We start from the raw sequence: 56002 nt of genomic DNA, 5'->3' as shown, positions 1-56002 counted from the left end.
ACGAGGACGCCACGGTCCGCCTGACCCGCCGCGAGTCCGAGGTCGCCCGGCTCGTCGCCGAGGGCCTCGCCAACCAGCAGATCGCCGACCGCCTGGTGATCGCCCGCCGCACCGCCGAAGGCCATGTGGAACGCATCCTCAGCAAGCTCGGCTTCAGCAACCGCAGCCAGATCGCCGCCTGGGTGACGGCGCAGCGCTGACCCTCCCGCACCGGAACACCCACCCGTCTCCCGAGGGGAACACATGACCGTCCAACAGCCCTCCGCACCCGCCCCGTTCGACCACCGCATGGCCGTCTTCGACTCCGACGAGAACTTCGTGGCCGCCGCCCTGCCCTTCCTCGGCGAAGGCCTCGCCGCCCCCGGCGAACCACCGCCCGTGGCCATCGCCGACCCCCGCAACCTGGACCTGCTGCGGGACGCCCTCGGCGGCGACGTCAAGGACATCACCTGCATCGCGCACACCGACTGGTACACCGGCTCCGCCGCCAACGCCGTCGCCAGGGCCGCCGCCTACCTCGCCGCCCACGCCGGCCCGGGCGGCCGGATCCACCTCCTCATGGAGCCCGTGTGGAGCGGCCGCGCCGGCCGTTCGACCCGCGAGACCACCGAGTGGATCCGCTACGAGGCCCTCGCCAACCCCCTCTTCGCCCCTATGGCCACCACCGCCCTGTGCGCCTACGACACCCGCACCGCCGGGCCCGCCGTGGTCGCCGCGGCCCGCCGCACCCACCCCGACACGGAGGTCTACGAGGACCCGGTACGGCTCGCGGCCGAACTCGACGCCGTACCGCTGCCGCTGCCCCCGGTCGGCGCGCGGCGCCTCGCGCAGCCGCACGCCGGGGCCGTCCAGTGCTGGGCCCAGGACCGGGGACTGCCCGCCGCGGACGCCGAACTGTTCGCCACGGCCGTCGCGGAGACGGCGGCGGCCCTGGCCCCCCTCGACGGCACCGCCCTGCTGTGGGGCGAGGCACCCGCCTGCGTCTGTGAACTCCGCTCGGCCCGCCGTATCGACGACCCGCTCGCCGGCTTCGTCCCGCCACCCGTCACCGGCCCGGAACCCGGACCGGGCCTGTGGTACGCGCGTCAGGTGTGCGCGTACGTCGACATCCGCGACGACACCGAGGGGGCCACGGTCCGCCTCCAGTACGCGTGACCTGCACAAGCAGGTAGGGGATCGGGTAGTCCTCCCCCTGCGCCGGACCACCCCCGTGGATCACCCTGGACCCATGCTGCAACTCTCCGGGCGCCACCTCCCGGACCCCGAGGCACGGTACGGTCCGTTCCCCCAGCCACCCCTGGGAGCGGGCCATCTGAGCGTCGAGTACCCGCCCCGGCCCTCCGCCGTCCGCGAGGCACGCGCTGAGGTCCGCAGGCAGTTGGAAGGCTGGGGGCTCGCCGAGCGCGGTGAGGTGGCGGACGTGGCCGAACTGCTCGTCGGCGAACTGGCCACCAACGCCCTGGTGCACGCCGAGAGCCGCTTCCGGGTGACCCTCTTCGCCGCGCACGGCGTCCTGCGCTGCGAGGTCGCCGACGAGGCGCGCCGGGTGCCGCGGGTGCTGGACGCGGACACCGGGGAGAGCGGCCGCGGGATGTTCCTGGTGGACGCGCTCGCCCAGCGCTGGGGCTGCCACCGGGACGGGCCGGGCAAGACCGTGTGGTTCGAGCTCGGTACGTGCGGAGCGGACGGCTGTGGTCGGCGACAGCCGTGACGCTCCGCCGGGTGGGCCATGGCGGTTTGTCACAGCCGCCTTGGCCTGTTCCCGGGCCGCGGGTCTGTGGGGGCTGGGTGCGCGGTTCCCCGCGCCCCTCAGCCGATTGCCTCACGCCCTCTTGTCGGCCTGGCCTCTTTGATGTTTCTTGACCAGCATGGCGGACACCACGGGAAACACCACGGAGAACGAAGCCCAGCGGCCCCCTCGGCCCCGTAAGGCGAGTTGGAAGTACATCGGTCCGGGCATCGTCGTCGCGGCGACCGGTGTCGGCGCCGGTGACCTGGTCGCCACCCTCATCGCGGGCAGCAACTTCGGCTACACCCTCCTGTGGGCCGCGATCATCGGCTGCCTCGTGAAGATCTCACTGGCCGAGGCGGCGGGCCGCTGGCATCTGTCCACGGGGCGCACCCTGTTCGACGGCTGGGCGAGCCTCGGCCGCTGGACCACGTGGTTCTTCGCCGTGTACGTCGTCGTCTGGGGCTTCGTCTACGGCGCGGCGGCGATGTCGTCGAGCGCGCTGCCGCTGCAGGCGCTGTTCCCGGACGTGATGGACCTGAAGTGGTGGGGCATCGCCTGCGGTCTGGTCGGTCTGGTCTTCGTCTGGTTCAACAAGTACGCGGTGTTCGAGAAGGTCATGACGGTCCTGGTGGGCGTCATGTTCGTGGTGACGGTGTATCTGGCGATCCGTGTCACCCCGAACCTCCTCGACGCCTTCGCCGGTCTTCTCCCGGTGCTGCCCGACGAGAAGGACTCGATCCTCAACACCCTGGGCCTGATCGGCGGCGTCGGCGGCACGATCACGCTCGCGGCGTACGGCTACTGGGTCAACGCCAAGGGCTGGACCGACACCGGCTGGATGAAGGTCATGCGCCTGGACAACCGCGTCGCCTACGCCACGACCGGCATCTTCGTGATCGCCATGCTCTTCGTCGGCGCGGAGATGCTCCACTCGGCGAACGTCGCGATCGCGAGCGGCGACAAGGGCCTGATCCAGCTGGGCGACATCCTGGAGGCGGAGTACGGCGCGGCGACGGCGAAGTTCTTCCTGGTCGGCTTCTTCGCCACGTCGTTCACCTCGCTGATCGGCGTCTGGCACGGCGTGAGCCTGATGTTCGCCGACTTCGTGGCCCGGCTGTCGGGCACGCGCCAGGCCAAGGGCGAGGAGGTCGCCTCGGGCGAACGCGAGCGCTCCTGGCCCTTCCGCGCCTACCTGCTGTGGCTGACCTTCCCGCCGATGATCCTCCTCTTCGAGGGCCAGCCCTTCCGCCTGATCATCATCTACGGCGTCCTCGGCGCGGCCTTCCTGCCCTTCCTCGCCGGCACCCTGATCTGGCTGCTGAACTCCTCCCGTACGCCCAGGGAGTGGCGCAACGGCCCGGTGAGCAACGCGATGCTCGCCATCGCGGGCCTGCTGTTCCTGGTCCTGTGCGTGAAGCAGGTCTGGGACCAGCCGTGGGGGGAGTTCTTCTAGGCAGGGAGAATCGACGGATGACCGAGCAGCCACCTCCACCACCCGGCCCCGGCTTCGGCCCGCCCCCGCCGCAGTACGCGCCCGCGCAGCCCTCCTACGCGCCCCCGCCCTCCCCGTACCCGCCCGCACCACCCGTGGCCCCGTACGCCCAGACCCCATCCCGGCAACCGGCCCCGGCCGGACCGGATTTCCTCGCCGTCGACAAGCGCAGCGCGGTCGTCGTCGACGCGACCGGCGTCGCCTTCGAGTCGTCCGGCCAGACGATCGAGTTCCGCTGGCCGGAGATCCGCAGCGTCCACTACCGGGCGAGCCCCGACGGCAAGGCCCTGATGGTCTCCGTGGTCCACATGGACGGCCGGTTCTACGAGTGCGTGGTGGAGGCCAAGCCCAGGTCACGGCTTCAGGAGTGGTTCCCGCAGCTGGCCTGGGTCCTTGGCCACTACCGTCCGATGGGCTAGGGGCGGCTACGGCAGCCCGTGCACATGCGGACCCACCGCGTTGGACCACGCGTTGCCCGCCGTCGCGTCCCAGTTGGTCGACCAGGTCATCGCGCCCCGCAGGCCGGGATACGTCCGCGAGGGCTTGAAGGACCCGCACCCCGTGCCCTTGGCCAGACAGTCCAGGGCGTTGTTCACGACCGACGGCGACACATAGCCGCTCCCCGCGCCCCGGGTCGAGGCGGGCAGGCCGAGCCCGACCTGGGACGGGGCAAGGCCGCCCTCCAGCTGGATGCAGGCCAGAGCGGTCAGGAAGTCCACCGAGCCCTGGCTGTAGACCTTGCCGTCGCAGCCCAGCATCGAACCGCTGTTGTAGTACTGCATGTTGACGACCGTGAGGATGTCCTTGATGTTCAGGGCCGTCTGGAAGTAGGAGTTGGACGTCGACTGCATGTCGATGGTCTGCGGCGCCATCGTGATGATCAGCGACGAGCCCGCCTTCGCCGAGAGCGACCGCAGGGCCTGGGTCATATAGGTCGCGTTGAGGCCGTTCTCCAGGTCGATGTCGACGCCGTCGAAGCCGTACGTCCGCATCAGGGAGTGCACCGAGTCCGCGAAGTTCGCCGCCGAGGCCGCGTCGTTCACCGCCACCGTGCCGCGCTCACCGCCGACCGAGACGATGACCTTCTTCCCGGCCGCCTGCTTGGCCCTGACGTCGGCCTTGAACTGGTCGACGGTGTAGCCGCCCAGCCCGGCCGAGTCCAGGGTGAAGGTCACCGCGCCCGGCGTCGAGGTCGCGTCCGCGAAGGCGACGGCGATGATGTCGTACTGCGACTGGACGTCGGCGAGCTTCTGCACCGCGGCACCGTTGTTGAAGTTCTGCCAGTAGCCGGTCACCGCGTGCCTGGGCAGGGCCGGACCGGGACCGGTCGGTGCGTTCGTCCGGCCCGTCACCGCCGTCGACTTCGGCGATTCGCCCGCCGCGTTGGTCGCCGCGACCTGGAAGGAGTACGACGTCGAGGCCGCGAGGCCGGTCACGGTCGCCGAGGTGCCGGAGACCGCCGTCACCTTCGTGCCGTCGCGGTAGACGGTGTAACCCGTCGCCCCGGAGACGGTGTTCCACGCCAGCGACACCGACGAGGACGACGTCCCGGAGACGTTCAGACCGCCCGGCGTGGCCGGGACCGTGGGGCCGGGGTCGGTGCCGCCGCCTCCGTCGGGCCCGAACACCGACACGTCGTCCGCGTAGTACGCGGCCTGCCCGTACCAGCCGTGCGTGTACACCGTCACCGAGGTCGTCGACGAGCCCGTCCTGAACGTCGTCGAGAGCTGCTTCCAGGTGGAGGAGTCCGGGGTCCAGGTCGACACGTCCGTCGTGCCCGTGCCCGTGACGCCGAGGTAGGCGTATCCGCCCCGGACCCAGGCGCCCAGGGTGTACGTCGAGCCGGGCCTCACCCGCACCGTCTGGGCGCACCGGGCGTTGTCCTGTCCCGCCGGGGTTCCCTTCAGCGCGGCCGTGCCGGCGTGCACCGGTGAGGAGACGGTCGTACCGCTGCCCGCGGAACAGGTCCAGTCGCTCAGGCCCGACTCGAAGCCGGCGTTCCTGGCGTTGTTGACGTCGGCGGCGGAGGCCTGGCCGACGGTCGTGACAGTGAGGGCCAGGGCAGCCGTGACGGCACCCGACCACAGCCGCATGGATCGTCTGTGTCTGGACATGACAAGAAAATGGTCCAGACCAGAGGTGCTGTCAAGAGGTCCAGACCAACCTGTCGAGCAGCAGGCCCACCGCACACCCGGCCAGCAGCACCCCCGCGGACATCCAGAACGCCGGGCCCGCGAGATCCAGCACCTCCGGCCGCAGCGTCAGCAGCAGCACCTGCGCCGCCGCCGGAACCGCGCACGCCGCCGCCAGATGCCGCACCGGCATCTCCCGCCCCGGCTTCGGATGCACCCGCGCCGCCGCCCAGGTGGCGAGCACGACACACACCAGGTTCGGCAGGTGCACCAGCGCCAGCGCGGCACCGAACGAGCCGACGCCCCGCGGGCCGACCAGAGGGCCGTACACCAGCGTCATCTGGACGTACTCGCTGACGACGAGGACGACGATGCCGACGGCCCAGCAGCGGACGAGAACCATCAACCGCTCCCCGTGATCTCGACGTACAGAAGGGTCGCGAAGCCCAGCGCGGCCATGCCGCAGCCCGCGACCAGGGCCAGCGACTGGAGCACCGGGGACCAGCTGCCCCGGCCCGCCACCGTCGCCGTGCCCCGCGGATCACGGGGGTCGTAGGTGACGGTGACCGAGGTGCCCTCCGTCGTCGACCAGCCCGCCAGGTCCTCGAACTCGACCCGGGTGCCGTCGGCCGTACGGAAGGCGAAGAAGTGCCGCCTGGCATCGGAGCGGTTGTACGGCTCCGTCTCCACCCGGACGCACTCGCCCTCCGCCCGGACGCCGGCGCGCAGCACCCGCGTCACCGTCACCAGGCGGCGCGCGTACTTCCACGCCAGCGCGCCGAACAGCGCCACCAGCAGTGCGAGTACGACGTAACCGGCGCCCGGCACCTCCACGGCTAGTGCACCTCGACCGAGTCGACGATCCGGTCCAGGTCCTTCTCCGGCAGGGAGCCCTCCTGGGCGTCGATCCGGATCGCGAAGGTGGTGTCGTTCGAGTCCAGCCCGGTCAGGATCACGCCCTGGACCGGGGTGCCCTTGGACGGGCCGCCGTCCTCGCCGGTCGCCTTGAAGGTGAAGTCGATCCGCTTGGCCTCGTCCGTGCCGGCCAGCTCCACGTCCTTCTGGCCCTTGACGTCCGCGCCCAGCTGGATGCCCGCCTCGGCGGCGATCGCGGCCTGCTCGGCGGAGTTCGCCTCGGTGAAGCCGAGCTGCACGGTGACGACCGAGACCTTCTTCCCGTCCTCGGTGCGGGTCGCGGCGGCCGCGTTGTGCTTGCCCCGCTCGGCGGCGCTCTGCTCCTCGTACCCCTTCGGATACGACACGTCGACGCCCTTCGTCCTCAGCGTCCCCCAGCCGTCGGGCACCGAGGACCCGCCGGAACCGGAGCTCCCGCAGCCGGTGAGGGCCATGGCGGTCAGCAGAGCGGCGGCGGCCAGGCAGGCACGGCGGGTCTTCATCGGATCGGGCTCCCGTCTCGTCAGTTCGCACAGTAGCTGTAGGGAAGGTAGGAGCGACCGTCCCCGCGGGGCGCCCCCAGGAACTGGGCATCGGTCAGCGTCTCCGACTTCTTCTCCGTGCTGATCGTCATGCCCAGACTGAGCCCGAGATTCAACTCGAAGCCGTACTCGGCCGCGTTCACCTCGCCCGTGTACGTCATCCGGCTCGACTTGCCCTGGTCGAACATCAGCTGCCCGAAGGGGTCGTCGGCGCCCGGCCGGGCCGTCGGCGCGTGGTCGTCGAACATGTACGTGAAGGGCGTGGCGACCTGCTCGTTGTTGCTGTCCAGCCAGCGCTCACCGACCGCCCGGTCCTTGTCGCCGGCCGGGCCGGGGTCGAAGGTGACGGTGTTGGTGACGATCTCGATGCCGGTCCCCGAGTCCGTGCCCTTCACCCCGGCGTTCCCGCCCCGCTTGTCGCCGTCCTTCTTGCCGTTGTCGCCGCCGGCCTTGGCACCGTCCTTCTGGCCGCCCTCCTCGACGGTCCGGGTCATGTCGATCCGCACCAGCTTGTCGGTCTTCTTGTCGTAGGTGACCGTGATGGTGCCGGTCTGCGTCGTGTTCGCCGCGTACTCGCCGCTGAGCGGGCCCGCCTCGTAGCCCACCTTGGAGCCGTACTCGACGGACGAGGAGTACGTGTACGACTTGGTGTTCTTGTAGGCGTTGTCGGTCCAGGTCGCCTCGGGGGAGTACTTGAAGGTGCCGCCGAGCGCGGCGCTCAGCTTCTTCTCGTCGCCCGCCGAGATCTTCAGGCCCGCCGACGCCGAGGCCTCCAGGCCCACCTTGCCGTAGGTGATCTTCCGGTTGTCGCCGAGGTTCTCCTTGATGCGGTTCTGGGTGTCCTCCTCGTCCTTCAGCGGCCCGGTGCCGAACAGGTAGGCGATGCTGTCGCCGAGGCTCGCCTCCGCGCCGCCGGGCATGGTGCGCCGCATCTCGTACATCTGGAGCTTCTCCACGTCGTCCCGGAACCGCTGGGCCTCCTCCGGGCTCTGGAAGACCCAGGTGTCGCCGTTGGTCACCTTGATGCCGAGCCCCAGCTCCACCTTGTCCGCGCCGAACCGGCCCACCTTCATGCCCGGTTTGAAGTCCTTCTTCGCGGCGACGGACGCGGCGTCCGTGAACGTCAGGTAGACCAGCTGGTCGTTGTCGTCGACCGTGCCGTCGCCGTTGACGTCCGTCTTCGCCTTCAGGTGCTGCTCCTGGAAGCCGTACTCCTTGCCGATCTCCCAGAAGAAGATCTTCGCCTTGGAGCCCGCCTTGTCGGTGACGGAGGAGACCTGGCACAGCGCCGGCTCGAAGTCGGCGTCGGTGAGCGGCTTGCCCGGCCCGGTGCCGCCCGTTCCGCAGTCGCCGCCGCCGGCGACCTTGCAGATCTGCGCGGCGATCCTGTCGTAGATCAACTGTCCGACGCCGGTGGCCGACACCGCGAGCACGATCGCCGCGCTGACGACGACCATCCCGAGATACTCGGTACCGGTCGCGCCGCGGTCGTCGAAGACCACTCTGGCCCTGTACGTCCGTATGCCGCCCCCGCCAGCCATACGGCACCCCTCCTCACCCGAACCACGTATCCGTGGACGGCGAGCGTAGGGACGCGCCCCCGCGCCGGGCGTGGGCCTCAGGACCCAAACGGAGACCCACCGTCAACGCTGGGCCCTCTGGGCCCGTTGCCTGGGTCGTGACTGCGACCGGCAAGATGCTCAACCTGCCCCGTTTTGGCGCATCTTGTGCAACGACAGTTGCTCCCCAGCTACACAAACGCTGTTCTCCGGTCACAGAGCCGTGGATACAGTGCTGAGGTAGTCACGCAGTGAAGTCACCGAAGTGGGCCGGAGTCACACCGGCGCGCCGACGGGCATGGGGAAACGGGGAGCTGCGCGTGCCAACTGCCATTGCCGTGACAAGTGCCGACATGGCGCTGCCGCCACAGGACGAACGCACCCTGCCCGCCGTCGTGCTGCGGGACATCGACCGGCGCCCCCTGGAACAGGCGCTCGCCGAGATGCAGGCCCTGGTCGAGCACCACGGACACGTGATCGTGGTCTGCTCCCAGGCCGCGCCCACCGCCGTACAGCGCCGGCTGCACACCCTGCGCTCCCTCATGGAGAGCGACCGCATCGCCCTCTTCCGCCCGGACCTGCCCCCGCTCGGACTGGCGGTCCTGGCCCGCCAGTTACGTCAGCTGGCGTCCTGTGACATCAGCCCCGGCGTGCTCGCATCGGCAGGCCGGCTGCTCGTCCACTACATCCACGCCGGGGCGCTGCTCAACTCCGTCACCCGGCTCGACCGCGTCCCCGTCGGTCTGAAATCGCACGCCAAGTCCTGGGTCCCGGGCAGCCAGTTCGGCGTTCTCGCCCACCCCGAGCCACGGCTCGTCAGAATCACCCCCGAAGCCGCCCTCCCCGGCCCCGAGTTCGGCACCTGGATGCTGGTCGCCAAGGGGCAGCTCCAGTCCGACTGGGTCACCGCCACCCTCGCCCCCTCCTGGAAGGTGCAGGGCCTGCGCGAGATCCCGCTGCCGTCCGAGTCGCCCGCCTGGTGGGGCACCGGCAAGCTGATCGAGTTCTGCAGCTACCTGCCCGACCTGTCGGTCCTCTACCAACTGGTCACCTCCGTACGGCGCAGCAGCTGCCACTGGTGCGGCATCGACGTCATCGGCGACCGCTGCGTCTTCTGTTCGGCCACGCCACCCGTCTACGACAGCCCGCCCCTCAAACAGCTCGAGAACCGAACGGCCGTCGGGTGAGCCCTGACACCGCTCGCCGGCACCGCTCCGATCCCGACCGACCGCTATCCCCAACGAGGTTGCACGGTTCATGAATTCCCGTCAGCGCCGCGGCGTGCTTCTCCTGCTCCTGTCGGTCGTCTGCGCCCTGGGCGCCTTCACCGGGGTGCTCTCCGTCATAGGCGACGTGAAGTCCAAGGTCGGCCCCGAGGTCACCGCCTACCGGCTGAAATCGGACGTGCCGCCCTACACCACTCTCACCACGGGCCAGTTCGAGAAGATCAAGATGCCCGAACGGTGGCTGTCCAGCAACGCCGTCACCGATCTGCGGGAGATCCAGGGCAAGATCGCCGTGACGACGCTGCGTTCGGGCTCCCTGCTCCAGTCCGACATGATCGTCCGCCAGCCCGCCCTCCAGCCGGGCCAGCAGGAGGTCGCCATCATGATCGACGCGGCGACCGGCGTGGCCGGCAAGATCACCCCCGGCTCCTCGGTCAACGTGTACGCCACCTTCGAGGGCAAGCGTGAGGGCGACCCCGACCAGTCGAAGATCATCGTGACGAACGCCAAGGTCATCGACGTGGGCGACCTGACCGCGCTGAAGCCGGACGAGAACAACCGCACCCAGCAGCCCACCGACGCCGTCCCGATCACCTTCGCGCTGTCCGCCCTCGACGCCCAGCGCATCACCTACGCCGAGTCGTTCGCCCAGCGGGTCCGGCTCGCCCTCGTCGCGCCCGGCAGCGACACCACAGTCCCGGAGCAGGACCGGACGTACGAACTCGCGAAGGACAAGTGAGAGGCCCGCATGCCCACGAGGATCCTCCCGGCAGTCGGTGAAGCGGACGCCGTCCGGTCCATCACGACGCTGCTCAGCCAGCTCCCGGACGCCGAGCCGGTGGCCCCGGTGGGCGACTCCACCCAGCTCATCGACACCCTCGCGCGGCTCGCCGCCGAGTCCGTCGACGAACTGCCCGAGGTCGTGGTCGTGCACGAGCGGATCGGCCCGGTCCCCGCGCTGGAGCTGATCCGCGAAGTGGCCCTGCGCTTCCCGGCCGTCGGCGTCATCCTCGTCACCTCGGACGCGAGCCCCGGCCTCTTCCAGGCCGCCATGGACTACGGCGCCCGCGGCCTCGTCGCCCTGCCCCTGAGCTACGAGGAACTGGCCAGCCGCGTCCAGGCGGTCGCCCAGTGGTCCGTCGGCGTACGGCGGCACCTGGGCGCCGGCGGCGACGTCTTCACCGGCGTCGGAGGCACCGTCGTCACCGTCAGCGGCGCCAAGGGCGGTACCGGAGCCACCCTGACCGCCATCCAGCTGGCCCTCGCAGCCCAGGCATCGGGCCGCAGCACGGCCCTGGTCGACATGGACCTCCAGACCGGCGACATCGCCTCCTACCTCGACGTCCAGTTCCGCCGCTCCGTCGTCGACCTGGCCGCCATCACGGACATCTCCCCGCGCGTCCTGGCCGACGCGGTCTTCCGCCACGACACCGGCCTGGCCCTGCTGCTCGCCCCGGCCGAGGGGGAACGCGGCGAGGACGTCACCGACCGCGCCGCCCGCCAGATCGTCAGCGCCCTGCGCTCCCGCTACGAGATCGTCGTCATCGACTGCGGCGCCCAGCTGAGCGGCGCGGGCGCGGCGGCCGTGGAGATGGCGGACCGGGCCCTGCTGATCACCACGCCGGACGTGGTCGCCGTACGGGGCGCCAAACGAGCGGTACGGATGTGGGACCGGCTGCAGATCCGCAAGGCCGAGGAGACGACCGTCGTCGTCAACCGGCACAGCCGCGCCACGGAGATCCAGCCGCCCCTGATCCAGAAGATCACCGGCACGGCGGTCGCCGCCACCGTCGTCCCCGCCAACTTCAAGGAACTGCAGAGCGTCGTGGACGCGGGCCGCATCCACGAACTGGAGAACAAGAGCGCGGTGAAGCAGGCCCTGTGGGGCCTGGCGGGAGAACTGGGCCTGGTCAAGGTCCCCGACGGTGCCCAGAAGGGGGGCCGGGGGTTCCGGGGTGGGGACCGGGGGTCGGTGAGCTTTCGGCGGAAGAGGGAGGGATGAACATGCCCTTGAGAGAGCGGGACCGGGGCCAGGTCACCATCGAGTTCCTCGGGATGACACCGACGATCATCGTGACGCTGATCGCGCTGTGGCAGATCGTCCTCGTCGGCTACACCTACACCCTCGCGGGAAACGCGGCGGACGAGGCGGTGCGGCAGGCGACGGCGGCGGAACCGGGAGCGCGGCAGGCCGCGTGCGAGACGGCGGGGCTCAAACACCTGTCGGACGCGTGGCGCTCCGGCGCCGAGGTGACCTGCGGGGGATCCGGCTATGTCACGGCCGACGTCAAGCTCGAAGTTCCCATCCTCTTCCCGGGCACGCTCTCCGTCCCGTTCCCGGTCAGGGGGCACGCGGGTGCGGTCGAGGAGGCGGACTGACATGGCGCGTTCCGGTAAGGGCCGCGACCGGGGCCAGGTCGCCATCGAGTACATCGGCTTCCTGCCGATCCTGCTGCTCGTCGGCCTGGCGGCCGTGCAGCTCGGCCTGATCGCGTACACGGCCCAGCAGGCCGGCACGGCGGCCCGGACGGGGGCGCGCAGTGCGTCGCTGGAGGGGCCGTACGAGGCGGACTGCCGGGCGGCGGTGAGCAGTTGGCTCGCGGACGAGACCAGCTGCCCGGCGTCGTACGGCGGGGACGAGGTCACGGTCACGGCCGAGATCACCATCCCGTCGATCTTCCCGGGCAAGGACAACTTCGGCACGGCCCGCAAGACCGCCACGATGCCGCGCGACCACTGATCGGAGCACCGCCCCCATGAGCCTGCGAGCACGCATCAACTCCCCCGAGGAGAACGGAAACCGGGGCGAGGACGGCCACATGGTCGCCTCCTACCGGGCCAAGCTCCTGGAGGAGATCGACCTCGCGGAGATGAGTTCGCTGGCCGCCGCCGAGCGCAGGGCGCGGCTGGAGCGGGTGCTCGGGCACATCATCAGCCGCGAGGGCCCGGTCCTGTCGACCGTGGAGCGCTCGCAGCTGATCCGCAGGGTGGTCGACGAGGCGCTGGGCCTGGGCATCCTGGAGCCGCTCCTGGAGGACGCCTCCATCACGGAGATCATGGTGAACGGACCGGACGCCATCTTCGTGGAGCGCGGTGGCCGGGTGGAGCAACTGCCCCTGCGGTTCGCCTCGAACGACCAGCTCATGCAGACGATCGAGCGGATCGTCTCGACGGTCAACCGGCGCGTGGACGAGTCGAACCCGATGGTCGACGCCCGTCTCCCGTCCGGTGAGCGCGTCAACGTCATCATCCCGCCGCTGTCCCTGACGGGCGCCACCCTCACGATCCGCCGCTTCCCGCGCTCCTTCACGCTCCAGGAGCTGATCGGCCTCGGCTCGCTCGACGAGCACATGCTGTACCTGCTGGCGGGCCTGGTGCAGGCGAAGTTCAACGTCATCGTCTCGGGCGCGACGGGCACGGGGAAGACGACCCTGCTGAACGCGCTCTCCGGGCTGATCCCCGGGGGCGAGCGCATCATCACCATCGAGGACTCGGCCGAACTCCAGCTCCAGCAGGCTCATGTGATCCGCCTGGAGTCGCGCCCGCCGAACGTCGAGGGCAAGGGCCAGGTGTCGATCCGCGACCTGGTCCGCAACTCCCTGCGCATGCGCCCCGACCGGATCGTGGTCGGTGAGGTCCGGGGCGGCGAGTCCCTGGACATGCTCCAGGCGATGTCCACGGGCCACGACGGTTCGCTGGCCACCGTCCACGCCAACAGCGCCGAGGACGCGCTGATGCGCCTGCAGACCCTCGCCTCCATGTCGGACGTGGAGATCCCCTTCGTGGCGCTGCACGACCAGATCAACAGCGCGGTGGACGTCATCGTGCAGCTGACCCGGTTCGCCGACGGCGCCCGCCGCATCACCGAGATCGCCCTGATGGACAGCCACGGCAGCGACCCGTACCGGCTGGTCACGGTCGCCCGCTTCAACGCGCGGCCCATGAGCTCCGACGGCCGTATCCACGGCGCCTTCGAGTACTTCCCCGTCCCACGCCGCACCGCCGACCGCCTCTACATGGCGAGCCAGCCCCTCCCGCAGGCCTTCGGCATCGCCCGGTCCGCGGACCAGCTAGCCACCCGAGAAGCCAGGTAGGACCGACCGATGGATCTGCAATCGCTCATCACGCTCACCACGGGCGTCACCCTGCTGACATGCGTCCTCGCGGTCGTCGGCCTGCACTCCTACGCCACGGGCAAGGCACAGCGCCAGGCGCTCGTCGACCGCCTCTCCGCCACCGGCCAGATCCCGGTCGGCGGCCGGCGGCGGCACTTCCGGAACCTGGACCGCCGGCTGCGGCGCACCGGGCTCGGCAAGAAGCTGGAACTCCGCTTGGCGGCGACGGGCCTGGACATTACCCCGGGTGAGTTCTTCGTCTACATGCTCGCCACGGTCGCGGGCCTGTGGCTGATCGGCCAGGCGGCCCTCGCCCCGTTCTTCGGCCCGCTGGCGGGCCTGCTCGGCATCGGGGTCGCCGTGCAGTTCCTGAACTGGCAACGCCAGAAACGCATCGAGAAGTTCATCAACCAGCTCCCCGAGATGGCCCGGATCCTCGCCAACGCGACCCAGGCCGGACTGGCTCTGCGCACGGCGATCGGCATGGCGGCGGAGGAGATGGAGGCCCCGGCGGGCGAGGAACTGGGCAAGGTCTCCGCGCAGCTGGCGGTGGGTGCCTCACTGGACGACGCACTCGACGAAATGGCGGATCGCCTTCCGTCCCGGGAACTGGTCGTCCTGGTGACGACGTTGGTGCTGTCGAACCGGGCCGGTGGCCAGGTGGTAAGCGCGCTACGCAACCTGACGGAGACGTTGGAGGAGCGCAAGGAGACCCGACGCGAGGTCCGCACCCAGCTGTCCCAGGTCAGCATGACGTCCTACGCGGTGCCAGTCCTGGGCGTGGGCTCGCTCTTCCTCATGAACGGGGTGAAGGACGGCGCCCTGGACCGCATGACCGGCTCACCCTTCGGCCAAGGGGCGGTCGTCATCGCCTTCGCGCTCTACGCCGTCGGCTTCGTCCTTATCCGCCGCCTGTCCCGCATCGACGTCTGAGAAGCCAGGAGGGAACGGAATCCATGGGACTTCTCCTCGCCCTGCTGATGGGCCTCAGCGTCTGGGGCATCTTCGCCGGCATCCGCATGTACCGCGCCGAGGCCAAACTGCCGGGGGATCTCGCGTTGGCCCTGGAGGTCGGCTCCACCCGTACGGGAGCCGTGGACTCGCTGATCGACCGCATGGGCATGCGTTACGCCCCCGCGGTGCTGCGCCTGATGGGCCCCAAGCAGGTGGCCAGGTACCGTCGCAAGATCGACCTGGCGGGCAACCCGGGCGGCCTGACGATCGACCGCTACGCCGCGCGCCGGGCGGTCTACGGGGCCCTGGGCGGGGTCGGCTTCCTGGTCTTCCTGATGCGGGGCCAGCTCCTGGTCGCCCTCCTCCTGCTCGCCTTCGGCGCGTTCTGGACGGAGGTCGGCATCTGGTCGGCGATCCGCATCCGCAAGGACGTCATCGAACGGACCCTGCCGGACTTCCTGGACGTCCTGGCGGTCGTGGTGAGCGCGGGCCTCGGCTTCCGCCAGGCCCTGGACCGGGTCGCGTCCAAGTACGAGGGGCCCTGGGCGGACGAACTGCGCATCACCCTCCGCCAGATGGACCTCGGCATGAGCCGCCGCCAGGCCTTCGCGGAACTGCGGCGCAGGAACGACTCCGAGCAGGTCGCCATGTTCGTCACGGCGCTGCAGCAGGGCGAGGAACTGGGCGCGCCGATCGTCGACACGCTGGTGGCCCTCGCCAAGGACATGCGGCGCACGGACGCGCAGAACGCCCGCCGCAAGGCGGCCCGGGCCGTTCCCAAGGCCACGATGATGATCACGACCTTCATGGTCCCGGCCACGATGCTCCTCCTCGGCGCCGGCCTGATCCTCGGCTCGGGCACGGACTTCGGCTCGGTCACCGGCAAGTAGGGGAGGCGAGCGACAGCATGTCGATGACAGGGGAACGCGCCGGGCTGCTGCGCCGCCGCCCCAAGACCCCGGAGATCACCACACCACCGGCGGGCACGGTCCTCCCGTCCCACGTCCGCACGGGCGCGCCGGACATTCCGGTGACGTCGGCGACACCGGCGTTGCCGCCGGGGTGGGAGCGGGTGGTCCCGACACCTGGGGCGGCAACCGGCGAGCCGGAACCGCACACGAGCAGTCGGTCAGCCGCCGATGGCGCTCAGCCTCAGCCGGGGCCACCCGCACCCGACAACGAAAGCCGCACGGGTGGTGCGGGTGGGAACCCCATTCCGGTCGAAGGCCGGGACACGGACACCCCCACCAGCCCCGCGATCGACATCCAGGTCAACGCCCTACAGGCATTGTCCCGGCAGGTCTTCGGCTTCCGCCTGGCCATGATCGCCCTGGCCACCCCCACCGCCCTGGTCAACGCCAACGAGGGCCTCCCCACCCGCCTCGTAGGCGCAGCCGTAGTCGTCACCTTCATGACCTCCTACGTCCTCTTCAGGGACTGGGAACGCTTCGGCCCCCTCCTCCTCCGCCACCCCACTCTCCTCGCCGCGGACACCCTCTTCGGCGCACTCCTCCTCATCGCCGCAGGCCCGGACAGCACCCTCGCCTACGTCAGCGTCTGCACCCCCCTCCTCGCCGGCCTCGTCTACGACTGGCGAGGAGCCGCCGCCTTCGCCTCCCTGCAGGCCCTCCTGCTCCTCCTCATCCACGCGGCACAGGAGAACCCGCACCCCGGCATCGCAGAGACGGCACTCCTGCCCGGCCTCTGCGTCATCGCCGGCGCCGTCGGCTCCAGCCTCCGCAACCTCATGCTCCGCTTCGGCGCGGCCACCCAGGCGCTCACCACCGTCCAGGCCCGGCTCGCCGTAACGGAAGCGGTCAGCGCCGAACGCGCCCGCCTGGCCCGCGAGATGCACGATTCGGTGGCCAAGACCCTGCACGGTGTGGCGTTGGCCGCCGACGGCCTGACGGGCACTGCGGGCGCCGACCGCATGGACCCGGCCCTGGTCAAACAACAGGCGGCACTCGTCGCCCGATCAGCCCGCCGGGCAGCCGCCGAATCCCGCGAACTCCTGGCCGACCTGCGCCGCGAATCGGACCCCGATCAGGCCACGGACGTCCTGGTCGAACTCGCCGCCCGCACCCGAGACTTCAGCACTCGCACCGGCCTCCCCGCCGTCTACCGCCCCACCGGCGAGCACTCCGTACCCCCCGTCCCACCCGCGGTGGCCCGCCAGCTCCTCACCATCGCCTCGGAGGCCATGGAGAACGCCCACCGCCACGCGCACCCCAGCCGTGTCGACGTCCGCGCGGGCGTCCATGGCGACCTGCTCCGCATCAGCGTGTACGACGACGGACGCGGCCTCCCGCCCGGCACCACGCTCGAACAACTCCGCCGAGCAGGCCACTTCGGCTTGGTCGGCATGGTCGAACGCGCCGCCTCGGTGGGCGCCCGCATCCGCATCGGCCGCGGCGGCCACCCCCAGGGCACGGAAGTCCGCCTGGAACTCCCCCTGGCCGCCCTGACCACACCCACCGCGTAACCCCACGACACGAGAGGAGGCCCCCGATGCCGGACCAGCCGCTCCCACCCCCCGGCGCACCACAGCCCCCGCCACACAACCCGTTCGCCGACCTCCCGCAGCCCGCGCAGCCGAGCCGCAGCCTCCGGGTCGTGGTGGCGGACGACAACCCCGTGGTCCGGGCCGGTCTCACCGCCTTGCTCTCCGGCCGCGCGGACATCACGGTCGTAGCGGAGGCGGCCGACGGCCGCGAGGCCTACGAGGCCGCCCATCAGCACCGCCCGGACGTCGTCCTCCTGGACGTCCGTATGCCCGGCGTGGACGGCATCTCGGCACTCCCGTACCTGGTGCGGATCGCCCCGGTCGTGATGCTGACGTACAGCAGGGAGTCGGAGATCGTCCAGGAGGCCCTGCGCCGAGGAGCGGGCGGCTATTTGGTGCACGGCGAGTTCACGGCCGACCAGCTGGTCGAAGCCGTACGGGACATCAAGGAGGGCAGGGCCCACTTCACCCCCACGGCAGCGGGCGCCCTGCTGGCCCAACTCCGCCAGGACCAGGCACGGACGCCACCCCTTCCCGAGGGGCTGGGCCAGTCATCAAATGCGACTGCATACGGAATTTCCCCCTCCGCAAACCCGTATACGCAATCTCAACCACCCGCTCCACCAGCAAACTTCAACCCACCCCCGGTTCCGCCCCCACCCATTTCTCCAGAAAACCTTTCGCAAGTGCAACCGCATGTGGGACAGTCATCGTCTGGATGGACGAAGAGCGGCCGTCCGGCCGCACCGGACAGGTCACGGTTCCAACTGAGCACGAGGGAGGCGGAGATCATGGACCTCATCGCGTCCGGCATGAACAACCAGCAGATCGCCGCCACGTGCTTCATCAGCGAGAAGACCGTCAAGAACCACATCAACCGCATCTTCGCCAAACTCCACAGCACCAGCCGCTCCGAGGCCGCCGCGAAATGGATCGGCACGGCACCGGACTCACACCGAGGACTGGGGTGACCTTCGGTGACAGTCTCGGGGAAGAGCCGGTCGGGCCCGGGCGATTGGGCCCGGAATTGGGCCCTGGGGCCCTCTGACGGACGGGATGTCCCGCCGTACGTTCCTCCTGTCGAAAGCGACACAGCCGAAACCGGAGGGGCACACCATGAGCGACCTGATGCTGAAGACCGCCGTCGCGACCAAGGTCCGCGTGAACGGCTGGAAGAACACGACGGCCGCGGCGATGCAGCGCCGCGCCGGCGACAAGGGGCAGACGGCGGTCGAGTACCTCGGCATCATCGCGGTGGTGGTGGCGATCGTGCTGGCGATCACGGGTACGAACATCGGCCAGACGATCCTCACCAAGATCCAGGCGCAGATCGCCAAGGTCGCTCCTTGATGCGACCTCGCCGGTACGGCGACGCAGGGCAGGCCTTCCCCATCTACATCACGGTGGTGGGGGGCCTGCTCTTTCTCGCGTTCGCCTACTTCGCGGTCGGCCAGGCCGCGGCGAACAGGAACGGCGCCCAGACGGCCGCCGACGCGGCGGCTCTCGCGGCGGCTCAGGACAGGCGGGACCAACTCGCGGGCGCGTGGGTGAAGGACGTACTCGACCCGAACAAGTGGCAGGACATCTTCGAGGGCAACGCCGAGGGTCTCACCCCGTCGTGTTGGCGCGCTCATCAGCTCGCCGAGCAGAACGACGCCGATGTGGACTTCTGCGGGCGTCCGGAGGGGCCTCTGCGCTTTTCGGTCGACGTTCAGACGAACAAGCCCATGGGAGACTCCATCGTCCCCGGCGAAGCGGGCCGGAAAGCGCATGCTTCTGCTGACGCCGTGATCGAGTCCCGCTGCGAATTCGATCCCCCGGCCGCGGGCGCCGGTCCCGACGTGTTGCCAGAGCTCTTGTGCAAGGGCGTGAACTGGGAGCTGGACCCGGACGATCTCGATGTTCTGCCGAAACCCGAGGACCTCTTCGACGTCCACCTGGCCGAACCACAAGCGAACGACGAGTGATGAAGGAAGCAGAGAGATGAGCATTCGGTTCACTGCGAAGGCCCGCAGGGGGATGGTCGCGCTGACCGCCGCGGCCGGACTTGCCCTCGGCGTGGCCGGCTGTGGCGGCGGTGGTGACAACGATGACAAGTCGAGCCCGTCGGCGTCCGCATCCAAGGACAGTGGATCCAAACCGAGTGCTCAGGAGGGGCAGGCGAAGACGCCTCTCGCCGAACTCAAGGGAACGGACGGGCTGCTCCTGCAGATCACTTCCGCCCAGAGGGACGCCGGCGGCTTCGTCACGGTGAGCGGCAGCCTGAAGAACGACGGAGGGGAGTCGGTGGCCATCCCCGCTCAGACGAGTGGTGACGAGACCGAGGTCATCAAACACGGTCAGTCGCTAGGCGGTGCCACTCTCGTGGACTCCAAGGGCAAGAAGCGCTACTACGTCCTTCGTGACACCGACGGGCGCCCGTTGACGACGACGGGTCTCACCACTCTCGAGGCCGGGCAGACGCTCCCCGTATTCATGCAGTTCCCAGCCCCGCCGGCCGACACGACTGACGTCGCTCTGCAACTGCCGACGTTCTCCAGCGGCACCATCAAGATCTCCGGGTGAGGCCGGTCATGACCCCTACGCGCACCCGACCGGCGACCCCACGTCTCGCCCTGGTCCTCACCGCCGCCACCCTCATGGTCGCCACGAACATCTACGGCGCGGTCTCGGCCCACGCCGACGAAACCCCCGGCGTCCCCCCTGGTACCGAGGCGTCGCCCTCCGCCCCCGTCAAGGTCGACCCCAACGACCCCGACCTCAAACTCCCCGAGGGCGCCACCCTGGCCTCCGCCAAGGTCCTCGACATCAAACAGGTCGTAGAAGACCAAAGCGGCGACGAACGCCGGGAAGACACCAACGCCGACGTCAAGTTCGCCCTCCAGGCCGAGGTCCTCTTCGGCAAGGACAGCGCGAAGCTCGGCGCGGAGGCGAAGTCCCGTATCTCCGCGATCGCGGAGGAGATCAAGACGCAGAACGCGACGAAGATCCGCGTCTTCGGCTTCACGGACAACCTCGGTTCCTCCGCCCACGGCGACGTCCTGTCCCGGAAACGGGCCGACGCCGTACAGAACGTCCTGGACCAGGAACTGGCCGACTCCAATGTCACCTACGAGGTACGCGGCTACGGCGAGCAGTACCCCATCGCGGACAACTCCTCAGAACCAGGCCGCAAGAAGAACCGCCGGGTCGAGGTCTCCTTCCCCCGCTCGGAGAGCTGAGCCACCAGCACCCACTCACCCGGGGCCCGTCTCCCGCCACCGCAGGCAGGGACGGGCCCTGCGGTTCAAGTTGGGCCAAGGGTGGGTCCGGAGGCCCATGTGTCAGTGTTCGATTCTCATTAGCGTCAGCCGGGCGCCCGCCGTGAATGCCCGCCCGCTGAACTGAGGTCACACATGTCCGGTGCCGGTAACTCGATACCCCCGAGCGGGATTTGGGGTGCGCAGAACACCCCCTCCTGGGACCGGCGTTCGCCGTTGCCACGGGAACTGGGCTGGACGCAGGTACTGCTGTGGGTGCAGTTCGCGCTGACGGTGCTGTACGTGATCACCGTGCTGTCGGTGGTGTCGTACTACTCCGGGGAGATCTTCGGAATCCTGGTGTACGACTCGCTGCCCAGTGTGGCGGGGGTCTACCTGGCCCGGCGTCTGTGGCGGGGCGGGGTGTGGACGAGCCGCGCACTGATCGCCGTACAGGCCTGGATCGTGTGGCTGTCGCTAGGCACGCTGTTACACGGCGATCTGCGGGGCTTCACGCAGGCGGCGATGCCGCTTGCGGTCATCGTGCTGTTGCGTCGGGCCCGGTCGCGAGAGTGGTTCGAGACCCCTCCCCAGGACAGGGAGGAGCGCCGGGCGTTCAGCCTGGCGAGGATGATCCGCTGGCGGCGGGACGAGGGCCAGACCGCGGTGGAGTACGCGGGGCTCATCGCGGTGGTCGCGGCGATCATCGTCGCGCTGTCGGTGGGCGGCCTCGGCGGGCGCATCGCCGACGGCATCCAGTCGGCGGTCTGCTCGGTGACGGGCACGGCCTGCCCCGCTCCGCAAAGCGATGGCACGGAGACGGGTGCGGCCGGGGACAACAACGACGGTGCGCAGCGAGACGGTTCGGACACCGGCGCCGGCACCGACGGCGGCAACGACGCGGACCCGGACGGCCGCCAGAACGCGGACGGCGGCGCGGGGACAGAAGGCGCTGGGGGCGCGAACGGCGAGACAGGCGCGGAAGGCGACTCGGGCACCCAGGCCGGTTCCGGCGGCCAGGAAGGCACGGGCGCCGACGGTGCTACGGGCGGCAACAACAGCGACGGCGGTCCGGCGTGGTCGACTCGAATCATCACCTACGAGGGCGCGGGGACGAACGACACGGTCCCACTCGCTCCGGGGCCGTTCGAGGAGAGATCGCTCTGGGACGACGTACATGACCAGGAACGCCACGACAGGACGTTCATGGACCATGTCCGGGGCTTCTTCGTGGCCCCCACCAAGAGCTTCCTGGCCAGCACGATGGACTTCGTCAGCGACCCGGTCGGCTCGATCAAGGACAGCTGGAACGGCCTGAAGGGCTACACCACGAACTGGTGGGGCGACAAGGCCGACGAGCTGGGCGAGGAGTGGGACAAGGGTAACTACGTCTCCTCCGTATGGGGCTGGGTCAACTCGCCCGAGGACTTCGTGTCCGACCTGGCGGTCGACACGTTCGTCGACAAGGAGAACTGGGAGAAGGGCAACTACGGCGCCTCCATCGGCAACACCGTTGTCGGCGTCATCGGCATCTTCAGCCCGAAGACCATCACGAAGTTCACCAAGTTCAAGAAGCTGGCCGAGGTCGGTGAATCCCTCGACAAGGCGGCCGACGCGGCCGAGAAGGCCCGCAAGGCGGCCAAGGCGGGTGACTTCGACGGCGCGACGAAGGCCGCGGACGAGGCGCAGAAGCACGCCGACGAGGCGAAGAAGAAGGCCGAGAAGAACGGCAGTTGCACGATCGCGATCGGGCGCGTCCCGTACGGCGGTGGCGGCCTGCGCGGAGTTCCGGGCACCGGCACCGGCGTCCTGGCGGCCCCGCAGGGCGGCCGGATCGTCGTCGCCGAAGGAGGCGGCAAGGAGTGCACGGGCGACGACGCCAACGACGCGCGCCAGGCCCAGCAGGAGGCGCTGGACGCGCGGGCCGACCTGCTGCGGGAGCAGATCAAGGCGTCCAAGCGGCTGCCGAGGGACGAGAAGGTCAACCTGCAGGAGGCCCAGCTCGAGAACCTGCTCAAGCGGGCCAAGGACGACGTCGACCCGAACTCCAAGGACATCAGCAAGAAGGAGGCGGCGGACGCCATCGCCGACGTCTCGGAGCTGGTGAACCAGAAGAACATCCACAACACCAGCAGGGAGAAGCTCGCCGCCAAGGTGCTGAACTCCAAGACCAAGGACCAGCTCGCCGAGAATCTCGCCGAGGCCAACGCTACGAAGCGTGTGGCGCAGAACGAGGCGGCGGATGGCAGCACGGTGTACTCGGACATCGGTGACAGTGACCAGCGGAAGCCGGACGACCCGCCGGTGCGACCGGACGGCCTCGGAGGTGAGATCGACGTCACGGGCATCCCGGACGCCGATGCGGCCTACCGTGGCAAGGACGGCAAGGTGCATGTCGTGGAGGTCAAGAACACGGGGAACGCGACGACCAAGGGCTCTGTCTCCGCCCAGGTGGCGAGGTTGGGCAAGTGGCAGAGTGCGGATCCGGGCCGAGTCGCCCGCTACGAGATCGCCTCCACCAAGGGCTGGCAGAAGATCTTCGACGGGTTCAAGCCCATAAAGCGCGGCGAGGATGCTCCCCGGGGAACCCCGGCCTCCCTCATGGCCGAGAACGAAGTCGGTGCCCGCATCGCCGGCCAGGATGTGACTCCCGCGCAGCTCAGGGCGATGAACGACGCCTGGAATGGCAAGAGCGAGGCTGAGAAGTACGACGCTCTGCGCTCCGGCAAGATGAAGGATCCTAAGACCGCGATGGAGTACCTGGGGGTCTCATGACGTACGACGAGGAGCACGCGGAGGCTCAGGAGGATCGCCCGGCTGCGCTATTCGAGGAGTTGGATGCGGCGATCGCCGCTCTTCCGGCGAAACCGAGCCTCTGGCCGGACGAGCTGGAGGATCTGTGGGATCGGGCACAGGAGGAGCCCGGTCTCCCGCTCACCGACGAACAGCGTCAGCACTTCGCGGCCCGGCGGGCACGCTGGGAGGCTTCGTTTAGGGTGCAACGGTCGCTGCGTTCTCTGCGGAAAGCCGTGGAGCGAGGTGAGCCCCTTGACCACCCTCGGGCCGCCGCGCTTGCCGAACTGTGCGTACACGCCGGTGTGGGTGGATACGACCACATCTGCCTTCTCAGCGCTCTCGGCCGTCCGCACGGCGAGGATGCGCTGACGCGCCTCGTGAAGGACGCGTCGGTGAGCGAAGGCGACCGTCGGGAAGCCCGCGAATGGCTCGCGAAGCTGCGGAGACCGGAATACGAGGCACGGGCGGCTCGTCCTACCGATGGTGAGGAGCTGCTCCTCCCCAAGGTGGTGCGCGATCTGACATCCGGCTGGGCCGGCGGCTGGGAAATCGAGGACGAACCGACACCGGAACGCTTCGCCCAGGCACGGGCCATTCTCGAAGCGCTGCTGCCTGACCAACGGCTTGCATCCGAGGAGCCCCCCATTTGGGAGGGAAAGTGGATCGAGGATGCGGAGGACCGGCCCGCGTGGCTGGAAGTCCAGATGGTCCTCGTCCCCCTGATGCCCGACGCGCGGTTGGTCACGCGGGAGCGTCTGATCTGGGCCTGGTACGAGTGTGAGCGACTGGGCATCGGTATGGAGGAGACGAACCCCGAGGCGTTCGCCGAGCGGTGGGCTGCGCGCATCGCCGCACATCTGGCACGGGGAATGCTCGAATGGCTGTGGCGTGAGGGCTGCTTCGCTCCCTGGGCCCTGGACCTCGGCATGCGCTACATCGACCGGAACGTCGCAGTGGCCGAGGCGACGCGACTGCTCTCCGAGGCGGCGGAGGCAGGCTCCCAGTGGGGGCCTGCAGCAGGTGGTCGGCCTTGCTCGCCTTGATGTGCCGGATGAGCGCTCGGGAAGCTGCCGGGGCACGGGCGGAGAGCGACTCGTGGACACCTACCTGCTGCCCGCAGCCATGCGCGAGCTGCCATCGCCTTGGCTCGATCTGACATACCGCAGGCCTCAGGCTCTGGAGGCACTTGCCCTCACGGAGGAGAGGTGTGAGCAGGCCCGGCACGTGCTGCGCGCGTGCCTGCCCGACCGACGGCAGAGTGTGCACGTGCCGCGGTCGCGGGGCGGCAAGAGGATCGCTGACCGGGTCACCGCAGCCGTCTTCCGCTGGCTCGCCGACCTCCCGCAAGGCGCAGGAGCGGCAGGTGACAAGGAACCGGCTGTTCTGCCGGCAACGGCCCTCTGGGCTGCGGAACTCGCCGAGCGGTGCGCCCGAAGCGGCAGCGCGGTAGAGGAGGCCATCTGGTTCCTCCATCGCACGGATGACGTGCCGGGCAGCCGGGAGCCCTGGCGCGGCTGGCCTTCGACCCGAGCCTGCCGGTCACGACGAGGAATACCGCGCAGGAGTGGGCGCGATGACGCCCCTACCCCCGTTGCTGACCGCAGAAGGTGGGCGACGGGGCGTACAAGTGCGAGGTAGCTTGCATGGAAGTAACCGGCCGGCATGGTCACGAGACCCCTGGTATTCCAGCTGTAGATCGTGATCTTGCTGGACGGCCTGGTACGGGTACGGCCGCCGTTGATCATCGTGACTTGTGTGGTGTAACGATGAGACGGTGGCCGCAGGTCACAACATAGTTCCCGCCTGTTGGCGGGAGGCGTTCGAGGTGGCCAAGAGCCGCATGGCGGGACGGACGGTTCGCCAGGGTCGAACCACGGCCCCGGGCGGGCGGTTGGTGTTGGGCTTGCTGTCGGGCCTGCCGCGCAAGAACTGTTGGAAGATCGCGGAGTGGGCCGGGGAGGCGAATCCGCACGGCATGCAGCATGTGCTGTGCCGGGCTTCCTGAGATGCCGATGCCGTCCGTGGCCATGTCCGCGAGTACGTCGTCGAGCACCTCCACGACGATGCCGCGGTGCTGGTCGTCGACGAGACTAGAGCAGGTGATCAGCCTTCCCCGCCTTGATTTCGAGGATCAGCGCACGGAGGGCCTCCCTGCTGTCGGTGAGGCGGTGCTCCTCCTGCCCGGCGACGGCGATGTAGGCGTTGCCTTCGGGGTCGGTGCCTATGCGGAAGCAGTTGTTGCCTTCGGCGCAGTAGGGCTCTTCCCACGAGGCAGCGGACGAAGCGGAGCGCAAAGCCCGCGAGTCGGGCTGCTCCATCGCGGCCCCGCCCCGCAGAACCCCGTACGGCGGCGCCCCCGGCACAGGCACCACGCTCCTGGCCGCGGCCCGAGCCGACTCCCCCTACGTCATCCTCGCTGAGGACGGCTGCGACGAGGAGGCCAAGCAGCAGGCACAGGAGGCCCGCAAACAGGCGAACGAGGCGGACAAGGCCGCCGACGGGGCGGAGCAGAAGAACAGGCCGGCCAACGACTGGCAGGCCAGGGACGACATCCCCGGCCCGGCGCGCGGCAAAGTCCTCAAATTCCCGAACAAGCGCCACACTGTCAGCGGGGCGTCCAGCGGACAGGTGAAGGAGCGAAACACGGTGATCCTCAGAGGCAACGAGGACCTGGTCCGCTCCGACATCGAGGGCATCGCGAACGGCCGCGCCACCCTCTCGCCGGACGGGAACACCTACGAGATCAACGGCCGTGCCTACGAGGTGGAGGGCAACGGAACGGTCTTCCCGAAGTCCGGCCCCGGCCTGGTCGAGATGGACCGCATCGAGTACGCGGCGTTGAAGGAGATCGCGCGGAACAAGGGCGATGCCGGCAAGTCGCAGCAACTCCAGCGGGACCCGAAGTTCGTCGACAACCCCGAGAAGGTCGAGAAGGCCAGGGCCGTATATGACGGCACGTACAAGTGATCGGAACGTACGAGTGATCGGCAACCTCTTCACCGTCGCGGAGCCGGCCCCGGAGAGCCTGCGAGGAGCCCTGGCGGACTTGATGGCCGTGCCACACGAGGCCGTCGACGTGGCCGACGCGGACGGAGAGCAGGAGAGTCGGCACTGGGACGCCCCCGTGCTCTGCACCTACCGCCTGCTGCCCCCCGGGGACTTGGCGCTGGAACTGGACATCACCGTGGAAGACGCCACCGCCGGCCCTCTCACGGAAGAGAGCCTCGCACTCGGCCTGGCGGCCAGGCTGAGGAGTTCGGTCCTCCACCCCTCAAAACTCGACCTGCCGAGCGCCTACTGGGTCGCCGTACCCGACGGACGCGTCGTCAGGTGCCGCCTGGAGGCGATCGACACCGACGAGGACACGGCATACCGCGTGGACGCGGTGGAGGAGCAGGTCCCCGACCTGCCCCGAGCCAAGGTCGAGATCCTCCCGGAGATCCTCGACAGACAGCCCATCGCCACCCCCGTCTCCGACGCCGTCCTCGCCACACTCCCCACCGGCACGGCAGCGAGCGTCGAAGGCCGCGTACACCACTACCTGCGCGTATGGGAAAGACTGACCCGCCGACTTCAATCAGACTGGGCCCCTGCGGGCCACTACCGGGCGGACCTGTTCCAACGCGACCTGGAGGCCAGAGACGCTCTGGAACGCCTCATCCCGCAGATGGGCGAGAAGCGCAGGGACGCCCTACGGAATGCGGTGACCCAACTCGACCGGACATTCAACGAGTACACGGCCCCCAAGCCCACCGAGGACAACGGAGAAGCGGACCCCTGGTGGCGCAACCGGGCTCCTCGCCGGGTGCCTTGGTGAGTGCCGCATGGAGCCGAATGCCGAGGAGCTGTGGGACCCGCAGGTCGAGCGGTGGCGCGTTCCGGAGGGCGACTACGTCCTGCCTCACGCCCTGCGATCCCTGCCAGAGCCCTGGGACGAGTGCGACTGGAGCCGGATCAGGAAACTGCCACGCACCGACGAGCGACTGGCGGCCGCCCGGCGAGTGGTGACCGTACTCCTGGAAGACCCGAAACTGGCTCCGCGAGTCCCTCAGCCGCCGTCGCCCGGCCTGTTGTGGCACGCCTGGGAGGAGTTTCACCAGGCCGTTGGGAAGAGCATGCCCCGCACGAGCCAGGTGACATGGTCCGGCGTGGACGCGCTGGTCCACGCATGGCGGGGCCGACCGCAGACGTACCCGCTGCGACGGCACGTCGTGCGGCACGTCGAAGCGGCGATGCTGGCCATGATCCCGTCACTGCGGGACGACATCGCCGACTCGGTGTTCCGCTGGCTGGCTCTCGATCCTGAGCCGGGTCGCTTCGCCGACTGGGCGGTGGACCTGGCCGAGCATTGCGTGACCGAGGACATCGGCGCCGACTCGGCCATCGAACTGCTGGGCGCTGTGGGCAGCCCGGAGGCCAGGGCGGCACTGGAGCGGCTGTCGGCGAAGCCGGATGGCCCAGCGAGTTGGGAGAACGCGGAAGCGGCACTCAGCACGCTCTTCGCCCTGGGACGCGAAGGAACGAGCCTCTGACAGCGCACCAGATCGAGCCCACGTTCACCAGCGCGGACAGTGTACGAACGGGGACCTGACGATGATCTACGACCTGCTCCTGGCCGGCGCGCCGGTCTCGCCCGCTTCGCTCGTCGAGGCCCTGGCAGAGGCGGTACGGACGGAAGGCGCCGACGTGGACGTGGCCGACGGGGACGGCGACCAGAGCCAACGCGACTGGACCGCACCTGTCCTGTGCGGCTACATCAGACTGCGCGGCGACCTGTCGTTGGCCCTGGACATCTACGTAGAGGACGCCCTGGTCAATGAGGCACCGCCCGAGCCCGAGCTCGCACGACGTCTGGCGACGGCGCTGGGCGTTCCCGTCCTGTACCCACCCAAGGAGGACCTTCCTCCATCGGCCTACTGGCTGGCGACCTCGTCGGGAGAGTCCGTCCGCGCCCGTCTGCTGTCCTCGGACGACGAACCACCCGTGCACGTGATCGACGCGGTCGAGTGCGCGGTAGAGCAACTACCGCATGTCCCGGTGAGTGGCCTGCCGAAGGCCGCCCGCGAACGGGACGACTAAGCCCCATTCACGAGGACCTCCGCCCAGGAGCCCTCCCGCACCCCCCACCCGCTCATCACTCCCGCCCCGGCCTCCACCACATGCCGGGCCCGCAGCCGAGGCATCCCCAGCCGCCCCGGCCGCATGGTGCGCACGGCGATGACGCGAAGATGCCGATCGAGATAGGCGACATCGATCGGTATGCGCATCCGAAAGGTGTGCACGCTGTTGGCCGGGGAGAGCAGAATCGCCCCGTCGACCGAGTCCCGCCCCAACAGCCCTTTCGTGCGGGCCCGGTACGAGCTGGCGATCTCCAACGGCACACGGACGGACGGCCCCTCACCACCCCCATGGACGACCAACTCCCCATGTCCATCCCGCCAGCGCCGCCCCATACGGGCCCACCTCCGACCGTGCTGCCTGCCAACGGCTGTCCGAACCCGAAAGTATCCGTGGGGGAGTAGGCCCTACATGGGCCCACAGGCCCATCCCACGCAACCTGCGAACGGCCTACGTTCCCCAGATGCGCGAACGACTCCCCAAAACCCTTTGCTGGTTCCTTACTGAAACGCCCCGCACGGCACCACCACGGGCCGACCATTCGACGCGTTATGCAACCGTTACGGCACCTCATGGGCGACGAATCGTCAATCCCTCCCCATACACCCCGTCGGTTGACAACCTTCACCCTGGTGCGGTCCCACCCCGCTGTATAGCTTTGGTTCGCTCAAGAGAAGCCTCGCCTCTTACCGGGAGCCGACCGTGAACCGCCGCCCCACCTTCCTCGCAGCGCTCACTCTGACCGCGGCAGCGGCCCTGACGCTGTCCGCGTGCGGGAGCGATGACAGCTCCAAGAGCAAGGACAACGACAAGATCGCGGGAGCCGACTCGGGAAGCGAAACGTCGGCTTCCCCGACCGCCTCCGCCGCTTCCGCCGCTGAACGACCGAAGATCGATCTTCCGTCCGACCTCTCCTACACCTTCGACTGGCCCAAGACAGGGGACAAGGGCAAGGACGCGATCCTGGCGGACAGTGAGCAGTCCATCAAGGCTGTGGATTTGGCGATCGTCAATCAGGACGCGCTCGACAAGGCGTACCTCCACTATTACGAGGGCGAGGCGGCTGCCTCCACGCAGAAGTTCATCCAGAACTACGTCGACCACAAGGCGTCCATCACCGGCGTCTACCGCTTCTACGCCCCCGAAGTGGCAGTCGACAAAGACGGTACGGCGTCCCTCAGCTACTGCGAGGACCAGGGCAAGGCGTATGTGAAGTACCTCAAGACAGACAAGGTCAAGAAGACCGAGGTAACCGCCAAGAGCTACGTCATTTACCACACGTCGCTCAAGAAGAACGACAAGGGCGTCTGGGCGGTCCAGAAGATGGTTTCGCAGCGTGGGAGTCCCAAGTGCCAGCCATGAGACGCCCGTCGAAGCGGCTATCTACGGTGGCCATAGCCAGCACGTGCTGGTCTCTCCTCGCACTTCCCGGCATGGCACGCGCCGACGACACCCTGGGTGGCGACACACAGGGCGCCAGCCAGGAGGCCAACGCCGGCAAAGACGGCACCGTCTCCGTAACCGTAGGCGGCGTCGTCTTCGACCGCTCCAAGAACGGCACCGGCAACTCCGCCGGCGCCCTGACGTCGTCCACCTCCTGGACACCACCGCCCTGCTGGTACGCCCCCAAGTACACCCCGGAGCAGCTGCAGAAGACGCTGGAGCCGGTCTGGGAGGCCGGTTCGACGGGGTACGAGTGGGACGCCGAGCAGCGCGACCGCTACGTCAACGGGCACCCGTACAAGGACTTCAACAAGGACAAGAGCGGCAAGGGCTACTTCTGGGACTCGTACGTCGACGAGGACTTCCCCCCGGGGTGGGACTCCTGCAAGAAGCCCGCCTTCTGGGTGGACCAGGGCGACCCTCCGCCCGCCGACGTCGAGAACGCCGTCAACCCCAAGATCCTCGCTGACCTCGCCTACGCGGAGATCCGCGTCCCCAGCACCAAGGTCACCCTGGCACCCGCCGCCGCGACCAAGGTCAACCTGCCGACGTGGTCCTGGCTGGACGCCGCCGACTTCAAGCCGGTCTCCGTCACCGCGTCCGTACCGGTCATCGGCATCACGGCGACCGCGACCGCCGTACCGCAGTCGCTCAGGATCGAACCGGGCACCAAGGACGCGGTGACCTACCCGGCCTCCGGCGTCTGCGAGATCAACAACGGCCGCATCGGCGAGCCCTACGCCAAGGGCAAGGCCGACCAGACCCCACCCTGCGGAGTCAGGTACCTGCGCTCCTCGGGCAACGGCACATACCCGCTCCGGGCCACCGTCACCTGGAAGATCGACTGGACCGGCAGCGGCGGCGCAGGCGGCGACCTCCCCGACGGCACGTTCGGAGCCACGCAGGACGTCGTCGTGCAGGAAATCCAGGCCGTCAACCGCTGACGATCCGCGGAACCCACCAGCTTCGAGTCGCCATTCGTCGGCCGTAGGAGATCGGACCACGCGCGTGACCGACACGACGGTTGGTTCGCAGGGGACACATAGGGCGCGAAATGCCTAGTTGGGCGCGTCAGCGCCCGGGTAGGAAGACCTCATGACCGAACTCGGCGCCGTCTTCCGCCCCCAACTAGCCCCCGAGCGGCTTCGATCCGTCGCCCGTATTGCCGATGAGACAGGCCTGGACCAACTCTGGCTCTGGGAAGACTGCTTCCGAGAGGGCGGCATCTCCACCGCCGCCGCTGCCCTCGCCTGGACCGAGAACGTACGGATCGGCGTCGGACTGTTGCCCGTGCCGTTGCGGAACGTCGCCGTCACGGCCATGGAGGTCGCCTCGCTGCACCGGATGTTCCAGGGGCGGGTGATCGTCGGTGTGGGGCATGGTGTGCAGGACTGGATGGGGCAGGTGGGGGCGCGGGTCGAGTCGCCGGTGACGTTGTTGCGGGAGCATCTCGTCGCGCTTCGGGCCTTGTTGCGCGGGGAGCGGGTGACCACCGAGGGGCGGTACGTCAGGCTCGACGACGTCGCCCTCGACTGGCCGCCGGAACACACGGGAGGCGGCGTGCTCGCCGGGGCCACCGGGCCGCGGTCGCTGAGGCTCACCGGGGAGGCCGCCGACGGGACGATCCTCACCGCCGCCACCAATGCCGAGGGCGTGCGCAAGGCGCGGCAGCTCATCGACGGAGGGCGGGAGGCCGCCGGGCGAGGGGCCGGACCGCATCCCGTCGTCGTGTATCTGCTCACCGCGACCGGGGCCGACGCGGCCGACCGGCTCCGTGCCGAGCTGGCCGACGAGGGGCTCGAGTCCGTTCCGGATCTCGGGGTCGCCGGGGACGCCGGTGCCGTCGCCGAGGCAGTCGAGCGGCTGGCCGAGGCCGGGGCCGACACCGTGGTGCTGCAACCGACCGGGGACGAGCCCGACCCGGAGGAGTTCGTGCGGTTCGTCGCCGAGGACGTGCGTCCGCTCGTTCCCTGAGGGCCGAACGGTTCCGTTCAGGGCCGTTGTCAGTGGCGGCTGCCACACTCCGGGCATGAGTGATGAAGACGTGGACGTGCGGCTGCGAGCTGTCGTGGAAGCCGATCTGGAGTTCTTCCTGGCGTACGAGCATGATCCGGAAGCCGTCCGGCGGTCGAGGTTCACGCCCCGGCCGCGCGACGCGTTCATGCGGCACTGGAAAACCAAGGTCCTCGGGGACGACACCGTCTTCGTGCGGACCGTGACCGTGGACGGCGAGGTCGCCGGCAGCGTCGTCGCCTGGTGGGACGGGGACCGCCGCTTCCTCGGGTACTGGCTCGGACGCCCGCACTGGGGACGCGGCATCGGCAGCCGGGCCCTGGCCCTCTTCCTGGAGCGGGAGCAGAACCGGCCGCTGTACGCCGACCCCTTCAGTGGGAACGCCGGCTCCGTTCGTCTCCTGGAGAAGCAGGGCTTCCGACGTGACGGTGTCGTCCGGCACGGAGACGACGAGCATGTCGTGCTCGTCCTGTCGTGATCGGGAGAAGGAGAGGGAGAGTGGCGCCGGAGCATCCGAAACCGCACCGCACCTTCGAGGACCTCGTCGCCGAAGGGGCCTCCGTCCCCACGGAGGGATGGGACTTCTCCTGGTTCGAGGGGCGGGCCACCGAGGCGCGGCCGTCCTGGGGCTATGCGACGTCGATGGCCGGACGGCTGGGGCAGGCGAGTGCCCTGCTCGACATCCAGACCGGGGGAGGGGAAGTCCTCGACTTCGCCCTTGCTCATACGACGCCCTCCCCGCCCCGGCTCGCCGTCGCCACCGAGGGCTGGCCGCCCAACGTCGCCAAGGCGACCGCCCTGCTCCGGCCGCGCGGAGTCGCGGTCGTCGCCGCCCCCGAGGACGCCCCGCTGCCCTTCGCCGACGGCGCCTTCGACCTGGTTGTGAGCCGGCATCCCGTCCGCCCGCACTGGGGCGAGATCGCCCGGGTCCTCCAGCCCGGAGGGACCTATTTCGCCCAGCACGTCGGGCCGGCCAGCGTCTTCGAACTCGTCGAGTACTTTCTCGGTCCCCAGCCGGACGCCGTGCGCGGCGGACGGCGTCCCGACCGTGAGCGTGCCGACGCCGAGGCCGCCGGGCTCGACATCGTCGATCTGCGGGCGGAGCGGCTGCGGATGGAGTTCCACGACATCGCCGCGGTCGTGCACTTCCTGCGCAAGGTCGTCTGGATGGTGCCCGGCTTCACCGTCGAGGCGTACGAGCCGCAGCTCCGCGCGCTGCACGAGCGGATCCGGGCCGAGGGGCCCTTCGTCGCCCACAGCACCCGCCACCTCTTCGACGCCCGCAAGCCGGACTCACCCGCTCCCCGCCGCCCCTGATCACGCGTGCGGCCCCACCGTCACCTTCCCCACCACCAACTCGGCCGTCGCCTCCAGCACCTCGCCCACCCGCTCCGCCTGCTCGCCCAGCTCCCGTTCCTGCCGTGCCGTCAGCCGGCCGAGCGGCTCGACCGTGACGGTCGTACGACGGCCCCGGCGCCGCTGGTGCCACACCCCCGCCGCCACACCGTCGACGAGCAGCACCGGATAGTTGCCCGCCTGGCCGCCCGCGAGGGCGCGCCGGTACGCCTCCCCGGGGAACAGCCGCTCGCGGGGCTGCCCGGCGATGACGTACGCGTCGAAGTAGGGGAGCAGCCGCACACCCCGTGCGGGCCCGTCCGGGAAGTCGGTGTCACCCGCCGCCACCCACGCCGGTGTCCCCTCGAAGTCGACCTTCTCGACGCGGTCCGCGGCGGCCAGCTCTTCGAACAGGGTGGTGGCCCAGCCGGGCGGGGCCGCCAGCCACTTCGCGAAGTGCTGCGGGGTGGCCGGTCCGTAGGCGTGCAGATAGCGGCGTACGAAGGTGCCCAGCGCGTCGGCCACGGACTCCGCGCGCGGCGGGCGCGTGTACGTCGCCTTGCGACCGCGGTTCGGGCCGAAGCACAGCGTGCCCGCCCAGCCCGCCCGGTGCATCACCTGCTGCCAGCGCGGCCACAGGTCCTGGAACGCCGGCATCACCCGGTCACCGGCCCACGGGCCCGTACGGGCGACGATCTCCTCGGTCAGCTCGTCGAGGATCAGACACCTGCCGTCGAGCGCGTCGCCGATCGCCGTCACGACCCGGCCGGCCTGCTCCTCGGTGAGCCGTACGTCGGGCGGGAACGGGCTCGGCCCGGTCGGAACCGCCGTCAGGGCGGCGCACCAGAGGGGGAGTTCACGCGCCGGGAGCAGATGTACCGTGCCGCGCGGGCCGTACGTCTTGATCAGGGACCGGTCGTCCCAGAGTGCCGTCCGTACGTCCGCCCGCGTCAGCCCGGCCGTCCGCACCCCGACCGAGACCTCGGCCGCGGACAGCACCTGCGCGTGCGCGCCCGCCATCGCGCCGACCACCTCGGCGACAGGCGAGCCGCTCTCGGCCGGCCTGGCCAGGAACTGCCGCTCCGCCCGCCGTGCGCTCGCGGCGTCCCATGTGATCCTCACGGTCGTCGTCATGGAGCGACGTTAGGTGCGAATGAGGACAGAATCTGTCCTCTTGTGTCCCCGCGGGTGGGTCACTCCTTTCACTCACTCCACTTGCGCAACTTCCGTCGATGTTGTTCACATCGTTATCGCTCGCGGCTCGCCTTCGGTGCCGCCGCTCGCGTAAGTTCAGACCAAGGTAATTCGCGTCAGCAAAGCTGCGCGGGCGGTACCGCGCAGTGGAGGGGGCTGCGCGGTGCCAGGGCCTCCCTGTTGAGGCGGCGACGAGGCCGCGCCGGGGTCAAGGCGGCGTTCGCGGCCGAGTCACCCGTCGGAGGGACGCCGGAGACAAGTCGCCGAGCGGGCCCCAAGGTGCGTCAAATCCCCCAGGCCCTGCCCGGGGGCCCGATTTTGCTGCGTATCGGCCGTGTTTCAGTCAAGAACAAGCCATGAGTGAGGGCCTCCGCGGGCATCGCCCCGTCGTCGGGTGGCTCCGGAGAGTAGTTGTGGCACGCCGATGCACGCAGCATCACTCACGAAGGGTTATGGTGGAAACCCCCCCTCGGGCCGGTCCGTCTCCCCCCCACGGACCGGCCCGATTTTTTCTGTGCGGGGCGGGCCGGAAACACCGGCCGGAATTCTTCGTTCCGCACCCATGGGCGGCCCGCGGACGCGGCAGGGGTAGGCTTCGCCTCCGGGGACTGCCGCACGGGCAGGGACCGCCCGCGGCCACGACCCGGCCGCACATCGCGGCCTGTCCGATCCTTACGGAGGGGCTGACAATCACGTGAACCTGCGCGACAAGCTGCGTGGCCTGCTGGTCAGGCTGTACGCACGCCGGGTGGAAGGTCACCTGGACCACGCTCAGGTGCCCAAGCACATCGGCGTCATCATGGACGGCAACCGGCGCTGGGCGAAGGCCGCCGGTTCCAGCACGGTCGACGGTCACCGGGCCGGTGCCGGAAAGATCGAGGAGTTCCTCGGCTGGTGCAGTGAGACCGATGTCGAGGTCGTGACCCTCTGGCTGTTGTCCACGGACAACTTCGACCGGCCGCAGGACGAGCTCGGTCCGCTGCTCGGCATCATCGAGGACGTCGTGCGCACCCTGGCCGCCGACGGCCGCTGGCGTGTGCACCACGTGGGCACCCCCGACCTGCTGCCCTCCGGGATGCAGACGGTCCTGAAGGAAGCCGAGGAGACCACCGCGCACGTCGACGGGATACTGGTCAACGTCGCCATCGGCTACGGCGGCCGCCAGGAGATCGCCTACGCCGTGCGCTCCATGCTGCTCGACGCTCAGGAGAAGGGCACCTCGATGGAGGAGCTCGCCGAGGCCGTCGACACCGACATGATCGGGCGTCACCTCTACACGAGCGACCAGCCCGACCCCGACCTGGTGATCCGCACCAGCGGTGAGCAGCGGCTGTCCGGATTCATGCTCTGGCAGACCGCACACTCCGAGTACTACTTCTGCGACGTCTTCTGGCCGGCCTTCCGCAAGGTCGACTTCCTCCGCGCCATGCGCGACTACGCCGCCCGCCACCGGCGCTTCGGCGGCTGAGCCGTACAACGCTGAACGTTTCAGAGGTGCCGTACGCCGCCCGGCAGAGGCCCGGGCACCGCGGTCACCGCACGTCGCAACACGTCCCGGTACCCCTCCGAAGACGCACGTAACACGGAGTTCACCGGCTCGCCGTCATATGCCGTGGCATGGCGAAGCTCGTTCGAGGGCATAAGCCTGTCAGGTCGACGCCCGAACCACGGGTGTCGGATCTCAGCGGACGGCACGGGGCCGTCCGCCCGGGAGGCCCTTTGCACCAGCCCGATCGTGCGGTCACAGCACGGACGAAGAGGCGGAGGGCCGGTTCTCGGCCCGTGCAGGGCGGCCGACGACCGGTCCAGCTCCACTCCGTCGCTCCCCGACCTCATCCGAGGGGGTACGTCCTTCCGTGGTGACCAGCACAAAGCGCCACAAGCCCGACCGGCGCACCTATGTTCTCGACACCAGCGTCCTGCTGGCCGACCCGAACGCCCTGAGCCGCTTCGACGAGCACGAGGTCGTGCTTCCCATCGTCGTGGTGACGGAACTGGAGGCCAAGCGGAACCATCCCGAACTCGGCTACTTCGCCCGGCAGGCCCTGCGCCTGCTCGACGACTACCGGGTGCGCTACGGCCGCCTCGACGCCCCCATCCCGACCGGGGACCTCGGCGGGACCGTCCGTGTCGAGCTCAACCACTCGGACCCCAGCGTGCTGCCCAGCGGCTACCGCCTGGGGGACAACGACTCCCGCATCCTCGCGGTCGCCCGCAACCTGCAGGCCGAGGGGTTCGACGTCACCGTCGTGTCCAAGGACCTCCCGCTCAGGATTAAGGCGTCGTCCGTGGGTCTCCTCGCCGAGGAGTACCGCGCGGAACTCGCCATCACGGACTCCTCCGGCTGGACCGGAATGTCCGAACTGACCCTGCCCGGCGAGCAGGTGGACATCCTCTTCGAGGAGGGGCACGTCTACGTCCCCGAGGCCGCCGATCTCCCGGTGCACACGGGCCTGACCATCCAGTCGGAGCGCGGCAAGGCGCTCGGCCGGGTCACGCCCGAGGGCAACATCCGTGTCGTACGCGGGGATCGGGAGGCGTTCGGCATCAAGGGCCGCAGCGCCGAGCAGCGCATCGCGCTCGATCTGCTGCTCGATCCGGACGTCGGGATCGTCTCCATGGGCGGCCGGGCCGGCACCGGAAAGTCGGCACTGGCGCTGTGCGCGGGCCTGGAGGCCGTGCTGGAGCGGCGTCAGCACCAGAAGGTGATGGTCTTCCGTCCGCTGTACGCGGTGGGAGGGCAGGAGCTCGGCTATCTGCCCGGCTCCGAGGCGGAGAAGATGAGCCCCTGGGCGCAGGCCGTCTTCGACACGCTGTCGGCGGTCACCAGCCGGGAGGTCATCGAGGAGGTCACCGCGCGCGGGATGCTGGAGGTCCTGCCGCTCACCCATATCCGCGGCCGCTCGCTGCACGACGCGTTCGTGATCGTGGACGAGGCGCAGTCACTGGAAAGGAATGTGCTTCTTACCGTTCTGTCCCGGATCGGGGCCAATTCGCGGGTGGTTCTCACCCATGACGTGGCCCAGCGGGACAACCTCAGGGTCGGCCGGTACGACGGTGTCGTCGCCGTCGTCGAGAAGCTGAAGGGGCATCCGCTCTTCGCGCACGTGACCCTGAACCGGTCCGAGAGGTCCCAGATCGCTGCCCTTGTGACCGAAATGCTCGAAGACGGGCAGATCTGACCGCCCTGCCCCAAGCGGTGGTGGTTACGCAGTAGTTGGCGCCGTCCGGAAAGGCGAAGAGCCTAGCCGGGCGGCGCCTTCGCGCGTGACGGTTTCCGTGAATCCCCTGGGTCAAACGGGATGTGAGCTTTCACACGGCACACAGAATTGCCTTGCCCCGCCGTGTTACGGCAGAGTCTCACTCCTGTCAGGCCCCGCATACGACACACCTGTACCCCCAGCGGTACGGCACCACAAAAGCATCAGCATCAACTGCATAGCGTTGTCGTATGCCGCCCGCGCACCACGCGGCACTCCCTCCCGAGGGAGTTGCCCACCGGGCCCGCGCCTCCCGTGACCCGTTAGTTGGGGAGGCCAGTGTCAAGGGCACGATTGCGTCCGCGAGGGTCACCGAAGCGGGCGATGCTGGAAGGAAACCGTGTGAGCCGGATCTCGGTCCGGGGATTCGCAGTGGCTTCGGCCACGGCGGTCACCGCTGTTGGAAGCGTCGTCGGCGTTGCCTCGGGCAGCACCGCGCAGAACAACGACGCCGAAGCGACGGCAAACGGCACCACGTTGCTCGCGGACATCCCCTCGGGCCAGCAGGCCCAGGTGCAGACCGCCTCGCTGACGCAGCAGGCCGACGTGCAGGCCATCGCCGCCGATGTGAGCGCGAAGAAGGACGCCGAGGAGGCCGCCCGCAAGGCTGCCGCCGAGACGGCGATCGCGAAGAAGGAGGCCGCCGAGAAGGCGGCGAAGGAGGCCAAGGAGCGCGCGGAGGCCAAGAAGGCCGCCAGCCGTTCCAAGGACATCTCCGACATCCCCGTCGCGAGCTCCTACTCGATCGCGCAGATCCAGGCGATGGCGCGGCAGATCGTGCCCTCCGGTCAGTTCCAGTGCTTCAGCAACATCGTGGACCACGAGTCCGACTGGAACTACAAGGCGGTCAACCCCTCCTCCGGCGCCTACGGCATGTTCCAGGCACTGCCCGGCACCAAGATGTCCTCCGCCGGCGCCGACTGGCGGACCAACCCGGCCACCCAGATCAAGTGGGGCCTCGGCTACATGAACGACCGCTACGGCAGCCCGTGTGACGCCTGGTCGTTCTGGCAGGCCAACAACTGGTACTGAGCCACCCGGCCTTCGGGCCGCTGTCATCCTCAGCGTGAGCCCCACACCGTCGTTCGGTGTGGGGCTCGCGCCATGTACGGTCGGATCATGTCGCGAGTGCCAGGGTGGCTCGGCCGGCTCGGCGCCGGACTGACCGAGATGAGCGAGCAGTGGAACGAGCGCCGCGCCGAGGCCGAACGGGAGCGCGGCGAAGCCGAGTCCCGCACGGCGGCCGACGAGTACGTGCCGCCGCCCCCGGACTACGCGCCCGACGTTCCCGCCCGCCCCGATCCCGCGCTGGCCGTGCCGTGGGGGGTGCGGGTCGCGGCGGAGGCCGCCTGGCGGCTGCTCATCCTCGCGGCCAGCCTGTGGGTGCTGATGCGGGTCATCAGCGCCGTCCAGCTGGTGGTGCTGGCGTTCGTGAGCGCGCTGCTGATCACCGCGCTGCTCCATCCGACCGTGGGCAGGCTGCGGCGGCTCGGAGTGCCGCGCGGGCCGGCCACCGCGCTGACCGCGATCCTCGGCTTCGTCATCATGGGACTGATCGGCTGGTTCGTGACCTGGCAGGTCATGGAGAACATCGACGACCTCTCGGGCCAGATCCAGGACGGCATCGACGAGTTGCGGAACTGGCTGCTGAACAGCCCCTTCCACGTCACGGACAAGCAGATCAACGAGATCGCCAAGAACCTGCGTGAGGCGGTCGGCGCGAACACCGACCAGATAACCTCGGCGGGCCTGGAGGGCGTGACGGTCGTCGTCGAGGCGCTGACCGGGATCCTGCTGGCGGTCTTCTCCACCCTGTTCCTGCTCTACGACGGCAAGCGGATCTGGGAGTGGACGCTGAAGCTGGTTCCGGCGGCGGCGCGGCCGGGAGTGGCCGGGGCCGGGCCGGCGGCGTGGCGGACGCTGACGGCGTATGTGCGGGGCACGGTGATCGTCGCGCTGATCGACGCGATCTTCATCGGCCTGGGGATCTACTTCCTCGATGTGCCGATGGCCGTGCCGCTGGCGGTGTTCATCTTCCTGTTCGCGTTCATCCCGCTGGTGGGCGCCGTGGTGTCCGGGGCGCTGGCCGTGGTGGTCGCGCTGGTCACCCAGGGGGTGTTCACGGCGGTCATGACGCTGGCGGTGGTGCTCGCGGTGCAGCAGATCGAGGGCCACATCCTGCAGCCGTTCATCCTCGGGCGGGCGGTGCGGGTGCATCCGCTCGCGGTGGTGCTGTCCGTCGCGTGCGGGGGGATGGTGGCCGGGATCGGCGGTGCGGTGGTCGCCGTGCCGCTGGTCGCGGTGACGAACACGGTGGCCGGCTATCTGCGGTCGTATTCACGGGAGTCGGCGCTACGGCATTCGGTACGGCCGCGGGGTGCCACGGCGGTGAGCGCCGAGCCGCCTGCCCCGGCCCCGGCCCCGCCGACGGAGTAGCCAAGCCGGAAGAGCGAGAACAGGGCCCCGTCCACCATGCCCAGGGGACGGGGCCCTGCAGTTCATTGCCCGAGGTTCATCGCTCGCGGCGGGGAGTTACTCCGCCAGGACCGCCTCGGCGTCCAGCGTCACGCCGACCGCCTGGATCACGGACGCGATCTTGAAGGACTCCTGGATGACGTCGCGGTCGATGCCGGCCTTGCGCAGGACCTGCTCGTGCGAGTCGAGGCACATGCCGCAGCCGTTGATGGCGGAGACCGCGAAGGACCAGAGCTCGAAGTCGACCTTGTCGACGCCCGGGTTGCCGATGACGTTCATCCGCAGGCCCGCGCGCAGGGTGCCGTACTCGTGGTCCGAGAGCAGGTGACGCGTGCGGTAGAAGACGTTGTTCATCGCCATCACCGCGGCCGCGGCCTTCGCCGCCGTGTAGGCCTCCGGCGACAGGTTCGCCTTCGCCTCAGGCTCCAGCTCGCGCAGCACGATCGGGGAGCGCGAGGCGATGGCCGTGGCCAGCACCGTGCCCCACAACTGCTGGGCCGGCAGGTCGGAGTTGCCGATGACCGAGCCCAGGTTGAGCTTCAGGTCCTTGGCGTAGTCCGGTATCGCGGACTTCAGGTTGTCGAGGGACATCTCAGATCACTCCCCGGACAGCAGCGCGACGGGGTCGAGCGTCTCGTCGCCCTTGCTCCAGTTGCAGGGGCACAGCTCGTCGGTCTGCAGGGCGTCGAGGACCCGCAGGACCTCCTTCGGGTTACGGCCGACCGAACCCGCGGTCACCATCGAGAACTGGATCTCGTTGTTCTGGTCCACGATGAACACCGCGCGCTTGGCGAAGCCGTCCTCGCCCTCGATGCCGAGGTCCCGCATGAGCTCGTGCTTGGAGTCGGCCATCATCGGGAAGGGCAGGTCACGCAGGTCGTCGTGGTCCTTGCGCCAGGCGTGGTGAACGAACTCGGAGTCGCCGGAGAAGCCGAGGACCTGCGCGTCGCGGTCGGCGAACTCCTCGTTCAGCTTGCCGAAGGCGGCGATCTCGGTCGGGCACACGAAGGTGAAGTCCTTGGGCCAGGCGAAGACGACCTTCCACTGACCCTCGTAGGTCTTGTGGTTGATCTGCTCGAACTCCGCGCCCTTCTCCAGCGAGACGCAGGCGGTCAGGTCGAACTCGGGGAACTTGTCACCGACGGTGAGCACACACTCTCCTTGCAGCGAAGAAACACCCGGATTGCGGGTGTTTCCCATGGGTTGGACTGTGTTGATGTTGGCACAGCCTCGATTGATTACGGAAATAGCTACACTCGGTCGGGTTGATCGGAGGTAGTTATCAGTGACTGTGGGTAATAAGCGCAGGCAGCCCAGCCTCGCCCAGCTGCGTGCCTTCGCGGCCGTGGCCGAGCATCTGCACTTCCGGGACGCCGCCGGGGCGATCGGCATGAGCCAGCCCGCTCTCTCGGGTGCCGTCTCGGCGCTGGAGGAGACACTCGGAGTGACGCTCCTGGAGCGTACGACGCGCAAGGTGCTGCTCTCGCCCGAGGGCGAGCGGATCGCCGTACGGGCCAAGGCGGTGCTGGGCGAGGTGGGCGCTCTGCTGGAGGAGGCCGAGGCGGCGCGGGCCCCGTTCACCGGGGTGCTGCGGCTCGGGGTGATTCCGACGGTGGCGCCCTATCTGCTGCCCACGGTCCTCAGGCTCGTCCACGAACGGTATCCGCACCTCGACCTCCAGGTGCACGAGGAGCAGACCACCAGCCTGCTCGACGGTCTCACCAGCGGGCGGCTCGACCTGCTGCTGCTCGCGGTGCCGCTCGGCGTCCCGGGCGTGAGCGAACTGCCGCTCTTCGACGAGGACTTCGTGCTCGTCACCCCGCTCGACCACTGGCTCGGCGGGCGCGAGGGCATTCCGCGGGAGGCGCTGCGCGAGCTGAACCTGCTGCTGCTGGACGAGGGGCACTGCCTGCGCGACCAGGCCCTCGACATCTGCCGGGAGGCCGGCCGCGACGATGTGCCGGTCACCACGACCGCCGCCGGGCTGTCCACACTGGTGCAGCTCGTCGCCGGCGGGCTCGGTGTCACGCTGCTGCCGCGCACCGCCCTCACGGTCGAGACCTCCCGCAGCGACCAGCTCCTCACCGGGTACTTCGCCGACCCGGCCCCCACCCGCCGGATCGCCCTGGCGATGCGGGCGGGGGCGGCGCGCGGCGCCGAGTACGAGGAACTGGCGGCGGCCCTGCGCCAGGCACTGCGGCCGCTGTCCGTACGGGTGGTCGGCGAGGACGCCTGACCGGCCCGTACGGACAGCGGCCCGTACGCGGACCTACTCGGTCCGCAGACCGTCCGGCCGCATCAGCTTCCACAGCGGCGGCAGGCTCAGCAGGGTCACCACCAGGACGACCCCCGCGCCGATGCCGGTCATCGACAGCACGCTCGGCCAGTCCACGCGGATGGAGGTGTCCGTCATCCGCAGCAGGACCGCGCCCAGGGCCATGCCCACCGTCGCGGCGAGCAGCAGGCCGAGACCGATCGGGATCGCCGTCTGCCACAGCACCGACAGGCTGAGGGTGCGGCGCCGGGTGCCGAAGGCGACCAGCGACGACAGCAGCTTGCGGCGTTCGCGCAACTGCTCCAGCTGGGAGACCAGCAGGCTCGCCCCGATCAGCGCCAGCACGGCCGCGGCGCCGACGGACAGGCCGGTGCGGATGGTGGCGTAGCGCTCGTTGCTCTCGATGCTCTGCCAGGTCATGGGCTGGGAGACCGGGTCGAGACGCGCGGCCGTGTTGCGCACGTACTCCTGCGCGTCCGGCACGGAGCTGTCGAGGCTCAGGTAGAGCTGCCCCGAGGCGAAAGACCCGAGGTTCTCGGGCAGCGCGCCGGGCGTGATGAGGATGCCGCTGCGCCGGTACCCGGTGGGGTCCTCACGGGCCTGGACCTGACGGATGTCCTTCGGCACGGTCCAGGAGGTCCAGCGGTCGCCGGACCGGGTGGTGTCCCCGGGGTCGGCCCACAGGGTTCTGCCGGGCTTGGCCAGCCGGGCGGTGTCCGAGTCGAACTCCCCGCCCTTGAGGGCGAAGACCTCACCGTCGCGGCAGGACGGCAGTGTGGCCACCTCGCGCAGCGAGGCGCAGTCGGCGACGGTGATCTGGACGTAGGCGTCCCCGTCGTCGCCACGCTGACCGGCGAGATAGCCCTCGTTCAGCGCGGTGACTTTCCGCACCCCCTCGGTGTCGCGGAACTCCCCGGCCGCTGTGGCGAGCTCGGCATCCCGCGGCGCCTGCACCTGCATCTGGGCCCGGGAGACGTCGTACCGCGACTGCTGGGTGTAGCTGCCCTCCACTCCGGCGAACAGCATCTGCAGGGCGATCGCGCCCGCCACGGCCACCGCGATGCCGTTGACCATGCGGGCCGCCGTGCCGCTACTCAACTGCAGCCTGCGCACGGCCAGTTGCCAGGCGATCCCGCCGGAGCCGAGCCGGGCGACGACCGTCTCCACGATCCAGGGCAGCAGGGCCGTGACGCCGACCAGCAGCAGGACGACTCCGCCGACGACGAGGTACTGGTTGAAGGATCCGCCGTCGCGGCCCTGCCCGACCATGGGCAGGAGCATCGCGAGCCCGCCCACCGGCAGCAGCAGCCGCCACCACAGCCGGCGGCGCGCCGGCTTGGCCGTGCGCACCACGCCGAGCGGCTCGATGACCACCCCGCGCAGGGCGAAGAGGGTCACCAGCACGGCGGCCGTCGGCACCGCCACCGCGACCAGCGCGGCCAGCAGGGGAGAGGGGTTCAGATAGCTCGGGAACACACTGACGTGGAACACCTCGGCGGAGGCTGCCAGCTGCCGCCCGAGCAGGAAGAACCCGGTGCCGAGGACGAGTCCCAGCACCGATCCGGCCAGCGCCTCGCCTGCGGCGATCCGCCGCGTCATCCGGCTGTCGGAGCCGACCAGCCGCAGTGCCGCGAGCCTGCGGTCGCGCCGCTCGCCGCCGAACCGCACGGCCGCGGCGATGAACACGGCGACCGGCATCAGCAGCACCACGAAGACGACCAGGACCAGCAGGAGCAGTACCGGGTCCCAGGGGTCGGACGACCTCAGGTCCCGGTTGCCGAAGCTTTCGATCCGGGCCCCGCTGGTGTGCTCGAGCTGGTCCGCGAGCCCCTTGCCGCCCGCGAAGTAGGCGAGTTCCTGGGAGCCGACGAGCCCCTGCTCGCCGATGGTGCCCGTGACCCGGTAGTCCAGCCGGTCCCGCAGCAGCTTCCCCTCACCGGAGGCGAGCAGCTCCTTCAGCGCGGGGGAGACGACCATCTCGCCCGCCGCGGGAAACTCCGAGACGCCCGGCGGCAGCGGGGCCTTCGGACCCTCCGGCTCCAGCAGACGCCCGCGGACGTCCAGATCGCGGAAGGTGGTGTCCGTGTCCAGGACGACCAGGGTGTTGTCGGCCTTCGGTATCTTCTGCTGGCTGAAGGTGTGGTCGCTGCGCGCCTCCTCGCGCCGGTCCCGCTCCGCCAGCGCGTTCGGGATGGCGGTGGTGAGCAGCAGCAGCGCCACGCCGAGCCCGACGCCGACGGCCGTGAGCAGCGCCCGGGTCCAGCCCTCGCGTCCGCCGGCGAAGGCGTACCGGGTGCCCATCGCCAGGTCCCGGCTCCACTGCCGTGCGCTCATACGACGCGCTCCATGTCCCGGGACTTCCCGTCCCGTACGACGATCTCGCGGTCGGAGTAGGCGGCGACCCGGGCCTCGTGCGTGACGAGCACCACGGCCGCGTTGGTGGACCGGGCTGCTTCGGTGAGCAGTTCCATCACGCGTTCGCCGTTGAGCGAGTCGAGCGCGCCGGTCGGCTCGTCGGCGAAGATCACCCGCGGGTTCGTCACCAGCGAGCGGGCGACGGCGACGCGCTGTCCCTGACCGCCGGACACCTCGCCGGGCCGCTTCTTGCGCAGCTCGTCGACCTCGAGACGCTCCATCCAGGCCAGCGCGGTCCGCTCGGCCTCCTTGCGGGGCGACCCGTTCAGACGCAGCGGGAGCGCGACGTTCTCCACACAGGTCAGCTCGGGCACCAGCTGGCCGAACTGGAAGACGAACCCGAAATCGGAGCGCCGGAGCGCACTGCGCTCGGCGTCGCTCATCGAGGTCACCTCGCGCCCGTGGTACGTGATCGACCCGGAGTCGGGCGGCACGATTCCGGCGAGGCAGTGCAGCAGCGTGGACTTGCCGGACCCGGAGGGGCCCATGATGGCGACGACCTCGCCGGGGTGGATGGAGAACTCGGCGCCGTCGAGCGCGGTGGTCGGGCCGTACGCCTTGCGCAGGTCCTGCGCGGTGAGCAGTGAACCAGCGGGGATGGTCATCGGGCCACCGCCTCACGGAGCTTGTCCAGACGCGCCGCGGTCAGTTCCAGCCAGCGCAGGTCGGCCTCCAGGTGGAACAGGGCGTGGTCGCAGATGAGCTGGTCGGCCAGGTCGCCCTTGCGCTTGCGGTCGGTGAGGATCCGCATGCTGCGCAGATGCTCGGAGCGCTGGGTGTCGAGGATGTCGGCGGCGTCGCGGTGGGTGAGCAGCGCGAGGACGACCTTGGTGTAGAGGGTCGACTGGAGGTACGGCTCCGGCTTCTCCGGCGTGGCGAGCCAGCGTTCGACGTCGGTGATGCCGGCCTCGGTGATCGCGTACCGCTTGCGCTCGGGCCCGTCGCCCGCCTCGATGCCGTCGACCTCGACGAGCCCGTTCTTCAGCAGCCGGGACATCGTCGAGTAGACCTGGCCGTAGTGGAGAGGCCGGTCGTGACCGAACTTCTCGTCGAAGGCCCGCTTCAGGTCGTAACCGTGGCGCGGGCCGGACTCCAGGAGCCCCAGAAGGGTGTGACCGATGGACATGCCAAGGACTCTACACACCGTGTATACGCCGCATGTATACGCCGGGTGTGCAGCACGTGGCGGGTGGTACGGGTGCGCAGGTCGGGCCGGGTTGTCACAGTTCTGCAACTCCCGGCCCGTCCACGATCGAGGAGGCCGTTCAGGTCGAGGGGGGTTCGGGGGCGGAGCCCCCGGGCGGCCGCCCGCGCCGGGGGATGGGCCCGGTCTCCCGCGGCAGGCGCCCCGCCTCGGCCAGCGCCTTCCGCAGCAGGAACTCGATCTGGGCGTTCGCCGACCGCAGCTCGTCCCCGGCCCACCGCGCCAGCGCCTCGTACACCGCCGGGTCCAGCCGCAGCAGCACCTGCTTGCGCTGCTGCTGCGGCCGGCGCTGAGGGCCCGGACCCTCGGGCGGCACGGTCACTGGTAGAGGGACCCGGTGTTGAGGACCGGCTGGGCGGCGCGGTCCCCGCACAGCACCACCATGAGGTTGGAGACCATGGCCGCCTTCCGCTCGGAGTCCAGCTCCACGATGTCCCGCTCGGTGATCCGGGCGATCGCGGCCTCGACCATGCCCACCGCCCCGTCCACGATCTGCCGCCGGGCCGCGACGACCGCTCCGGCCTGCTGCCGCTGGAGCATCGCCGAGGCGATCTCGGGGGCGTACGCGAGGTGCGTGAAGCGCGACTCGATGATCTGCACCCCGGCCGCCTCCACGCGCGCGTGCAGTTCGACGGCGAGCTTCTCGGTGATCTCCTCGGCGTTGCCGCGCAGCGAGAGGCCGTCCTCCTCGTGCGCGTCGTAGGGGTACTCGATGGCGATGTGCCGCACGGCCGCCTCGGTCTGGGTGGAGACGAACTCGATGTAGTCGTCCACCTCGAAGGTGGCCTGGGCGGTGTCCTCGACCCGCCACACCACGACCGCGGCGAGCTCGATCGGGTTGCCGTAGGCGTCGTTGACCTTCAGGACGGCGGTCTCGTGGTTGCGGACCCGCGTCGAGATCTTGGTGCGTGAGGTGAGCGGGTTCACCCAGCGCAGGCCGTCCTCCCGGATCGTCCCCCGGTAGCGGCCGAAGAGCTGGACGACACGGGCCTCGCCGGGGGCCACCATGTTCAGCCCGCACATGGCCAGGAACGCCGCGAGCGCGACCAGGATGCCGCCGATGATCAGGCCGGCCTTCGCGCCGGTCCCGTCCACCGCCGTGGCGGCCGCGATCAGCCCGGCACCGGCCAGCAGTCCGAGCAGGCCGAGGAGCAGGGCGAGTCCGCCGCCGATGCTGTGGGCGGTGAACTCCCGTACGCGTGGGGCCGGCATCTCGGGTACGTCGGCGGTGACCTGCGCGTCATGTGTGGACATGAGTGAATCCCCCGTTCTCTCCGCGGAGCCATCCTGCATAGCGTCCGTCTATCTAAGTGATATCACTTTATCGCGTCCTGGCAACCCTTTGGGTGTCTTGAACGTCGGTTCCGTTGGGATGGGTGCTGATTGTCACGTCCGCAAAGGGCCGGATCGGCAGCCCTATCTCTTATCTCCCGGTGTTAGCTTTCTGAGCTGACCTGAGCGGCGAACCTGTGTGACGCGTGAGCACACATGAACGAAGCGGAGCGGATCGGACCCATGGGACGAGCGGAAGAGAGACGCGCCCGACAGTGCGGTGGGCGCCGGGCGGCACCCAAGAGCCACCGTTCGTCGGCCGCGGCCGGGAAGGGCGGCATACGCAGGCTCTTCACCTGGAAGAAGCTCCTCGGCACCTTCTTCGGCCTGTGCCTGCTCGGCATGGGTGCCTTCATCGTGCTGTACATGGTGATCGACATCCCCGAGGGGAACGCCGACGCCAAGCGGCAGAGCAACATCTACAAGTACAGCGACGGCTCGATCATGGCCCGCGACGGCAAGGTCAACCGCGAGGTCGTCGACCTGTCCAGGGTCCCCAAGCAAGTCCGGCAGACCTTCGTCGCGGCCGAGAACAAGACCTTCTACAAGGACGCCGGCGTCGACCTCAAGGGCACCGCGCGCGGCGTGGTCAACACGCTCTCCGGCCGTGGCGCGCAGGGCGGTTCGACGATCACCCAGCAGTACGTCAAGAACTACTACCTGACGCAGGAACAGACCGTCTCGCGCAAGCTGAAGGAACTGGTCATCTCGCTGAAGCTGGACCGGGAGAAGTCCAAGGACTACATCCTCGCCGGCTACATCAACACCAGTTACTACGGCCGCAACGCCTACGGCATCCAGGCCGCCGCCCAGGCCTACTACCGCACCGACGCCGAGGACCTCTCGGTCGCGCAGGGCGCCTACCTCGCCGCGCTCCTCCAGGCCCCGAGCCAGTACGACTGGGCCGTCGCCTCGGAGAACGGCAAGGAGCGGGTGAAGGCCCGCTGGAACTACGTCCTGAAGAACATGGTCGAGGAGGGCTGGCTGAGCCAGTCCGAGCGTGACCGCATGAAGTTCCCGGTGCCGAAGGAGCCCAGGCCCGCCCCCGGCATGGAGGGCCAGAAGGGCTATCTGGTCAACTCGGCCAACGCGACCCTGGAGAAGCAGCTCGTCGCCGAGGGAACGGCCGGCAGCACCAAGGAAGCCGAGGCGATGGTCAACGCCGGCGGCTGGACCATCACGCTGAACATCGACAAGAAGAAGCAGGCCGCGCTGGAGAAGTCCGTCCAGCAGCAGCTGAACACCAAGCTCGACCCGGACAAGCGCAAGGTCGACGGGGATGTCCAGGCCGGTGCCGCGTCCGTGAACCCGAAGACGGGCGCAGTGGTCGCGATGTACGGCGGCACGGACTACTTCAAGCACTACATGAACAACGCCACCCGCGCCGACTACCAGCCGGCCTCTACCTTCAAGCCGGTCATCCTGGCCGCCGCCCTGGAGGAGCAGGCGAAGACGCAGGACGGCGACCCGATCGCCGCGAACACGGTCTACGACGGCACGAGCAAGCGCCAGGTCGTGGAGGACGGCAGCAAGGTCGGCTTCGCGCCCGAGAACGAGGACGACCGGAACTACGGGCCCATCAGCGTCCAGACGGCGATGAACAAGTCCGTCAACTCCGTCTTCGCACAGATGGGCGTCGACGTCGGCATGTCCGAGGTGGTGAAGGTCGCCGGCAAGCTCGGCATGGACACCGAGAACATGGAGGCCGTGCCCGCCCAGACCCTGGGCAGCATGGGCGCGAGCCCCCTGCAGATGGCCGGGGTCTACGCGACCCTCGACAACCACGGCAAGAAGGTCACCCCGTCCCTCGTGAAGTCGGCGGAGCACCTGAACCAGACGGTCACCATGCCCGACCCGGTCGGCGACCAGGTCATCAGCCCCGAGGCCGCCGACTCGGTGACCTCGGTGCTGACCGGCGTGGTCGACGACGGCACCGCCCAGGAGTCCGTGCGCGACAATCCGGCCCGCGATGGCCAGCAGGTGGCGGGCAAGACGGGTACGTCCGACAACAACAAGTCGGCCTGGTTCACCGGCTACACGCCGAACCTGGTCACCTCGGTGGGCCTGTTCGGCGAGGACGCCAAGACCCACGCGCAGGTCGCGATGTACAAGGCGGCCGGCAAGCCCCGCGTCGACGGCGGTGGCTTCCCGGCGCGGATCTGGGCGGCGTACACCTTCGGCGTCATGGGCGACATCAGCAAGTTCGACCTGGACACCCAGCAGGGCGCGGCCGTCCAGCCCACGTGGACGCCGACGCCCACGCAGTCGGAGACCGAGGAGCCCACCCAGGAGCCGACGACCGAGGAGCCGTCGTCGTCCCCGCCGCCGACGACGGAGGAGCCGAGCAGCTCGCCGCCGCCGACCCCGTCGACGTCACCGCCGACCTTCACCCCGCCGACGACCCCGGGGACGACACCGCCGACCGACGGCGACCCGTTCGACCCGGTCAAGCCGGGTGACGAGGAGTAGGAGACGCGCAGGGGCGCCCGGCATCATGCCGGGCGCCCCTGCGCCGTATTCCGTGCCTCAGGTGCGGTTGAGCTCGAACCAGACGACCTTGCCCGTGCTGAGCCGGGTCGCGCCCCAGCGCCGGGCCAGCCGGTTCACCAGGTACAGACCGCGTCCGCCCTCGTCGGTGGCGCGGGCCTGTCGCAGGCGGGGCAACTGCGGGACGTCGTCCCCCACTTCGCAGCGCAGGACATCCGTCCGCAGCAGGCGCACGGTGACCGGCCGGGTCGCGTACCGCACGGCGTTGGTGACGACCTCGCTGACCAGCAGCTCGACGGAGTCGCTGAGTTCCTCCAGGCCCCAGCGCTGCAGCGCGCGCCGGGCCAGCCGGCGGGCCCGGCCGGGGGCGGCGTCCTCCGGCTCCAGGAACCAGTACGCCACGTCGCTGGGCGCGATCCCGTCGAAGCGGGCGGCGAGCAGCGCGATGTCGTCGTCCCGGTCGCCCGGGCCGAGCATGTCGAGCACCTCGTCGCAGAGCGCCTCCAGGGGCGGCGGATGGTCGGGACCGGTGAGCTGCGCGGTCGCGGCGAGCTTCTCGCGCAGCTGCTCGATGCCGGTCCACACATCCCGCAGGCGTGACTCCACCAGGCCGTCGGTGTACAGCAGCAGGGTCGCGCCGGCGGGCGCGTCCAGCTCCACCGCCTCGAAGTCGACGCCGCCGACCCCGATGGGGGCACCGGCCGGCACGCGCAGCACCTCGGCGCGGCCGCCCAGGTGGAGCAGGACGGGCGGCGGGTGACCGGCGTTGGCGATGGTGATGCGGTGCGATACCGGGTCGTAGACGGCGTACAGGCAGGTCGCCATGCGGTCCACGCCGAGGCGCTGGGCCTGTTCGTCGAGGTGGTGCAGCACCTCCTGCGGCGGCAGGTCGAGGCCCGCGAGGGTCTGGGCGGTGGTGCGCAGCTGGCCCATGATGGCGGCCGAGGTCATGGAATGGCCCATGACGTCACCGACGACCAGGGCGACCCGGCTGCCGGGCAGCGGGATCGCGTCGTACCAGTCGCCGCCGACGCGTGCGGTCTCCGCCGCCGGCAGGTAGCGGGAGGCGAGCCGCACACCGGTGGGGCGGGGCAGCGTCTCGGGCAGCATGGTGCGCTGGAGCTCGTCCGCGATGTACGCCTCGCGTCCGTACAGCACGGCCTTGTCGATGCCCAGCGCGCTGTGCGTGGCCAGCTGGGCGGCCACCAGCAGGTCGTCCGGCTCGAAGGCGACGCGTTCCGGGCGGCGCAGGAACAGGGCGGCGCCGATGACCCGGCGCCGGCCGCGCAGCGGGGCGAGGATCGCCCGCTGTCCGTCCGGTACGGCGAATTCGCCGCCCTCGCCGAGCAGCTCGGGCAGCGCGGCACGGGCCGCGGGAGCGTCGGTGAAAACCGGGCGCACGCCCCGCAGAACCTCGGCGAGCGCGCTGCCGGGCCGCACCTCGCACAGCTCGGCGCCGACCGTGTCCAGTTCGTCGGGTTCGGGCTGCGCGGCCGGCTGGAAGCCGTTCTCGGTGTCGCGCTCCGCCGGTATCCGGTCGGTGCGGCGCAGCCGCAGCACCAGCGGGCCGGTGGGCCGCTCGTCGCCGACGGGCAGCGGGTCGCGCAGATAGACCAGGATCGCGTCGGAGAAGGTGGGCACGGTGGCCCGGCACAGCCCCATCACGATCTCGTCGAGATCGATGCCGCGGGCGATCCGCCGGGTCGCGGCGCCGACGAACCGGAGCCGGTCGCCGTCCCGCCGCATCGGCGTGGGCTTGCCCGGCGGCAGGCTCTGGCCGCTGCGGCGCTCGGGCCCCTCGGGATTCGGCGCCGGCCGGTCCTGCTCGTCGGCCGGCTGGACCGGAATGCCCTCGGGGGAGGGGCGCGGCCGCGGGGTCTCGCGCTCGGCGGTCTGCTCGGCACCCGGCTGGGAGTGCTCGGAGGCGGGGTCGCTCACGGTGTCCTTGCCCTTGCCGAACGGCGTGGAGGTGCCCGGCTCCGAGGTGCCCGGCGTGGTGTGCGCCGTCGTGACCGGAACGGTGACGTCGCCGCCTGAGCGGCCCTGTACCGGTAAGGCGCCCGAGCCGGGCGTGCGCGCCGGTGTCGAGGTATGCGCGAGCGCCCCGCGGGGATCTGCGGGGTCGATGCCCGTCTGCGGGCGTTCGAAGGAGGTCGGCTGCTCCGTCACGCGTGTCGAATCCATCCGTCCGGGGCTGCACGCCAGAGGTGCAGGTGGTCCCGCCGAAACTCCGATACCCGGAATACGTGCCCCAGGAACGGAATTCCCGCGTGGTCAGAGGTTGTTTCTGTGCCACCGGCCGACCGTCTGCGACCCCCAGGGGCCTTCTGGCGGCCCCTGGGGCCCGTGGAGCAGGCCCTGCCGGTGTTGCCCTCGTACCCCTCGCTCACGTCCTGCCGCCCCTCGGTGACGATCGGTCAAGCCCAGCGCGTGCTCAGGTAGTTGCCGCCGCGCGCCCTTGCGGAGGACGATCCTACGTTTCTTGCCCGGGGGCGCATCAAGAGTCTCATGAGGACACATGCGCGGGCGTACGATCCCAGTCCTCAGGAAGTGACGGTACCGCCCAGGACGGGTCCGGGCGCCAGTGCTGCCAGCCTTCCGAGAACGGCGGCCCCCACGCGCGGATCACCTCCACCGCGGTCTGCCCAGCCGTTCGTACCCTTTCCGCCTGTTGGTCGTCCATCAACCCGTCCCGCCGGGCCTGGGCGAACTCGTCCTCGTCCCGCCAGTGCCAACTGCGGTCCGGATGGACGGAAATGTCCAGGAAGTGGTCCACGGAGTCGACGCCGCCCTCCCAACGGGCCAGCGGCTCCTCCAGGTTCACGTACCAGTTCTTGAACTGCCAGCCCGGATCCCAGAACAGCCACACCGACCAGGGCTCGCCGGGCCGCGCCAGCTTCAGGACACCCGTACCGAACCACCGGTCGCGCTGCACGGCACGCGGCTTGGTGTAGCGCGACTCCAGCGGCTCCAGGTGCACGGGGGTGCCGTCGGCGAGCACGGGCTTCACACACTCGGTCCCGGGCGCCAGCCACACGGCGAGCAGCTCCGCGTCGTCCCGTACGACCGTGACGGGACGCGCGATGTGCAGATGCGCGCCGCCGTTCTCCCGGTACCGCCACAGGATCCGGCTCCCGGGCGCCCAGAAGCCTGCCGCACCACCCGTTTCCACGCGTCTCACCGCTCCACCCTCTGCCATGCACAGATATTAGGTGCCATAGGCATACGACGCTGCGGCGCGTGTCACGGTTCACGCGCCGGGCGTACTCGCTCCTCGAATCGTCACGGGTGCGTCATCCGCAGGACATCCAGCGCCTCGTCGAGCTGTTCCCGGGTGAGGTCGCCGCGCTCCACGTACCCGCCGTCCAGGACGACCTGACGGATGGTCTTCCGCTCGGCCAGCGCCTTCTTGGCGACCTTCGCGGCCTCCTCGTACCCGATGTACTTGTTGAGCGGTGTGACGACGGAGGGGGAGGACTCGGCGTACTCCCGCGCCCGCTCGCGGTCGGCGGTGACGCCGTCGACCGTCCGGTCGGCGAGCAGCCGCGAGACGTTGGTGAGCAGCCGGATCGACTCCAGCACGTTCTTCGCGATGACCGGCAGCATGACGTTGAGCTCGAAGTTGCCGGCGGCACCCGCCGTGGCCACGGTCGCGTCGTTCCCGACGACCTGGGCCGCCACCATCAGCACGGCCTCCGGAATGACCGGATTCACCTTGCCCGGCATGATCGAGGAGCCGGGCTGGAGGTCGGGCAGGGCGATCTCGGCGAGGCCGGTGCGCGGTCCTGAGGACATCCACCGCAGATCGTTGGCGATCTTCGTCAGCCCGACCGCGATGGTCCGCAGCTGCCCGCTGGTCTCGACGATGCCGTCCCGGGCGCCCTGTGCCTCGAAGTGGTCACGGGCCTCGGTCAGGGGCAGCCCGGTCGTCCGGGCGACCTCCTCGATCACGGCGGCGGAGAAACCGGGCGGGGTGTTGATGCCGGTACCGACGGCCGTGCCGCCGAGGGGCAGTTCGGCGAGCCGGGGGAGGGAGGCCTCGAGCCGCTCGATGCCGTACCGCACCTGGGCGGCGTACCCGCCGAACTCCTGCCCCAGCGTCACGGGCGTCGCGTCCATCAGATGGGTCCGCCCCGACTTCACGACGTCGGCGAACTCCTCGGCCTTGCGCCCGAGGGCGGCCGAAAGGTGCTCCAGGGCCGGGACGAGATCGCGGATGACGGCGGCGGTGGCGGCGATATGGATCGACGAGGGGAAGACGTCGTTCGACGACTGAGAGGCGTTGACGTGATCATTGGGATGCACGCTCCTGCCCAGCCGCTCGCTCGCCAGGGTCGCGATGACCTCGTTGGTGTTCATGTTGGACGAGGTCCCGGACCCGGTCTGGAACACATCGACCGGGAAGTGCTCGTCCCACTTCCCCTCGGCCACCTCGGCGGCGGCCGACCGGATCGCCTCGGCGATCTCCTTGTCCAGGACCCCCAGCTCGGCGTTGACCTTGGCCGCCGCCCCCTTGATCCGCGCCAGCGCCTCGATGTGCGCCCGTTCGATGCGCTGCCCGGAGACGGGGAAGTTCTCCACCGCCCGCTGGGTCTGGGCCCGCCACTTGGCGTGGGCGGGGACGCGCACCTCGCCCATGGAGTCGTGCTCGATCCGGTACTTCTGTTCCTCGTCGGCCACAGCCGATCACCTCCACCTCGGACAGCACACTCGGCCCGCGTACTGTTCCCGAAGCTCGTACCCGTCCGCCTACCGCGCGCGTAACTGTTCGTCCAGGCGGCCCAACTCGTCGATCAGCCCGCCATGCCCGCGCCAGGCCCCCAGCGCCCGCAGGGCGTCCTCCCGCAGCAGGTCCGGCACGCCGGCGTCGCTCCCCTCCGGGGCCGGACGGCCCTGAAGGCGGGCGATGCAGATGCGGACGGTCTGCCGCTCCACCGTGCCCAGATCCAGACCGGGCGTGCCACGGATCAGCCGTACGTACTCGGCCGCCTCGTAGCCGTCGCGGAGCGAGAACATGTTGTCGAAGAAGGCGAGGCTGCCCCGGGAGCCCCGGCGCGCGGCATCCCGGACGCGGCGCGTGGACCGTATCGCCCGCACCACATTCACCACCACGACCAGGGGGAAGTAGGCCGTGATCAGGCCGACCAGTGCCCAGGCGACCAGGCGTCCGGTGCGGCCCCCCAGGTGGTACAGCAGCAGGTAGCCGCCCCACAACGGTGAGGTGATGACGACGAGCTTGGCCAGATGCCAGGTACTGCCCACCACGAACGCGATCCAGTGCCACACGGACAGGCCGTGCACCGGATGTCCCTCGAGGCGCATCGCGTCGGGTACGGCCAGGACCAGCCTCGGCGTACGCAGCGCCCGTGCGCTCCGGCCACAGCGCACGGCGTACAGCACGCTGGGCCCCCACAGCAGTGCGTACACGCTCAGCGAGGCGTACACCGTGGCCTGGATCAGCCCCCTGAGCGGTTCCCCGCGCAGCATGTCGGCGATTCCGAAGCCGAACTGCAGCGCCGCCTGCAGCCCGGCGAGCAGGACCAGCGTCCGCAGCAGCACGACGGTGTCCAGGGCGTCCATCTGCCAGCCCACCGTGCGCTTGAGGACCCGTTCCAGGAAGACGCGGGCGCGGCTCTTTCCCGTGCCGTAGGACAGGGGCTGGGTGGACTGGAACCACCAGAAGAAGAAGAACGGGACGGCGTTCCACCACAGCAGTTGGTCCCGTACGACCCACCAGGTGCCGTTCGGGTAGATGAACACACCGACCAGGGCATGCAGGACGCACACGAGCGCGACACCGGCGGGGGCCCTGCTCACGACCCTGCGGACCTTGACGAGGTCGTCGTCGGTCTGCAGCCGACGCAGGTCGACGTCGACGGCGTGGGACTCCGCCGCCAGCGACCGCTCGCTCAGCATGGTGATCAGCAGGCGTCGGATCGACAGCCGGATGCCGTCGGTGAGCGCGGGCAGGGTGACGCAGTCGCGCAGCGCGGTCGTACGGATCCAGTAGCTCCCGCCCGCGAACGCCCGGTCGATGTACTGCTCCCGCGCCTCCTCGGGCAGCAGCGGCAGGCAGTCGATCGCGAACTTGCGGTCACTGATGCTGCCGTGGCACCACGCCGCGTGCACCAGGGATTCCACCAACGGCTGGATCCGCTCGTGCGGCCACCGCGCGCGGCCCTGGTACGCGGTGGTCAGCAGCTCCAGGCAGTGCACACCGGCCGACGACCACGCGAACGGGGTGTGGGCCGGAGGCGCCTTCGATCT

Annotated in this window: 55 protein-coding genes and 1 pseudogene (2 of these 56 only partly in view); 37 read left to right on the top strand and 19 right to left on the bottom strand. The window is 69.8% G+C overall.

Going from position 1 to position 56002, the window contains the following annotated elements; all coding sequences use genetic code 11:
• The 5 genes from ACZ58V_RS03665 to ACZ58V_RS03645 all read left to right on the top strand — a co-directional run.
• Nucleotides 1-200, top strand: partial view of an ATP-binding protein gene (locus ACZ58V_RS03665; RefSeq protein ID WP_471288128.1) — the 3' end only. Its footprint begins 2995 nt before the window's first position; the window shows 200 of its 3195 coding nt (coding positions 2996-3195); the start codon falls outside the window, past its left edge; the stop codon is at nucleotides 198-200.
• A gap of 43 nt (nucleotides 201-243) precedes the next feature.
• Complete coding sequence (locus tag ACZ58V_RS03660; protein ID WP_468187579.1) at nucleotides 244-1155, top strand: anti-sigma factor RsbA family regulatory protein; 912 nt, start codon at nucleotides 244-246, stop codon at nucleotides 1153-1155.
• Between the two features lie 73 nt (nucleotides 1156-1228).
• Nucleotides 1229-1711 (top strand): ATP-binding protein, encoded by a 483-nt coding sequence (locus ACZ58V_RS03655; protein WP_468187581.1) that lies wholly within the window; start codon nucleotides 1229-1231, stop codon nucleotides 1709-1711.
• Between the two features lie 157 nt (nucleotides 1712-1868).
• Nucleotides 1869-3185: an Nramp family divalent metal transporter gene (locus tag ACZ58V_RS03650; protein WP_468187583.1), complete on the top strand. Its 1317-nt coding sequence runs from the start codon at nucleotides 1869-1871 to the stop codon at nucleotides 3183-3185.
• 17 nt (nucleotides 3186-3202) lie between these two features.
• On the top strand, nucleotides 3203-3643 hold the full coding sequence (locus tag ACZ58V_RS03645; RefSeq protein ID WP_471288127.1) for a hypothetical protein: 441 nt from the start codon (nucleotides 3203-3205) through the stop codon (nucleotides 3641-3643).
• Between the two features lie 6 nt (nucleotides 3644-3649).
• Here ACZ58V_RS03645 and ACZ58V_RS03640 read toward each other — a convergent pair whose 3' ends face one another.
• From ACZ58V_RS03640 to ACZ58V_RS03620, 5 genes are read right to left on the bottom strand one after another with little or no spacing between them, the layout of a single operon-like run.
• The gene (locus tag ACZ58V_RS03640; RefSeq protein ID WP_471288126.1) at nucleotides 3650-5338 is read right to left on the bottom strand and encodes a chitinase; all 1689 of its coding nucleotides are present in this window, start codon (nucleotides 5336-5338) and stop codon (nucleotides 3650-3652) included.
• Between the two features lie 31 nt (nucleotides 5339-5369).
• Nucleotides 5370-5759 (bottom strand): hypothetical protein, encoded by a 390-nt coding sequence (locus ACZ58V_RS03635; protein ID WP_471288125.1) that lies wholly within the window; start codon nucleotides 5757-5759, stop codon nucleotides 5370-5372.
• Nucleotides 5759-6190 carry a DUF3592 domain-containing protein gene (locus ACZ58V_RS03630; RefSeq protein ID WP_471288123.1) on the bottom strand — a complete coding sequence of 144 codons (432 nt, stop codon included), beginning with the start codon at nucleotides 6188-6190 and terminating at the stop codon, nucleotides 5759-5761. Before ACZ58V_RS03630 ends, ACZ58V_RS03635 begins: the two co-directional genes overlap by 1 nt.
• Before the next feature lie 2 nt (nucleotides 6191-6192).
• The gene (locus ACZ58V_RS03625; protein ID WP_471288122.1) at nucleotides 6193-6753 is read right to left on the bottom strand and encodes a hypothetical protein; all 561 of its coding nucleotides are present in this window, start codon (nucleotides 6751-6753) and stop codon (nucleotides 6193-6195) included.
• Nucleotides 6754-6773: 20 nt separating this feature from the next.
• Nucleotides 6774-8333, bottom strand: a complete 1560-nt coding sequence (locus tag ACZ58V_RS03620) for a hypothetical protein (protein WP_468187595.1) — start codon at nucleotides 8331-8333, stop codon at nucleotides 6774-6776.
• A gap of 371 nt (nucleotides 8334-8704) precedes the next feature.
• Here ACZ58V_RS03620 and ACZ58V_RS03615 point away from each other — a divergent pair, with 371 nt between their 5' ends.
• The 17 genes and pseudogenes from ACZ58V_RS03615 to ACZ58V_RS03535 form a co-directional block, all read left to right on the top strand.
• A complete protein-coding gene (locus ACZ58V_RS03615) occupies nucleotides 8705-9538 on the top strand; it encodes a hypothetical protein (protein WP_471288120.1) in 834 nt (277 codons plus the stop codon).
• Between the two features lie 70 nt (nucleotides 9539-9608).
• Nucleotides 9609-10316, top strand: coding sequence for a Flp pilus assembly protein CpaB (gene cpaB, locus ACZ58V_RS03610; RefSeq protein WP_189722966.1), 708 nt, complete (start codon nucleotides 9609-9611; stop codon nucleotides 10314-10316).
• Nucleotides 10317-10325: 9 nt separating this feature from the next.
• Nucleotides 10326-11579, top strand: coding sequence for an AAA family ATPase (locus tag ACZ58V_RS03605; protein WP_468187598.1), 1254 nt, complete (start codon nucleotides 10326-10328; stop codon nucleotides 11577-11579).
• Complete coding sequence (locus tag ACZ58V_RS03600; protein WP_359886776.1) at nucleotides 11576-11956, top strand: TadE/TadG family type IV pilus assembly protein; 381 nt, start codon at nucleotides 11576-11578, stop codon at nucleotides 11954-11956. The genes ACZ58V_RS03605 and ACZ58V_RS03600 overlap by 4 nt, the downstream gene beginning before the upstream one ends.
• Before the next feature lies 1 nt (nucleotide 11957).
• The gene (locus ACZ58V_RS03595) at nucleotides 11958-12317 is read left to right on the top strand and encodes a TadE/TadG family type IV pilus assembly protein (protein WP_468187600.1); all 360 of its coding nucleotides are present in this window, start codon (nucleotides 11958-11960) and stop codon (nucleotides 12315-12317) included.
• 16 nt (nucleotides 12318-12333) lie between these two features.
• Nucleotides 12334-13671, top strand: coding sequence for a CpaF family protein (locus ACZ58V_RS03590; RefSeq protein WP_189722970.1), 1338 nt, complete (start codon nucleotides 12334-12336; stop codon nucleotides 13669-13671).
• A gap of 9 nt (nucleotides 13672-13680) precedes the next feature.
• A complete protein-coding gene (locus ACZ58V_RS03585; protein WP_468187602.1) occupies nucleotides 13681-14625 on the top strand; it encodes a type II secretion system F family protein in 945 nt (314 codons plus the stop codon).
• Nucleotides 14626-14648: 23 nt separating this feature from the next.
• Nucleotides 14649-15536, top strand: coding sequence for a DUF5936 domain-containing protein (locus tag ACZ58V_RS03580; RefSeq protein ID WP_189722972.1), 888 nt, complete (start codon nucleotides 14649-14651; stop codon nucleotides 15534-15536).
• 17 nt (nucleotides 15537-15553) lie between these two features.
• Nucleotides 15554-17128 (top strand): sensor histidine kinase, encoded by a 1575-nt coding sequence (locus ACZ58V_RS03575; protein ID WP_468187604.1) that lies wholly within the window; start codon nucleotides 15554-15556, stop codon nucleotides 17126-17128.
• A gap of 26 nt (nucleotides 17129-17154) precedes the next feature.
• Nucleotides 17155-18120, top strand: coding sequence for a response regulator transcription factor (locus tag ACZ58V_RS03570; protein WP_471288117.1), 966 nt, complete (start codon nucleotides 17155-17157; stop codon nucleotides 18118-18120).
• A 145-nt stretch (nucleotides 18121-18265) separates the two neighbouring features.
• Nucleotides 18266-18499, top strand: coding sequence for a hypothetical protein (locus ACZ58V_RS03565; protein ID WP_359886768.1), 234 nt, complete (start codon nucleotides 18266-18268; stop codon nucleotides 18497-18499).
• Complete coding sequence (locus ACZ58V_RS03560) at nucleotides 18499-19116, top strand: pilus assembly protein TadG-related protein (protein WP_471288115.1); 618 nt, start codon at nucleotides 18499-18501, stop codon at nucleotides 19114-19116. The genes ACZ58V_RS03565 and ACZ58V_RS03560 overlap by 1 nt, the downstream gene beginning before the upstream one ends.
• 16 nt (nucleotides 19117-19132) lie before the next feature.
• Entirely contained in the window at nucleotides 19133-19714 is a 582-nt protein-coding gene (locus ACZ58V_RS03555) for a hypothetical protein (protein WP_471288114.1), read from the top strand.
• An 8-nt stretch (nucleotides 19715-19722) separates the two neighbouring features.
• The gene (locus tag ACZ58V_RS03550) at nucleotides 19723-20370 is read left to right on the top strand and encodes an OmpA family protein (protein ID WP_471288113.1); all 648 of its coding nucleotides are present in this window, start codon (nucleotides 19723-19725) and stop codon (nucleotides 20368-20370) included.
• 255 nt (nucleotides 20371-20625) lie between these two features.
• Nucleotides 20626-23163: a hypothetical protein gene (locus ACZ58V_RS03545; RefSeq protein ID WP_471288112.1), complete on the top strand. Its 2538-nt coding sequence runs from the start codon at nucleotides 20626-20628 to the stop codon at nucleotides 23161-23163.
• Entirely contained in the window at nucleotides 23160-24227 is a 1068-nt protein-coding gene (locus tag ACZ58V_RS03540; RefSeq protein WP_468187616.1) for a hypothetical protein, read from the top strand. The genes ACZ58V_RS03545 and ACZ58V_RS03540 overlap by 4 nt, the downstream gene beginning before the upstream one ends.
• An 807-nt stretch (nucleotides 24228-25034) precedes the next feature.
• Nucleotides 25035-25276, top strand: a pseudogene (locus ACZ58V_RS03535) (transposase); the annotation flags it as partial.
• On the opposite strand, the gene ACZ58V_RS03530 reads toward ACZ58V_RS03535, so the two are convergent.
• Nucleotides 25275-25502, bottom strand: coding sequence for a hypothetical protein (locus ACZ58V_RS03530; RefSeq protein WP_468188282.1), 228 nt, complete (start codon nucleotides 25500-25502; stop codon nucleotides 25275-25277). The pseudogene ACZ58V_RS03535 and the gene ACZ58V_RS03530 overlap by 2 nt on opposite strands.
• Before the next feature lie 328 nt (nucleotides 25503-25830).
• On the opposite strand from ACZ58V_RS03530, the gene ACZ58V_RS03525 reads away from it, so the two are divergent.
• From ACZ58V_RS03525 to ACZ58V_RS03510, 4 genes are all read left to right on the top strand, one after another.
• The gene (locus ACZ58V_RS03525; protein ID WP_471288110.1) at nucleotides 25831-26151 is read left to right on the top strand and encodes a hypothetical protein; all 321 of its coding nucleotides are present in this window, start codon (nucleotides 25831-25833) and stop codon (nucleotides 26149-26151) included.
• Between the two features lie 13 nt (nucleotides 26152-26164).
• Nucleotides 26165-27001 (top strand): hypothetical protein, encoded by an 837-nt coding sequence (locus tag ACZ58V_RS03520; protein WP_471288109.1) that lies wholly within the window; start codon nucleotides 26165-26167, stop codon nucleotides 26999-27001.
• 7 nt (nucleotides 27002-27008) lie between these two features.
• Complete coding sequence (locus ACZ58V_RS03515; RefSeq protein ID WP_471288106.1) at nucleotides 27009-27716, top strand: hypothetical protein; 708 nt, start codon at nucleotides 27009-27011, stop codon at nucleotides 27714-27716.
• 61 nt (nucleotides 27717-27777) lie between these two features.
• Entirely contained in the window at nucleotides 27778-28263 is a 486-nt protein-coding gene (locus tag ACZ58V_RS03510; RefSeq protein WP_468187624.1) for a hypothetical protein, read from the top strand.
• Here the strand turns inward: ACZ58V_RS03510 and ACZ58V_RS03505 are convergent.
• Nucleotides 28260-28637 (bottom strand): DUF192 domain-containing protein, encoded by a 378-nt coding sequence (locus ACZ58V_RS03505; RefSeq protein WP_468187626.1) that lies wholly within the window; start codon nucleotides 28635-28637, stop codon nucleotides 28260-28262. The genes ACZ58V_RS03510 and ACZ58V_RS03505 overlap by 4 nt on opposite strands.
• A 367-nt stretch (nucleotides 28638-29004) precedes the next feature.
• On the opposite strand from ACZ58V_RS03505, the gene ACZ58V_RS03500 reads away from it, so the two are divergent.
• The 5 genes from ACZ58V_RS03500 (at nucleotide 29005) to ACZ58V_RS03480 (ending at nucleotide 33075) form a co-directional block, all read left to right on the top strand.
• Entirely contained in the window at nucleotides 29005-29664 is a 660-nt protein-coding gene (locus ACZ58V_RS03500) for a hypothetical protein (RefSeq protein ID WP_471288103.1), read from the top strand.
• A 71-nt stretch (nucleotides 29665-29735) separates the two neighbouring features.
• A complete protein-coding gene (locus tag ACZ58V_RS03495) occupies nucleotides 29736-30689 on the top strand; it encodes a hypothetical protein (RefSeq protein WP_471288101.1) in 954 nt (317 codons plus the stop codon).
• A 151-nt stretch (nucleotides 30690-30840) separates the two neighbouring features.
• Complete coding sequence (locus ACZ58V_RS03490) at nucleotides 30841-31719, top strand: LLM class flavin-dependent oxidoreductase (RefSeq protein WP_471288100.1); 879 nt, start codon at nucleotides 30841-30843, stop codon at nucleotides 31717-31719.
• A 55-nt stretch (nucleotides 31720-31774) separates the two neighbouring features.
• Nucleotides 31775-32236, top strand: a complete 462-nt coding sequence (locus ACZ58V_RS03485) for a GNAT family N-acetyltransferase (protein WP_471288098.1) — start codon at nucleotides 31775-31777, stop codon at nucleotides 32234-32236.
• A gap of 20 nt (nucleotides 32237-32256) precedes the next feature.
• Nucleotides 32257-33075, top strand: a complete 819-nt coding sequence (locus ACZ58V_RS03480) for a class I SAM-dependent methyltransferase (protein WP_468187636.1) — start codon at nucleotides 32257-32259, stop codon at nucleotides 33073-33075.
• Here the strand turns inward: ACZ58V_RS03480 and ACZ58V_RS03475 are convergent, their stop codons facing one another.
• On the bottom strand, nucleotides 33076-34227 hold the full coding sequence (locus ACZ58V_RS03475; protein WP_471288097.1) for a winged helix DNA-binding domain-containing protein: 1152 nt from the start codon (nucleotides 34225-34227) through the stop codon (nucleotides 33076-33078). It abuts the gene before it with no gap.
• Between the two features lie 754 nt (nucleotides 34228-34981).
• Here ACZ58V_RS03475 and ACZ58V_RS03470 point away from each other — a divergent pair.
• The 4 genes from ACZ58V_RS03470 to ACZ58V_RS03455 all read left to right on the top strand — a co-directional run bounded on the left by ACZ58V_RS03470 (nucleotide 34982) and on the right by ACZ58V_RS03455 (nucleotide 39983).
• Nucleotides 34982-35755, top strand: coding sequence for an isoprenyl transferase (locus ACZ58V_RS03470; protein WP_189722993.1), 774 nt, complete (start codon nucleotides 34982-34984; stop codon nucleotides 35753-35755).
• A gap of 388 nt (nucleotides 35756-36143) precedes the next feature.
• Complete coding sequence (locus tag ACZ58V_RS03465) at nucleotides 36144-37469, top strand: PhoH family protein (RefSeq protein WP_468187641.1); 1326 nt, start codon at nucleotides 36144-36146, stop codon at nucleotides 37467-37469.
• A gap of 420 nt (nucleotides 37470-37889) precedes the next feature.
• Complete coding sequence (locus tag ACZ58V_RS03460; protein ID WP_468187643.1) at nucleotides 37890-38579, top strand: aggregation-promoting factor C-terminal-like domain-containing protein; 690 nt, start codon at nucleotides 37890-37892, stop codon at nucleotides 38577-38579.
• A gap of 87 nt (nucleotides 38580-38666) precedes the next feature.
• Nucleotides 38667-39983 (top strand): AI-2E family transporter, encoded by a 1317-nt coding sequence (locus tag ACZ58V_RS03455; RefSeq protein WP_471288094.1) that lies wholly within the window; start codon nucleotides 38667-38669, stop codon nucleotides 39981-39983.
• Between the two features lie 96 nt (nucleotides 39984-40079).
• On the opposite strand, the gene ACZ58V_RS03450 is transcribed toward ACZ58V_RS03455, so the two are convergent.
• Both ACZ58V_RS03450 and ACZ58V_RS03445 read right to left on the bottom strand, forming a co-directional pair.
• Complete coding sequence (locus tag ACZ58V_RS03450) at nucleotides 40080-40613, bottom strand: alkyl hydroperoxide reductase (RefSeq protein ID WP_215118847.1); 534 nt, start codon at nucleotides 40611-40613, stop codon at nucleotides 40080-40082.
• Nucleotides 40614-40619: 6 nt separating this feature from the next.
• The gene (locus tag ACZ58V_RS03445) at nucleotides 40620-41174 is read right to left on the bottom strand and encodes a peroxiredoxin (protein WP_189722998.1); all 555 of its coding nucleotides are present in this window, start codon (nucleotides 41172-41174) and stop codon (nucleotides 40620-40622) included.
• A gap of 139 nt (nucleotides 41175-41313) precedes the next feature.
• Between ACZ58V_RS03445 and ACZ58V_RS03440 the strand changes: the two genes are divergently transcribed.
• Entirely contained in the window at nucleotides 41314-42258 is a 945-nt protein-coding gene (locus ACZ58V_RS03440; protein ID WP_468188284.1) for a LysR substrate-binding domain-containing protein, read from the top strand.
• Nucleotides 42259-42291: 33 nt separating this feature from the next.
• Here the strand turns inward: ACZ58V_RS03440 and ACZ58V_RS03435 are convergent, their stop codons facing one another.
• The 5 genes from ACZ58V_RS03435 to ACZ58V_RS03415 form a co-directional block, all read right to left on the bottom strand.
• On the bottom strand, nucleotides 42292-44631 hold the full coding sequence (locus ACZ58V_RS03435; RefSeq protein WP_471288092.1) for an ABC transporter permease: 2340 nt from the start codon (nucleotides 44629-44631) through the stop codon (nucleotides 42292-42294).
• A complete protein-coding gene (locus ACZ58V_RS03430) occupies nucleotides 44628-45317 on the bottom strand; it encodes an ABC transporter ATP-binding protein (RefSeq protein ID WP_471288089.1) in 690 nt (229 codons plus the stop codon). The genes ACZ58V_RS03435 and ACZ58V_RS03430 overlap by 4 nt, the downstream gene beginning before the upstream one ends.
• Nucleotides 45314-45838, bottom strand: a complete 525-nt coding sequence (locus tag ACZ58V_RS03425) for a PadR family transcriptional regulator (protein ID WP_382831549.1) — start codon at nucleotides 45836-45838, stop codon at nucleotides 45314-45316. The genes ACZ58V_RS03430 and ACZ58V_RS03425 overlap by 4 nt, the downstream gene beginning before the upstream one ends.
• A 139-nt stretch (nucleotides 45839-45977) precedes the next feature.
• The gene (locus ACZ58V_RS03420; protein ID WP_468187652.1) at nucleotides 45978-46238 is read right to left on the bottom strand and encodes a type II toxin-antitoxin system antitoxin; all 261 of its coding nucleotides are present in this window, start codon (nucleotides 46236-46238) and stop codon (nucleotides 45978-45980) included.
• Complete coding sequence (locus tag ACZ58V_RS03415; RefSeq protein ID WP_189723004.1) at nucleotides 46235-47170, bottom strand: SPFH domain-containing protein; 936 nt, start codon at nucleotides 47168-47170, stop codon at nucleotides 46235-46237. The genes ACZ58V_RS03420 and ACZ58V_RS03415 overlap by 4 nt, the downstream gene beginning before the upstream one ends.
• A gap of 261 nt (nucleotides 47171-47431) precedes the next feature.
• Here ACZ58V_RS03415 and ACZ58V_RS03410 point away from each other — a divergent pair, with 261 nt between their 5' ends.
• A complete protein-coding gene (locus tag ACZ58V_RS03410) occupies nucleotides 47432-49717 on the top strand; it encodes a transglycosylase domain-containing protein (RefSeq protein ID WP_471288088.1) in 2286 nt (761 codons plus the stop codon).
• A 57-nt stretch (nucleotides 49718-49774) separates the two neighbouring features.
• Here ACZ58V_RS03410 and ACZ58V_RS03405 read toward each other — a convergent pair whose 3' ends face one another.
• From ACZ58V_RS03405 to ACZ58V_RS03390, 4 genes are all read right to left on the bottom strand, one after another.
• Nucleotides 49775-51919, bottom strand: a complete 2145-nt coding sequence (locus tag ACZ58V_RS03405; protein ID WP_468187657.1) for a SpoIIE family protein phosphatase — start codon at nucleotides 51917-51919, stop codon at nucleotides 49775-49777.
• 322 nt (nucleotides 51920-52241) lie between these two features.
• Nucleotides 52242-52934, bottom strand: a complete 693-nt coding sequence (fomD, locus tag ACZ58V_RS03400) for a cytidylyl-2-hydroxypropylphosphonate hydrolase (RefSeq protein WP_468187659.1) — start codon at nucleotides 52932-52934, stop codon at nucleotides 52242-52244.
• 83 nt (nucleotides 52935-53017) lie between these two features.
• A complete protein-coding gene (locus tag ACZ58V_RS03395; protein WP_468187661.1) occupies nucleotides 53018-54415 on the bottom strand; it encodes a class II fumarate hydratase in 1398 nt (465 codons plus the stop codon).
• 69 nt (nucleotides 54416-54484) lie between these two features.
• Nucleotides 54485-56002, bottom strand: partial view of an NACHT domain-containing protein gene (locus ACZ58V_RS03390; RefSeq protein WP_471288086.1) — the 3' portion only. The gene runs 1668 nt beyond the window's last position; the window shows 1518 of its 3186 coding nt (coding positions 1669-3186); its start codon lies off the right edge, out of view; it ends in the stop codon at nucleotides 54485-54487.

It is taken from the genome of Streptomyces sp. NPDC040589, from assembly GCF_055594445.1.
The sequence above is the reverse complement of the archived record's forward strand: the minus strand, read 5'-3'. Positions and strand labels throughout refer to the sequence as shown.

Excerpts from the sequence above, each read along its gene's own strand:
- ACZ58V_RS03660 (WP_468187579.1), top strand. The coding sequence starts at position 244 with ATGACCGTCCAACAGCCCTCCGCACCCGCCCCGTTCGACCACCGCATG.
- ACZ58V_RS03655 (WP_468187581.1), top strand. The coding sequence starts at position 1,229 with ATGCTGCAACTCTCCGGGCGCCACCTCCCGGACCCCGAGGCACGGTAC.
- ACZ58V_RS03650 (WP_468187583.1), top strand. The coding sequence starts at position 1,869 with ATGGCGGACACCACGGGAAACACCACGGAGAACGAAGCCCAGCGGCCC.
- ACZ58V_RS03645 (WP_471288127.1), top strand. The coding sequence starts at position 3,203 with ATGACCGAGCAGCCACCTCCACCACCCGGCCCCGGCTTCGGCCCGCCC.
- ACZ58V_RS03640 (WP_471288126.1), bottom strand. The coding sequence starts at position 5,338 with ATGTCCAGACACAGACGATCCATGCGGCTGTGGTCGGGTGCCGTCACG.
- ACZ58V_RS03635 (WP_471288125.1), bottom strand. The coding sequence starts at position 5,759 with ATGGTTCTCGTCCGCTGCTGGGCCGTCGGCATCGTCGTCCTCGTCGTC.
- ACZ58V_RS03625 (WP_471288122.1), bottom strand. The coding sequence starts at position 6,753 with ATGAAGACCCGCCGTGCCTGCCTGGCCGCCGCCGCTCTGCTGACCGCC.
- ACZ58V_RS03620 (WP_468187595.1), bottom strand. The coding sequence starts at position 8,333 with ATGGCTGGCGGGGGCGGCATACGGACGTACAGGGCCAGAGTGGTCTTC.
- ACZ58V_RS03615 (WP_471288120.1), top strand. The coding sequence starts at position 8,705 with ATGGCGCTGCCGCCACAGGACGAACGCACCCTGCCCGCCGTCGTGCTG.
- cpaB (WP_189722966.1), top strand. The coding sequence starts at position 9,609 with ATGAATTCCCGTCAGCGCCGCGGCGTGCTTCTCCTGCTCCTGTCGGTC.
- ACZ58V_RS03605 (WP_468187598.1), top strand. The coding sequence starts at position 10,326 with ATGCCCACGAGGATCCTCCCGGCAGTCGGTGAAGCGGACGCCGTCCGG.
- ACZ58V_RS03600 (WP_359886776.1), top strand. The coding sequence starts at position 11,576 with ATGAACATGCCCTTGAGAGAGCGGGACCGGGGCCAGGTCACCATCGAG.
- ACZ58V_RS03595 (WP_468187600.1), top strand. The coding sequence starts at position 11,958 with ATGGCGCGTTCCGGTAAGGGCCGCGACCGGGGCCAGGTCGCCATCGAG.
- ACZ58V_RS03590 (WP_189722970.1), top strand. The coding sequence starts at position 12,334 with ATGAGCCTGCGAGCACGCATCAACTCCCCCGAGGAGAACGGAAACCGG.
- ACZ58V_RS03585 (WP_468187602.1), top strand. The coding sequence starts at position 13,681 with ATGGATCTGCAATCGCTCATCACGCTCACCACGGGCGTCACCCTGCTG.
- ACZ58V_RS03580 (WP_189722972.1), top strand. The coding sequence starts at position 14,649 with ATGGGACTTCTCCTCGCCCTGCTGATGGGCCTCAGCGTCTGGGGCATC.
- ACZ58V_RS03575 (WP_468187604.1), top strand. The coding sequence starts at position 15,554 with ATGTCGATGACAGGGGAACGCGCCGGGCTGCTGCGCCGCCGCCCCAAG.
- ACZ58V_RS03570 (WP_471288117.1), top strand. The coding sequence starts at position 17,155 with ATGCCGGACCAGCCGCTCCCACCCCCCGGCGCACCACAGCCCCCGCCA.
- ACZ58V_RS03565 (WP_359886768.1), top strand. The coding sequence starts at position 18,266 with ATGAGCGACCTGATGCTGAAGACCGCCGTCGCGACCAAGGTCCGCGTG.
- ACZ58V_RS03560 (WP_471288115.1), top strand. The coding sequence starts at position 18,499 with ATGCGACCTCGCCGGTACGGCGACGCAGGGCAGGCCTTCCCCATCTAC.
- ACZ58V_RS03555 (WP_471288114.1), top strand. The coding sequence starts at position 19,133 with ATGAGCATTCGGTTCACTGCGAAGGCCCGCAGGGGGATGGTCGCGCTG.
- ACZ58V_RS03550 (WP_471288113.1), top strand. The coding sequence starts at position 19,723 with ATGACCCCTACGCGCACCCGACCGGCGACCCCACGTCTCGCCCTGGTC.
- ACZ58V_RS03540 (WP_468187616.1), top strand. The coding sequence starts at position 23,160 with ATGACGTACGACGAGGAGCACGCGGAGGCTCAGGAGGATCGCCCGGCT.
- ACZ58V_RS03530 (WP_468188282.1), bottom strand. The coding sequence starts at position 25,502 with ATGGAGCAGCCCGACTCGCGGGCTTTGCGCTCCGCTTCGTCCGCTGCC.
- ACZ58V_RS03515 (WP_471288106.1), top strand. The coding sequence starts at position 27,009 with ATGGAGCCGAATGCCGAGGAGCTGTGGGACCCGCAGGTCGAGCGGTGG.
- ACZ58V_RS03510 (WP_468187624.1), top strand. The coding sequence starts at position 27,778 with ATGATCTACGACCTGCTCCTGGCCGGCGCGCCGGTCTCGCCCGCTTCG.
- ACZ58V_RS03505 (WP_468187626.1), bottom strand. The coding sequence starts at position 28,637 with ATGGGGCGGCGCTGGCGGGATGGACATGGGGAGTTGGTCGTCCATGGG.
- ACZ58V_RS03495 (WP_471288101.1), top strand. The coding sequence starts at position 29,736 with ATGGCACGCGCCGACGACACCCTGGGTGGCGACACACAGGGCGCCAGC.
- ACZ58V_RS03490 (WP_471288100.1), top strand. The coding sequence starts at position 30,841 with ATGACCGAACTCGGCGCCGTCTTCCGCCCCCAACTAGCCCCCGAGCGG.
- ACZ58V_RS03485 (WP_471288098.1), top strand. The coding sequence starts at position 31,775 with ATGAGTGATGAAGACGTGGACGTGCGGCTGCGAGCTGTCGTGGAAGCC.
- ACZ58V_RS03475 (WP_471288097.1), bottom strand. The coding sequence starts at position 34,227 with ATGACGACGACCGTGAGGATCACATGGGACGCCGCGAGCGCACGGCGG.
- ACZ58V_RS03455 (WP_471288094.1), top strand. The coding sequence starts at position 38,667 with ATGTCGCGAGTGCCAGGGTGGCTCGGCCGGCTCGGCGCCGGACTGACC.
- ACZ58V_RS03450 (WP_215118847.1), bottom strand. The coding sequence starts at position 40,613 with ATGTCCCTCGACAACCTGAAGTCCGCGATACCGGACTACGCCAAGGAC.
- ACZ58V_RS03435 (WP_471288092.1), bottom strand. The coding sequence starts at position 44,631 with ATGAGCGCACGGCAGTGGAGCCGGGACCTGGCGATGGGCACCCGGTAC.
- ACZ58V_RS03430 (WP_471288089.1), bottom strand. The coding sequence starts at position 45,317 with ATGACCATCCCCGCTGGTTCACTGCTCACCGCGCAGGACCTGCGCAAG.
- ACZ58V_RS03425 (WP_382831549.1), bottom strand. The coding sequence starts at position 45,838 with ATGTCCATCGGTCACACCCTTCTGGGGCTCCTGGAGTCCGGCCCGCGC.
- ACZ58V_RS03415 (WP_189723004.1), bottom strand. The coding sequence starts at position 47,170 with ATGTCCACACATGACGCGCAGGTCACCGCCGACGTACCCGAGATGCCG.
- ACZ58V_RS03410 (WP_471288088.1), top strand. The coding sequence starts at position 47,432 with ATGGGACGAGCGGAAGAGAGACGCGCCCGACAGTGCGGTGGGCGCCGG.
- ACZ58V_RS03405 (WP_468187657.1), bottom strand. The coding sequence starts at position 51,919 with ATGGATTCGACACGCGTGACGGAGCAGCCGACCTCCTTCGAACGCCCG.
- fomD (WP_468187659.1), bottom strand. The coding sequence starts at position 52,934 with ATGGCAGAGGGTGGAGCGGTGAGACGCGTGGAAACGGGTGGTGCGGCA.